Annotated in this window: 52 protein-coding genes (1 of these 52 cut by a window edge); 13 read left to right on the top strand and 39 right to left on the bottom strand. The window is 39.6% G+C overall.

All coding sequences use genetic code 11. The annotated features are described in order from the left end of the window. Positions 1-46: 46 nt before the first annotated feature. The 5 genes from ADH51_RS07155 to ADH51_RS07135 form a co-directional block, all read right to left on the bottom strand. Positions 47-454 carry a hypothetical protein gene (locus ADH51_RS07155; protein ID WP_048675578.1) on the bottom strand — a complete coding sequence of 136 codons (408 nt, stop codon included), beginning with the start codon at positions 452-454 and terminating at the stop codon, positions 47-49. Positions 455-480: 26 nt separating this feature from the next. Next, on the bottom strand, positions 481-1,827 hold the full coding sequence (gene asnS, locus ADH51_RS07150; RefSeq protein WP_048675576.1) for an asparagine--tRNA ligase: 1,347 nt from the start codon (positions 1,825-1,827) through the stop codon (positions 481-483). Between the two features lie 36 nt (positions 1,828-1,863). Next, the gene (locus tag ADH51_RS07145) at positions 1,864-3,045 is read right to left on the bottom strand and encodes a pyridoxal phosphate-dependent aminotransferase (RefSeq protein ID WP_045001679.1); all 1,182 of its coding nucleotides are present in this window, start codon (positions 3,043-3,045) and stop codon (positions 1,864-1,866) included. 4 nt (positions 3,046-3,049) lie between these two features. Beyond that, positions 3,050-3,532: a DUF5590 domain-containing protein gene (locus tag ADH51_RS07140; protein ID WP_048675572.1), complete on the bottom strand. Its 483-nt coding sequence runs from the start codon at positions 3,530-3,532 to the stop codon at positions 3,050-3,052. Positions 3,533-3,689: 157 nt separating this feature from the next. Continuing rightward, positions 3,690-6,176, bottom strand: coding sequence for a bifunctional DnaQ family exonuclease/ATP-dependent helicase (locus tag ADH51_RS07135; RefSeq protein WP_048675567.1), 2,487 nt, complete (start codon positions 6,174-6,176; stop codon positions 3,690-3,692). Positions 6,177-6,271: 95 nt separating this feature from the next. Between ADH51_RS07135 and ADH51_RS07130 the strand changes: the two genes are divergently transcribed. Beyond that, positions 6,272-6,907 carry an MBL fold metallo-hydrolase gene (locus ADH51_RS07130; RefSeq protein WP_048675566.1) on the top strand — a complete coding sequence of 212 codons (636 nt, stop codon included), beginning with the start codon at positions 6,272-6,274 and terminating at the stop codon, positions 6,905-6,907. A gap of 107 nt (positions 6,908-7,014) precedes the next feature. On the opposite strand, the gene ADH51_RS07125 is transcribed toward ADH51_RS07130, so the two are convergent. The 8 genes from ADH51_RS07125 to ADH51_RS07090 all read right to left on the bottom strand — a co-directional run bounded on the left by ADH51_RS07125 (position 7,015) and on the right by ADH51_RS07090 (position 14,764). Next, a complete protein-coding gene (locus tag ADH51_RS07125) occupies positions 7,015-7,971 on the bottom strand; it encodes an ABC transporter permease (RefSeq protein WP_048675563.1) in 957 nt (318 codons plus the stop codon). A gap of 1 nt (position 7,972) precedes the next feature. Then, the gene (locus tag ADH51_RS07120) at positions 7,973-9,040 is read right to left on the bottom strand and encodes an ABC transporter permease (protein ID WP_048675557.1); all 1,068 of its coding nucleotides are present in this window, start codon (positions 9,038-9,040) and stop codon (positions 7,973-7,975) included. Then, positions 9,033-10,571 carry an ABC transporter ATP-binding protein gene (locus tag ADH51_RS07115; protein ID WP_004184111.1) on the bottom strand — a complete coding sequence of 513 codons (1,539 nt, stop codon included), beginning with the start codon at positions 10,569-10,571 and terminating at the stop codon, positions 9,033-9,035. The genes ADH51_RS07120 and ADH51_RS07115 overlap by 8 nt, the downstream gene beginning before the upstream one ends. Positions 10,572-10,686: 115 nt before the next feature. After that, a complete protein-coding gene (locus tag ADH51_RS07110; protein ID WP_342585657.1) occupies positions 10,687-11,751 on the bottom strand; it encodes a BMP family protein in 1,065 nt (354 codons plus the stop codon). Between the two features lie 67 nt (positions 11,752-11,818). Next, on the bottom strand, positions 11,819-12,217 hold the full coding sequence (locus tag ADH51_RS07105; protein ID WP_021144038.1) for a cytidine deaminase: 399 nt from the start codon (positions 12,215-12,217) through the stop codon (positions 11,819-11,821). A gap of 4 nt (positions 12,218-12,221) precedes the next feature. After that, entirely contained in the window at positions 12,222-12,866 is a 645-nt protein-coding gene (gene deoC, locus ADH51_RS07100) for a deoxyribose-phosphate aldolase (RefSeq protein WP_014634599.1), read from the bottom strand. A 33-nt stretch (positions 12,867-12,899) separates the two neighbouring features. Next, positions 12,900-14,177: a pyrimidine-nucleoside phosphorylase gene (locus tag ADH51_RS07095; RefSeq protein ID WP_048675551.1), complete on the bottom strand. Its 1,278-nt coding sequence runs from the start codon at positions 14,175-14,177 to the stop codon at positions 12,900-12,902. After that, entirely contained in the window at positions 14,174-14,764 is a 591-nt protein-coding gene (locus tag ADH51_RS07090; protein WP_048675548.1) for a class I SAM-dependent methyltransferase, read from the bottom strand. The genes ADH51_RS07095 and ADH51_RS07090 overlap by 4 nt, the downstream gene beginning before the upstream one ends. A gap of 112 nt (positions 14,765-14,876) precedes the next feature. On the opposite strand from ADH51_RS07090, the gene coaA reads away from it, so the two are divergent. Together coaA and rpsT are read left to right on the top strand one after the other, a co-directional pair. After that, a complete protein-coding gene (coaA, locus tag ADH51_RS07085; protein ID WP_013990467.1) occupies positions 14,877-15,797 on the top strand; it encodes a type I pantothenate kinase in 921 nt (306 codons plus the stop codon). Between the two features lie 69 nt (positions 15,798-15,866). Next, on the top strand, positions 15,867-16,103 hold the full coding sequence (gene rpsT / locus ADH51_RS07080) for a 30S ribosomal protein S20 (RefSeq protein ID WP_004182129.1): 237 nt from the start codon (positions 15,867-15,869) through the stop codon (positions 16,101-16,103). Between the two features lie 87 nt (positions 16,104-16,190). On the opposite strand, the gene ADH51_RS07075 is transcribed toward rpsT, so the two are convergent. From ADH51_RS07075 to ADH51_RS07065, 3 genes are all read right to left on the bottom strand, one after another. Further along, positions 16,191-17,606, bottom strand: a complete 1,416-nt coding sequence (locus tag ADH51_RS07075) for a sensor histidine kinase (RefSeq protein ID WP_048675545.1) — start codon at positions 17,604-17,606, stop codon at positions 16,191-16,193. After that, on the bottom strand, positions 17,596-18,270 hold the full coding sequence (locus ADH51_RS07070) for a response regulator transcription factor (RefSeq protein ID WP_002891134.1): 675 nt from the start codon (positions 18,268-18,270) through the stop codon (positions 17,596-17,598). The genes ADH51_RS07075 and ADH51_RS07070 overlap by 11 nt, the downstream gene beginning before the upstream one ends. 197 nt (positions 18,271-18,467) lie before the next feature. Next, positions 18,468-20,138 carry a formate--tetrahydrofolate ligase gene (locus ADH51_RS07065; RefSeq protein WP_048675542.1) on the bottom strand — a complete coding sequence of 557 codons (1,671 nt, stop codon included), beginning with the start codon at positions 20,136-20,138 and terminating at the stop codon, positions 18,468-18,470. 194 nt (positions 20,139-20,332) lie between these two features. On the opposite strand from ADH51_RS07065, the gene ADH51_RS07060 reads away from it, so the two are divergent. From ADH51_RS07060 to ADH51_RS07045, 4 genes are all read left to right on the top strand, one after another. Continuing rightward, complete coding sequence (locus ADH51_RS07060; RefSeq protein WP_002891136.1) at positions 20,333-21,016, top strand: phosphopantothenate--cysteine ligase; 684 nt, start codon at positions 20,333-20,335, stop codon at positions 21,014-21,016. Next, on the top strand, positions 21,009-21,554 hold the full coding sequence (gene coaC / locus ADH51_RS07055; protein ID WP_004182014.1) for a phosphopantothenoylcysteine decarboxylase: 546 nt from the start codon (positions 21,009-21,011) through the stop codon (positions 21,552-21,554). The genes ADH51_RS07060 and coaC overlap by 8 nt, the downstream gene beginning before the upstream one ends. Before the next feature lie 28 nt (positions 21,555-21,582). Beyond that, complete coding sequence (locus ADH51_RS07050) at positions 21,583-22,155, top strand: ECF transporter S component (RefSeq protein ID WP_021144028.1); 573 nt, start codon at positions 21,583-21,585, stop codon at positions 22,153-22,155. A gap of 81 nt (positions 22,156-22,236) precedes the next feature. After that, positions 22,237-23,955 carry a phospho-sugar mutase gene (locus ADH51_RS07045; RefSeq protein ID WP_048675539.1) on the top strand — a complete coding sequence of 573 codons (1,719 nt, stop codon included), beginning with the start codon at positions 22,237-22,239 and terminating at the stop codon, positions 23,953-23,955. A 138-nt stretch (positions 23,956-24,093) separates the two neighbouring features. Here ADH51_RS07045 and metF read toward each other — a convergent pair whose 3' ends face one another. The 3 genes from metF to ADH51_RS07030 all read right to left on the bottom strand — a co-directional run bounded on the left by metF (position 24,094) and on the right by ADH51_RS07030 (position 28,009). Continuing rightward, on the bottom strand, positions 24,094-24,969 hold the full coding sequence (gene metF, locus ADH51_RS07040; RefSeq protein ID WP_048675536.1) for a methylenetetrahydrofolate reductase [NAD(P)H]: 876 nt from the start codon (positions 24,967-24,969) through the stop codon (positions 24,094-24,096). 187 nt (positions 24,970-25,156) lie between these two features. Then, a complete protein-coding gene (gene metE, locus ADH51_RS07035; protein WP_048675534.1) occupies positions 25,157-27,406 on the bottom strand; it encodes a 5-methyltetrahydropteroyltriglutamate--homocysteine S-methyltransferase in 2,250 nt (749 codons plus the stop codon). Between the two features lie 252 nt (positions 27,407-27,658). After that, positions 27,659-28,009, bottom strand: coding sequence for a hypothetical protein (locus ADH51_RS07030; RefSeq protein ID WP_002891145.1), 351 nt, complete (start codon positions 28,007-28,009; stop codon positions 27,659-27,661). A gap of 146 nt (positions 28,010-28,155) precedes the next feature. Between ADH51_RS07030 and pabB the strand changes: the two genes are divergently transcribed. Both pabB and ADH51_RS07020 read left to right on the top strand, forming a co-directional pair. Beyond that, positions 28,156-29,874: an aminodeoxychorismate synthase component I gene (gene pabB, locus ADH51_RS07025; RefSeq protein WP_048675530.1), complete on the top strand. Its 1,719-nt coding sequence runs from the start codon at positions 28,156-28,158 to the stop codon at positions 29,872-29,874. 227 nt (positions 29,875-30,101) lie between these two features. Next, positions 30,102-32,738: a calcium-translocating P-type ATPase, PMCA-type gene (locus ADH51_RS07020; protein WP_048675528.1), complete on the top strand. Its 2,637-nt coding sequence runs from the start codon at positions 30,102-30,104 to the stop codon at positions 32,736-32,738. A 148-nt stretch (positions 32,739-32,886) separates the two neighbouring features. On the opposite strand, the gene dltD is transcribed toward ADH51_RS07020, so the two are convergent. The 15 genes from dltD to add all read right to left on the bottom strand — a co-directional run bounded on the left by dltD (position 32,887) and on the right by add (position 48,292). Then, a complete protein-coding gene (gene dltD, locus ADH51_RS07015; protein ID WP_048675526.1) occupies positions 32,887-34,155 on the bottom strand; it encodes a D-alanyl-lipoteichoic acid biosynthesis protein DltD in 1,269 nt (422 codons plus the stop codon). Further along, positions 34,148-34,387 (bottom strand): D-alanine--poly(phosphoribitol) ligase subunit DltC, encoded by a 240-nt coding sequence (gene dltC / locus ADH51_RS07010; RefSeq protein WP_002891149.1) that lies wholly within the window; start codon positions 34,385-34,387, stop codon positions 34,148-34,150. The genes dltD and dltC overlap by 8 nt, the downstream gene beginning before the upstream one ends. A 17-nt stretch (positions 34,388-34,404) precedes the next feature. Further along, complete coding sequence (gene dltB, locus ADH51_RS07005; protein WP_048675523.1) at positions 34,405-35,652, bottom strand: D-alanyl-lipoteichoic acid biosynthesis protein DltB; 1,248 nt, start codon at positions 35,650-35,652, stop codon at positions 34,405-34,407. Further along, positions 35,649-37,199, bottom strand: a complete 1,551-nt coding sequence (gene dltA / locus ADH51_RS07000; protein ID WP_014634613.1) for a D-alanine--poly(phosphoribitol) ligase subunit DltA — start codon at positions 37,197-37,199, stop codon at positions 35,649-35,651. The genes dltB and dltA overlap by 4 nt, the downstream gene beginning before the upstream one ends. Positions 37,200-37,207: 8 nt before the next feature. Beyond that, a complete protein-coding gene (locus ADH51_RS06995; protein ID WP_002885174.1) occupies positions 37,208-37,339 on the bottom strand; it encodes a teichoic acid D-Ala incorporation-associated protein DltX in 132 nt (43 codons plus the stop codon). A 175-nt stretch (positions 37,340-37,514) separates the two neighbouring features. Next, positions 37,515-39,263, bottom strand: coding sequence for an ABC transporter ATP-binding protein (locus ADH51_RS06990; protein WP_014634614.1), 1,749 nt, complete (start codon positions 39,261-39,263; stop codon positions 37,515-37,517). Then, a complete protein-coding gene (locus tag ADH51_RS06985) occupies positions 39,253-40,992 on the bottom strand; it encodes an ABC transporter ATP-binding protein (protein WP_048675518.1) in 1,740 nt (579 codons plus the stop codon). Before ADH51_RS06985 ends, ADH51_RS06990 begins: the two co-directional genes overlap by 11 nt. A 30-nt stretch (positions 40,993-41,022) precedes the next feature. After that, complete coding sequence (locus ADH51_RS06980) at positions 41,023-41,634, bottom strand: lysozyme family protein (RefSeq protein ID WP_037611402.1); 612 nt, start codon at positions 41,632-41,634, stop codon at positions 41,023-41,025. A 1-nt stretch (position 41,635) separates the two neighbouring features. Next, positions 41,636-42,613 carry a nucleoid-associated protein gene (locus ADH51_RS06975; protein WP_004182031.1) on the bottom strand — a complete coding sequence of 326 codons (978 nt, stop codon included), beginning with the start codon at positions 42,611-42,613 and terminating at the stop codon, positions 41,636-41,638. A 5-nt stretch (positions 42,614-42,618) separates the two neighbouring features. Beyond that, on the bottom strand, positions 42,619-43,869 hold the full coding sequence (gene glyA / locus ADH51_RS06970; RefSeq protein WP_048675515.1) for a serine hydroxymethyltransferase: 1,251 nt from the start codon (positions 43,867-43,869) through the stop codon (positions 42,619-42,621). A 92-nt stretch (positions 43,870-43,961) separates the two neighbouring features. Beyond that, a complete protein-coding gene (locus tag ADH51_RS06965; protein WP_048675511.1) occupies positions 43,962-44,567 on the bottom strand; it encodes an L-threonylcarbamoyladenylate synthase in 606 nt (201 codons plus the stop codon). Then, on the bottom strand, positions 44,554-45,387 hold the full coding sequence (prmC, locus tag ADH51_RS06960) for a peptide chain release factor N(5)-glutamine methyltransferase (protein ID WP_022496713.1): 834 nt from the start codon (positions 45,385-45,387) through the stop codon (positions 44,554-44,556). Before prmC ends, ADH51_RS06965 begins: the two co-directional genes overlap by 14 nt. Continuing rightward, positions 45,384-46,463 (bottom strand): peptide chain release factor 1, encoded by a 1,080-nt coding sequence (prfA, locus tag ADH51_RS06955; RefSeq protein WP_004182370.1) that lies wholly within the window; start codon positions 46,461-46,463, stop codon positions 45,384-45,386. Before prfA ends, prmC begins: the two co-directional genes overlap by 4 nt. A gap of 37 nt (positions 46,464-46,500) precedes the next feature. After that, the gene (locus ADH51_RS06950) at positions 46,501-47,097 is read right to left on the bottom strand and encodes a thymidine kinase (RefSeq protein ID WP_048675509.1); all 597 of its coding nucleotides are present in this window, start codon (positions 47,095-47,097) and stop codon (positions 46,501-46,503) included. A gap of 184 nt (positions 47,098-47,281) precedes the next feature. After that, positions 47,282-48,292: an adenosine deaminase gene (add, locus tag ADH51_RS06945; RefSeq protein WP_048675507.1), complete on the bottom strand. Its 1,011-nt coding sequence runs from the start codon at positions 48,290-48,292 to the stop codon at positions 47,282-47,284. 172 nt (positions 48,293-48,464) lie between these two features. Between add and yghU the strand changes: the two genes are divergently transcribed. From yghU to ADH51_RS06925, 4 genes are all read left to right on the top strand, one after another. Continuing rightward, positions 48,465-49,253: a glutathione-dependent disulfide-bond oxidoreductase gene (gene yghU / locus ADH51_RS06940; protein WP_022496714.1), complete on the top strand. Its 789-nt coding sequence runs from the start codon at positions 48,465-48,467 to the stop codon at positions 49,251-49,253. A gap of 80 nt (positions 49,254-49,333) precedes the next feature. Continuing rightward, entirely contained in the window at positions 49,334-50,278 is a 945-nt protein-coding gene (locus ADH51_RS06935; protein WP_048675503.1) for a DHH family phosphoesterase, read from the top strand. Further along, positions 50,265-51,197 (top strand): FAD:protein FMN transferase, encoded by a 933-nt coding sequence (locus tag ADH51_RS06930; protein ID WP_048675500.1) that lies wholly within the window; start codon positions 50,265-50,267, stop codon positions 51,195-51,197. The genes ADH51_RS06935 and ADH51_RS06930 overlap by 14 nt, the downstream gene beginning before the upstream one ends. Positions 51,198-51,301: 104 nt before the next feature. After that, complete coding sequence (locus ADH51_RS06925; RefSeq protein WP_003093591.1) at positions 51,302-51,544, top strand: type B 50S ribosomal protein L31; 243 nt, start codon at positions 51,302-51,304, stop codon at positions 51,542-51,544. A gap of 125 nt (positions 51,545-51,669) precedes the next feature. Here the strand turns inward: ADH51_RS06925 and ADH51_RS06920 are convergent, their stop codons facing one another. The 5 genes from ADH51_RS06920 to gyrA form a co-directional block, all read right to left on the bottom strand. Next, on the bottom strand, positions 51,670-52,932 hold the full coding sequence (locus ADH51_RS06920; RefSeq protein ID WP_048675497.1) for an NRAMP family divalent metal transporter: 1,263 nt from the start codon (positions 52,930-52,932) through the stop codon (positions 51,670-51,672). Between the two features lie 140 nt (positions 52,933-53,072). Continuing rightward, entirely contained in the window at positions 53,073-54,041 is a 969-nt protein-coding gene (locus ADH51_RS06915; RefSeq protein WP_002891171.1) for a DUF1002 domain-containing protein, read from the bottom strand. Between the two features lie 114 nt (positions 54,042-54,155). Beyond that, positions 54,156-54,557, bottom strand: a complete 402-nt coding sequence (locus tag ADH51_RS06910) for a VOC family protein (protein ID WP_048675493.1) — start codon at positions 54,555-54,557, stop codon at positions 54,156-54,158. Between the two features lie 36 nt (positions 54,558-54,593). Beyond that, positions 54,594-55,355, bottom strand: coding sequence for a class A sortase (locus ADH51_RS06905; protein WP_037600766.1), 762 nt, complete (start codon positions 55,353-55,355; stop codon positions 54,594-54,596). Continuing rightward, positions 55,355-57,671, bottom strand: the 3' portion of a protein-coding gene (gyrA, locus tag ADH51_RS06900; RefSeq protein WP_048675490.1) for a DNA gyrase subunit A. The gene runs 152 nt beyond the window's last position; 2,317 of the gene's 2,469 nt are visible here — the last part of the coding sequence; its start codon lies off the right edge, out of view — the gene reads right to left on this strand; its stop codon occupies positions 55,355-55,357. The genes ADH51_RS06905 and gyrA overlap by 1 nt, the downstream gene beginning before the upstream one ends.

Here is a 57,671-nt window from a genome sequence, read left to right as displayed (position 1 = left end):
TAATTCCAAAAAGAAAAGAATCAGCGCTAGGCTAATCCTTCTCCTACTATTTCAGATACTTTTTGACATAGCTATAATAGTCTGGTTTGTCTTTTTTATTAAGTGCAAAGAGCATTTGACCCTTAAGGGGCTCTTTCTCATCATTTGGTTCTAGAAAGAGAGCAACCTCTTTGGATTTAGTTGGGAAAAATACTGTATAAGACGTCTCTTTTCCCTGATCTTTTACTTTTAGCGAATAATAGGTAAAGTCATCCTTAGACTTGGGACCATCCACTGTATAGTTATAATCCTGCTCACCAATCTTGACCTTATCTTTCTTGAAGACAATCGTATAATCCTTCTTTAAGGCATCTTGTGCCTGCCATTCACCCTCTAGTGAGGGAGTAGTCTTGCTACAAGCTACCATCGAAACCATACAAAGTAAGGTCAAAAGACCAAGTAACCATCTTTTCATACTTTTGCACTCCTAAAGAATTTTACTTATGGTTTGATACGGTGCAACATACGTGGGAATGGAATAGCTTCACGGATGTGTTTTGTTCCAGCTACGAAAGTAACCATACGTTCAATACCGATACCAAAACCACCGTGTGGTACTGAACCATATTTACGAAGGTCAAGGTAGAATTCGTATTCTGAACGGTCCATTCCGAGTTCATCCATTTTAGCTACAAGAGCATCGTAGTCATCTTCACGCATTGAACCACCGATGATTTCACCATAACCTTCTGGAGCCAAAAGGTCTGCACAAAGAACGCGCTCAGGATTACCAGGAACTGGCTTCATGTAGAAGGCCTTAAAGCTTGCTGGATAATTAACAACGAATGTTGGAACACCAAAATAGTTAGAAATCCAAGTTTCGTGTGGAGAACCAAAGTCATCTCCATGTTCGAGGTGCTCATAATCTGTATCTTCATCATTTTCATGTGCTTGAAGAAGGTCGATAGCTTCATCATATGACACGCGCTTGAATGGCTCAGCAATGTATTTCTTAAGAAAATCTACATCACGTTCAAGGATTTCAAGAGCTTGTGGCGCACGATCAATAACACCTTGAATAAGAGCCTTAACATAAGCTTCTTGCAAATCAAGTGACTCATCATGTGACAAGAATGAATACTCAGCATCCATCATCCAGAACTCAGTCAAGTGACGGCGTGTTTTAGATTTTTCGGCACGGAAAACAGGACCAAAGTCAAATACACGACCAAGAGCCATAGCACCAGCTTCAAGGTAAAGCTGACCAGATTGGCTTAGGTAAGCAGGTGTACCAAAGTAATCCGTTTCAAACAATTCTGTTGAATCTTCAGCTGCATTTCCTGACAAAATTGGACTATCAAATTTGATGAAACCATTTTTATCAAAGAATTCGTATGTTGCGTAAATAATCGCATTACGAATTTGTTGAACAGCCATTTGTTTACGTGAACGCAACCAAAGGTGACGATTATCCATCAAGAAGTCAGTTCCGTGTTCTTTTGGTGTGATTGGGTAATCATGTGATTCACCGATGACTTCTACTGCTGTCACATCCAACTCGTAACCAAATTTTGAACGTTCGTCTTCTTTGACCACACCAGTCACATAAACTGATGTTTCTTGGCTAAGACGTTTAACAGTATCAAATTTTTCAGTACCTTCTTCTTCACCGTATTTTTCGATGAAGTTAGGTTTGAAAGCTACCGCTTGGAAGAAGGCAGTTCCATCACGCAATTGAAGAAAGGCCAATTTCCCTTTACCTGATTTGTTAGCTACCCATGCACCGATAGTGATTTCTTCGCCCACGTGTTTAGGCACATCAATAATTGAAACTAATTGTTTAGACATGTAATTACTTCTCTTTTCTTTTGATCTATATTAATTCTATTTTTCCATAAAGGCTTTGATTCGGCGGACTGCTTCTTTCAAAGTATCTAAGTCTGTTGCATAGCTAAGACGAATATTTTCAGGTGCGCCGAATCCTGCACCTGTTACCAAAGCGACTTCAGCCTCTTCAAGAATAGCGTTTGTAAAATCATTAACATTTGTGTAGCCCTTGATTTCCATCGCTTTTTTAACATTAGGGAAGAGGTAAAAGGCACCTTGAGGTTTGATGACTTCAAAACCAGGCACTTCAGCTAGGAGTGGATAAATCGTATTCAAACGTTCCTCAAAAGCTTGACGCATTTCTTCGATAGAAGACTGATCACCTGTTAAGGCTTCAATAGCAGCATATTGAGAAACTGCTGTAAGATTTGATGTCGTTTGACTGATAATCTTAGCCATACCTGAAATAATTTCTGGATCTCCGACAGCAAAACCAACACGCCAACCTGTCATAGCATAGGTCTTGGAAACACCATTAATCACGATTGTTTGCTTACGAATGGCATCTGAAAGACTTGAAATTGGAGTAAAGGTATTGCCATTATAGACCAAACGGCCATAGATATCATCTGCTAAAATCAAAATATCGTGCTCAACCGCCCAGTCACCGATTGCTTGCAATTCTTCCTTGCTGTAAATCATTCCTGTTGGATTTGATGGAGAATTAAGCAAGACAACTTTAGTTTTTTCAGTGCGAGCAGCTTCAAGTTGTTCAACTGTTGCTTTAAAGTGATTAGCTTCAGTCGTTTGGAAAGTGACTGGAACACCCTCAACCATTTTAACTTGGTCTACATACGAAACCCAGCAGGGTGTTGGAATAATGACTTCATCACCAGGATTGATGACCGTAGCAAAGAAAGCATATAAGATAAACTTCGCACCAGTGCCGACAACAACCTCATTTGGTTTTACAGCATAGCCATAGAAGTTTTCCATGTAAGTGCTAATCGCATCCTTAAGTTCTGGAAGTCCAGAAGCTACGGTATAGAAACTTGCCTTACCATTTTCAATAGAGGTAATAGCAGCATCTTGAATGTTCTTAGGTGTTACAAAATCTGGTTCACCAAGTGTCAAACTCAAGATATCACGTCCTTGAGCTTTAAGAGCTTTAGCACGCGCACTGGCAGCTAAAGTAACACTTTCTTCCATTTGTAATACACGATTTGATAATTTTGTCATTTCATTATAGTCCTTCCACTTTAATAACCTGACCTGAGATAAAATCAACCAGATAATACTGGGTTCCTGACTTCACTTCCCAAATAGGAGTTTTGCCATATTTTCCTAGGTGGACATAGGATATATCCTTAGCACCGTAGGCCTTAGCAGCTTTCTTGGCCACTGACTTACTAATACCATCCGATTGCTTGTAGATATCAACCTCACCTGAATCATGACTCACGATAACAGCTATTTTCTCACCTTGACCAGACTTTCCAAGAAGTCCGTAATAGGTAGCCTCACCATGGTAGATATCAAATTCAGTAACAGTCTTAATATCTGCTTTGCTCTCTGCTATGGCAATAACCTTCTTTTCAGCGTCTACATAAGGCTTAGTCGCTACAATAAGAATAGCAGTCAAAGAGGCAATTAAAGTCACAACGATTACAATTATTCCAAAAATGAACTGTTGCTTTTTGGTCCAGGGTGAACGTTGTTTACGCATAATGCCTCCTAAAAAAGTTTCTGAATTTATTATATCAGAAAATGATAAATCTTTACATAGCAATATAGCTAGTATTGAGCAATTAAGTCTATCTTTTTTATAAGTCAGTAAAATTTATAAAACCTAAGTAATCTTAGAAAAGGTTGGTTTTAAAAAGTTAACTTTCTTGTTCTAAGAAATCCTGAATATCCTCTTTGACTTCCTCGAACTTAGCGTGCTTAAGCGCAACTTCTTGTGTCACTTCTTTTAGAAATAGTTTTCCATAACTCTTAACGAGCGGGCGATTATCCATAAGAAGAATAGTCGAGCGCTGTTCTGGACGTCTCTGAGCACGCCCAATAGCTTGTTTAAAACGTAAAACCGTCATGGGAAGACTGTAACTATCAAATGTGCTCTTTCCTTGCTTAGAAAACCAAGATTCAATCTTTTGATAGAATGGATCCTTAGGATTGTCAAACGGCAGACGTGCAATAACCTCAATTACCCTATCTTGTTGGGCAAAGTCCACACCTTCCCAGAACGACCCCATACCCAGAAGGAGATTGGTCTCACCTCTATCAAAACGTTTTTTGACATTAAAAGCAGTCCCATTTTTCTCTTGAGTTAGGTGACGAACTTCCCTATGATCCAATAAATCTGAAACAGCCATCATACTCTTTCGAGACGTGAATAGTACTAAAATTGGATATTCCATTTCAGATAGCTTCTGGAGACGCTTTGCAAGAGCAACTTCATACTCTTCCTCAGAAGCAATACCAATCATAGGCATACTTTGATCAATCCAAATAGCTTGATTGGGTAAAGTGTCCATTGGGAGGCTAACCTTGCGTACCTGTTTTAAGCCCAACAAATCAGCCACATCAACATCAGGTCCTACATCAATAGTTGCTGAAACAATTATCACTTTTTGGGCACTTGGTAGATAAGCTGAAAGTTCTAAGAGCTCTTGGCGTGATGCCTTTAAATAAGTCACACGATGTTCCTGATAATAGTCTGTTTCAAGCCAGAAATGGCTGTAAAGGGGTGTCTTCAAGGGAGACAACATCTCCATCAAATCACTTTCACCCTCCAGTTCAGAAATGGTTTGTAGCAAACGATCTAATTGCTGGCGATTATACTGCTTCTGAGGAAATTGTTGATGTTCTTGGATTAGATGGCTAACTTCAAACTGCAGATTTTCGAGCAAGCGTTGTTGAAGCAAGCTTTGACTACCACTATCAAGAATTCGATGAATATATTGCAACAGGACAGTAAGATTGACTTGATGACGTGAAAATTGTTCTAAAGCCAGGACCATCTTTTGTCCCTCATCAATCACAAGAGTTTTTCCTCGAACAAAATCATAATCATCTTCCATACGCGTCAACAGATAAGCATGGTTGGTCACAACTACCCTAGCTTCCTGGGCTTTTTGATAGGACTGTTGCCAGAAATCATATTCGGCAAAAAGACTGTCAGCTTTTAACTTACCATCGTGCTTAATCTCATCAAAATAAGCCATATAGCGCTGTTTTTGTCTGATTTCGTCAAGATCCCCTGTCTCTGTTTCAGTCAACCAAACCAAGAGTTGCATTTTATAACGATTAACCAAACGGTTACTATCCTGACGAAGTAAGGTTTGGTAGAAGGCATCTAACTTGATATAATTCTGAGGTCCTTTGAGACTATGAAAGTTAATATTAAAGACATCCGATAATGCTTTAGCTTCTTGATTCATAATCTGATTTTGAAGAAGCTTGGTTGGAACAGCTACTACTACTTTATCTACATCAGATTGTGCTAACAAGGGAAGCAAATAGCCATAGGTTTTCCCAATTCCAGTCTGAGCCTGAATCATGGAAATAGCAGTATTATCAAGCTCCGTCCTTACTGCCTCAGCAAACTCTCTTTGTTTAGGTCTTGACTCTAAATCTAAGAGAGCAATATTGGTAGCAAAATCTTGAGACAGTTTTCGTTCCGCCTTATAAGCCACAGGTCTACGAAGAACAATTCCGGATTCTTCAAGCATGACATATTCCTTTGAAAGACCTAAATTTTGATCTCTTATAGCATCACGAATAACCAACTCTGTCTCAAAAAGTAGATTATCTGAAAAAGTTAAAAGCATCTCAATGGTCTGTCTAGGTAGGCTGGCAATCTTATCCATCAAATGAAACAAAAGCTGTCCGGTCGCTCTCGCATCTTCAATAGCGGTATGGGCCTGAGCTAGGTCAAGATTAAGAACCTTGGATAAATGAGATAGCTTATATTGTTCTAACGTCGGATAAAAGACCTGAGCCAATTCGACAGTATCCACACGAGGAGTCCTTAGTTCGAAGCCCTCCATGAAAAGTGCCTCTGCAAGCAAATTGGCATCAAATTTAACATTATGGGCAACAAAAATACAGTCCTCAATCAGTTCAAAAATGGTTCTAGCAATTTCCGAGAAATCTGGGGCTTGAGCCAACTGCTGATCGGTAATCCCTGTTAAATGAATAATGTGATCATCTAGTTCTTGGTGTGGGTTAACATCACTCGCAAATTCGTCAATCACCTGACCATTTTGCATGACGACAATTCCCACCTGTATAATACTAGCCGTTGACGAAGCGGAGGTTGCTTCCAAGTCAACAATGGCATATTTATTCGTGTTTTTTTCACTCATAGTGACCTTATTATAGCATATCCAAAGCCCCAAAAAAAGACAAAGCCATCATTCTGATATTGGAAAAAGCCTGAAATTCGTGCTACACTAGAGCTATGAAAATAAGACAAATTTTAAATCCTGTTGCCCAGGAAAACACCTATATTTTAGAAAACGATACAGCTTGTCTAGTCATTGATCCGGGAAGTGATACTTCTGCTATCTTAGCTGAGCTTAAAGCAAGTTATAAACCTGTTGCTGCTATCCTCTTGACACATACACACTACGATCACATTATGAGTGTTGAGGCAGTCCGTCAAGCTTATAATTACCCTCCTGTTTATGTTGCAGAGGCTGAAAAAGACTGGTTAATGAATCCTATTGATAATTTATCGGGACTTCCACGTCATGACGATATGGAAGACGTTATTGTCAATCCAGCAGAATACTACTTCGATTTCACTCAGGACTATAACATCGAGGATTTCCAGTTTAAAGTTGTTCCAACCCCAGGACATTCTATCGGAGGCATTTCTTTAATTTTCGATGAAGAAGAAATCGTCTTTTCTGGTGATGCCCTCTTTAAAGAAACAATTGGACGCTGGGACCTCCCAACAGGAAACCACGATCAGTTACTCACTAGTATTCGAGAGCAACTCTTCACCCTTCCTAACCACTACAAGGTATTCCCCGGACACGGTTGGGACACTACTATAGGTCATGAGAAGGTCTTTAACCCACATTTTTCATAAAAAAACAAAAGCTTGTCGACACCTACTTTAGTAAGTACTGACAAGCTTTTTTTCTCGAATAAAAAAGAAGGTCGATAGACCTTCTTATCTGAAACACTGTAGTGTGTTTATTTAGATTTGATGTAGTTAACACCATCTGATTTAGGTGCAACGGCTTTACCGAAGAAAGCAGCCAAGACAATAATTGTCAAGATATATGGTGCAATTTGCAAATACACATTTGGTACATGTGAAATAAGTGGAAGCTGTTTTCCAATGATTGCCAATGATTGTGACAAACCGAAGAATAAACTTGAGAGCATAGCCCCAACTGGATTCCAACGACCAAAAATCATAGCAGCCAAGGCGATGAAACCAGGACCTGCAATCGTCGTAATAGCAAAGTTGTTAGAGATGGATTGAGCATAAACTGCACCACCAACACCACCAAGGAATCCTGAAATCATGACACCATAGTAGCGCATACGGTAAACGTTAATACCAAGTGTATCCGCTGCCTGTGGGTGCTCACCTACTGAGCGAAGACGCAAACCAAAACGAGTCTTGAAGATGACCCACCATGACACAACTGAAACCAAAATCGCTACATATGCAATCAAGGAAACGTTCGTAAAGAAGACTTTACCCAAGATTGGAATGTGGCTTAAAATTGGAAATGATACAGTTTTAAAGTTATGACTAATAGCTGGTGTTTGGCCGGCACCAAAGATAACACGTGTCAGAAAGACTGCTAAAGATGGAGCAATCAAGTTCAATACCGTACCAGAGACAACATGATCCGCACGGAAATTAATGGTCGCAACCGCGTGGAGCAATGAGTAAACAAGACCAATAAGACCTGCTACAATTGCGGCAATCCAAGGAGTTGCATCACCAAAACTATCTGCAAAATTCAAGTTAAAGAGAACACCTGCGAAGGCTCCAATAACCATTATTCCCTCAAGACCGACATTTACGATACCGCCTCGTTCAGAGAAAGTACCACCGATACTTGTGAAAATCAATGGTGCTGAGTATTTCAGCATAGAGGCAACAATCAAGGCTAAAATTGTAATGAAGTCCATATTAGTTTTGTCCTCCTTTAGCTTTCACTGACTTTTGACGAGGGCGAACCCAATATCTAATAATATAGTTAGCACCGACAAAGAAGATAATCAAAGCAGATACAACGTCGATAACTTCAGGAGGCACACCAATCATACCACTCTTACCTACAGACAAGACACCATAAAGAAGGGCAGCAAACGGAATACCAATAGGTGAATTAGTAGCCAAAAGAGCAACCGCCATACCGTTCCAACCAATTGCCAATGAAGAGTTTTGAACAAAGGCATTTTGGAAGGTACCAAGTCCTTCTACTGTTCCTCCAAGTCCACAAAGGGCACCTGAAATAATCATAGACATGATAATAACACGTTTTGATGACATCCCTGCATATTCAGATGCATGAGGGTTAAGACCTACAGATGTAATTTCAAAACCAGTTGTTGTTTTCTTAAGCAAGAACCAAACTAAGAAGGCAGCCGCAAGAGCCAGGAAGAAACCAATATTGAAACGCGAACCACCAGTTATTTGAGATAAGTACTCTGTTTGATAACTAGCTGAGGCTACAACCTTGTTAGAAGCTTCTGAAGAACGCAACATATCAGCTGTAAACCCAAAGCGAATAATATTGTTTGCTACATACAAAATGATGTAGTTCATCATGATGGTAACAATGACCTCACTAGTTCCCAAGTAAGCACGGAGAATACCTGGAATAGCCCCAGCGATACCACCTGCAACCAGACCGATAATGACTGTACAGATAACTGAAATCACCTTTGGTAAGTCAGGGAATGACAATGCAAACCATACGGCAGAAACCCATCCCGCCAAGGCCTGTCCTGGCAAACCAACGTTAAAGAAACCTGCCTTAGATGCAACAGAGAATCCTAGTGCAATCAGAATCAGCGGACTCATGGCACGAAGAATTTCACCAATATTTTTCAATGAGCCGAAGGCCGTTGTGAAAAGATCATAGTAAGCCCAGAATGGATCGTAACCGAAAATCAACATCAAAACGGCTCCAATCAGCATTCCTAAGAGGACAGCAATTAAAGGAACTGCCCAATTTTGTACTTTTTTAGACATTTGCTTCCTCCTTATTCAATTGTCCACCAGCCATAAGAATACCAAGATCTTGCTTATTCGTTTCAGCAGGATCTAGAATTCCCTGAATTGCACCATCATAGATAACCGCAATTCTGTCTGACATATCAAGAATTTCATCCAATTCAAAGCTGACAACAATCACAGCCTTACCTTTATCACGTTCTGCGATAATACGTTTACGGATGTACTCAATGGCACCAACGTCAAGACCTCGAGTTGGTTGACTTACAATAAGAAGTTCTGGGTCACGGTCAATCTCACGAGCAATAACAGCTTTTTGTTGGTTACCACCTGACAATTCACCACCAGCAATTAACTCTCCTGCACCACGAACATCAAATTCTTTCATCAATTCACGCGCTTTAGCATTGATGACATTATAGTTCAAGATACCATTCTTAGAATTTGGCTCTTTGTAGTAGGTTTGAAGAGCGATATTTTCAGCAACTGTCATTTCAAGGACCATACCATCACGGTGACGATCTTCAGGAATATGACCAACACTCATTTCAGTAATCTGACGAGTTGTCTTATGAATAATCGATTCACCCTTGATGGTAATATCACCTGACTTAACTTTACGAAGTCCTGTAATCGCTTGGACAAGTTCTGTCTGACCATTGCCATCGATACCGGCAATACCGATGATCTCACCAGCACGAACATCTAATGACAGATTTTTTACAGCAGGTATTCCTCGGTTTTCGTTAACCACCAAATCTTTAATAGAAAGAACAACTTCTTTTGGATTTGAAGGAATTTTCTCTGTCTTGAAGGAAACCTGATGGCCAACCATCATTTCGGCCAAGTCAGCATTTGTTGACCCTTCAATCGTTACCGTATCAATTGATTTACCACGTCTAATGACAGTGACACGGTCAGAAACTGCTCGAATTTCATCCAACTTATGAGTAATCAGAATAATCGACTTGCCTTCCTTAACCAAGGTCTTCATAATGTTTAGAAGTTCAGTAATTTCAGACGGAGTCAATACCGCAGTCGGCTCATCGAAAATCAAAATATCAGCCCCACGATACAGAGTCTTAAGGATTTCAACACGCTGTTGAGCACCAACAGAGATATCTGCAACTTTGGCAGTTGGATCTACCGCAAGACCGTATCTTTCAGAGAGTTCAGTAATTTCCTTAATAGCCTTCTTCATATCAAGGACGCCACCAGCTTTAGTTACCTCACTACCTAGGATGATATTTTCAGCAACTGTAAAAGCTTCAACCAACATAAAGTGTTGGTGAACCATCCCAATCCCCAGTTTCGTTGCTTTAGATGGTGAATCAATCGTCACCTCTTGTTCTTTAACCTTAATGGTACCGCTCGTAGGTTGCAAAAGACCTGAAAGCATATTCATTAAAGTTGACTTACCTGCACCATTTTCACCGAGGAGGGCATGGATCTCTCCTTGTCTCACATCAAGATTGATATGGTCATTTGCCACGAATTCACCAAATTTTTTGGTAATATCGTGCATCTCAATGACATTTGGCTTCGTCATACAATCTCCTTCCAAGAATAATTTTTATTTCAGCAAAGGGGATCATTATCTGCTTCCCTTTGCTGAGACAAAAATTTGTCTCAGTCTAAGTTCTATAAAGACTTATACTTAACTATTATTTGCTAAGACCATCAGTTGGTTTCAATTCACCATTCTTGATTTGTTCTTTAGCTTTTTCTACTGCATCCTTGATATCTGAAGGAAGATTAGACGTTACAATGTCAACACCACCGTCTTTGATACCGTAAGTCTTAGTTTTACCACCTTCGAATTTATCGCCTTTGACTTGTCCGTTAGCAATATCTTTAACAACTGTACCAACTTGTTTGATTGTTGAAGTCAAAACAAAGTTAGATTTTTTCTTGTCTGAAGATGTATAATTACCTTCTGCTGTTTGGTCACGGTCAACACCGATTACCCATACTTTCTTATCGCTTTCAGCATCAAGTTTTTCGTTAACTTCTTTAGCAGCTGTGAAAACACCAGTACCAGTACCACCAGCAGCTTGGTAGATTACGTCAACGCCTGAAGCATACATAGTTGAAGCAATTGTTGTACCTTTAGCAGCGTCTGAGAATGATTCAGCATATTGAACTTGTACGTCGATGTCAGGTTTTACTGATTTGGCACCTGCTGTAAAACCAGCTTCAAAACGTGTAATTGTATCTGATGTTTGACCACCAATGAAACCAACTTTATTTGTTTTTGATTGCATTGCTGCTGCGATACCTGCAAGGTAAGCACCTTCGTTATCGGCAAACAAAACGCTCTCAACATTCTTTTGGTCTTTGATAACATCATCAATGATTACGTAGTTAACATCTTCATGTTCCTTAGCAGCATCTGAAACAGCATCATGAAGGGCAAAACCAACACCAAAGATGAGGTTGTAACCTTGGCTTTGAGCGGCTGACATATTGTTTGCAAAGTCAGACTCTGAGTTTGATTGGAAGTAAGTAAAGCCAGAATCTTTTTTAAGTTTGTTAGCTTTACCCCACTCTTGGAGTCCTTCCCATGCTGATTGGTTAAATGATTTATCATCTACCCCACCAGTATCTGTAACGATAGCAGCTTTAACTTTAGAATCAGCTGATGATCCACCGCGTCCGCCACGAGCACATGCTGCAAGACCAAGTGCTGCTACAGCAACAAGGCCAAGACCGATAATTTTCTTGTTCAATTTCATCTTGAACACTCCTCCTATAACTTGCAAGAAAACTTGCTTAATAAAGAATAAAACAACTAGACTATTGTAAGTCTGTAAAAGAGTATGGTAACAACTCTCCGACTGTCATCTCGACTGTCGATTTATCTTCAGCGATAAGAATCACTTTAGAATCGGATTTAAAAAACTCAGCCATCACTTGGCGACATGCACCGCATGGTGATATAGGCTCTTTGGTATCACCGTAAACAGCGAGACACTCAAAATCACGGTGTCCTTCAGATACCGCTTTAAAAATAGCCGTTCTTTCTGCACAATTGGTCAATCCAAAAGAGGCATTTTCTATATTGCAGCCTTGAAAGATTTCTCCATTTTTTGTAATCAAAGCCGCACCAACTCTAAACTTAGAGTAGGGAACATAGGCATTTTCTGCTGCCAATCGAGCTGCTTCTATCACTTTCTCTTTGTTAGTAACTGTCATGGCTTTATTGACCTTTCATAATGGCCACTCCTGACGAAGTACCAATACGGGTTGCACCAGCTTTGATAAAGGCTTTAGCCGCCTCAAGTGTACGTGCTCCACCAGATGCCTTGACTCCCATAATAGGACCAACAGCTTCTCGCATAAGTTCAATATCTTCAATGGTAGCACCACCAGTAGAAAACCCTGTAGATGTCTTCACAAAATCTGCACCTGCCAGTTTTGCTAATTGGCAAGCTTCGACCTTTTCTTCATCAGTCAATAGACAAGTTTCAATAATAACCTTCACAAGTTTTCTTCCACTAGCTTCAACAACAGCTTTAATATCGTCTTCAACTAATTTAAGATTTCTAGATTTAAGAGCACCGATATTGATTACCATATCAATTTCATCCGCCCCATTGGCAATAGCATCCTTGGCTTCAAAAGCCTTAACTGCAGAAGTCGATGCTCCCAAAGGAAAACCGATAACCGTACAAACTTTAACAGAACTATCTTTTAGCAATTCAGCTGCCGTTTTGACCCAAGTTGGATTAACACAGACGCTGGCAAACTCATACTTCTTAGCCTCATCAATTAAGGAAAGAATCTGTTCTTTATTAGCATCAGCTTTTAGTAAGGTATGGTCAATATAGCTATTAACAGACATAAACAAACTCCTTGATTAGAATTAAATTAAGGGTTAGCGAATTATCTTTAATATTTCTGTCGTTTCTTTACATTCACTACCCATAATAACATTTTTTTCGAATTCAGTCAGCATTTTTTCAGATAAAATTTCTTGGCTATAGACCTTGGCAATAAGGTCTCCCTGAGTCACAGAATCGCCAACTTTCTTTTCAAATACAATTCCTGTCTCATAATTAAGACTATCTGACTTCGTAGCTCGACCTGCTCCTAATTGCATAGCAAATTTTCCAAATGCCATAGCAGGTAACTCTTTAATGTAACCTGTTTCATGAGCATGAATATCTGTCACGACAGGCGCACTGCTATGACGATAAAGATCGGTCAAATCACCACCTTGAGCTTGAATGAGTTCTTCAAACTTAGCAAGGGCTTGTCCACTCACTAAGTGCTGACGAATCTCTTCCTGGCTAGCTTCAACCTGAGCTAAATCTAATAGAATCTCAGCCAACTCACAGATAAAGTCAGTGATATCTTCACGTCCCCTACCTTGCATAATTTCAATAGCCTCAGTGATTTCTAAACGGTTACCAATAGCCTTACCTAGTGGCTGACTCATATCTGTAATAACTGCAATCGTTTCACGATTGACCTCATGACCTAGTGCAACCATGGTTTCAGACAACTTCTCAGCGTCAGACATATTTTTCATAAAAGCCCCTTGACCAACGGTAACATCCAGCAAAATCTTATCCGCACCTGCTGCAATTTTTTTAGACATGACAGAGCTTGCAATTAGAGGAATAGAATCTACTGTTGCAGTCACATCACGTAGAGCATACAAGAGTTTGTCAGCCTTAACCAAATGCTCAGACTGACCAATGAGGGAAATTCCAATGTCTTTAACTTGCTCAATGAATTCTTCCTTGCTACGCTCAACCTGATAGCCTTTGATAGACTCTAATTTATCAATCGTTCCACCCGTGTGTCCGAGACCACGACCACTCATCTTAGCCACCGGAACACCAAAGCTAGCTACAAGCGGCATCAGAATGATGGTTACCTTATCACCAACGCCTCCGGTCGAATGTTTATCTACCTTAACACCTGGAATTTCTGACAAATCATATTGTTCACCTGAAGCAACCATATCAGTGGTCAAATCATGGATTTCACGAATAGACATACCTTGATAATAAATCGCCATCGCCAAAGCAGCTATCTGATAGTCTGGTATTTCCCCAGACACATAGCCATTAATGAGATATGAAATTTCCTCTGTGCTTAACTCGCCACCATCTCTTTTCTTTTCAATTAAATCAACTGTTCTCATAATTTCTCACTTCTAAGGATATAATATCCTTTAGCCTTTTTAACGACTTCAGCATTACCAAACACATCCTCCATCTTAGCCTTAGCTGACGGAGCACCTTGTTTTTTCTGAATAACAATAGTTAGGTTACCACCTTGATTGAGATAATCATATGCCTCCGCGATCACTTGATGAACCACCTTCTTGCCCGCACGGATAGGTGGATTAGAAATAATATAGTCAAAACTTCCAGTGACATTTTCATAGATATTTGATTGGAAGATAGTAGCTTCAACCTTGTTTCGTTGAGCATTTTGTTTAGCTAAATCAATCGCCCTACTATTGATGTCAATCATAGTGACTTTAACTCCTTGGACCTTGGCTAAACTGATACCGAGAGGACCATAGCCACAACCCACATCTAAAAGCGTTTTGCCAGCTTCCAAATCTAATGCACTCAAAAGCACTTGACTCCCAAAATCAATCATTTTTTTAGAGAAAACCCCAGCATCTGTATAAAACTGAAAACTTTCTCCTAATAAATTAACCTTTAAATCATGAATATCATGAGCCGCATCTGGCGTCTCAGCATAATACATTTTTGACATTATTTTTTCCTTCTAGATAGTACTTTTTCTTTATCGTATCATAAATACTAAAGTAAGGCTAGTGAAATGACAAGGCTTACATTCGACCTTTTTTTCTGCTATAATATTATTTATGCTAAATGAATTTATCAATTTCGAAACGATATCACGCAAGGAATGGCAACGCCTTCATAAAGAGGACAATGCCCCATTGACTGCAGAAGAACTGGATTCCATTCGAAGCCTTAATGATAAGATTGATGTGCAAGAAGTTAGTGACATCTATCTTCCTCTTATCAATCTCATTCGTATCTATCAGAAAACTGCCAATGATCTGACCTTTTCTAAGAGTATCTTTTTACAAAAATCACAGACTAACCGTCCATTTATTATTGGGGTATCTGGTTCAGTTGCTGTTGGCAAATCCACTACCAGTCGTTTGCTTCAACTCTTGTTGCAGCGTACCTTTCCCCAATCTAATGTTGAACTTGTGACAACTGATGGCTTTCTCTATCCTAACCAAACCTTGAAAGAAAAAGGCATCCTTAATCGTAAGGGCTTCCCTGAGTCCTACGATATGCCACTTCTTCTCAACTTTTTAGATACTATAAAAAATGGTGGTGATGTCAATATTCCTGTTTACTCTCATGAAATTTATGATATTGTACCAGGACTTACCCAAGAAATCAGACAGCCCAATTTTCTAATTGTCGAAGGGATTAATGTTTTCCAGAACCCTATTAACCAACGACTTTACATGAGTGACTATTTTGATTTTTCTCTCTACATTGACGCTGAAGTTAATAATATCGAATCCTGGTATCTTGAACGTTTTCAAACCCTTCTTGAGCTTGCCAAAAAAGATGAAAACAACTACTACCATCGTTTTACTAAATTTAGTAAGGATGAAGCTTTATCTTTAGCACAAAAAACCTGGCGTGATATCAATTTGGTTAACCTGGAAAATTATATCGAACCTACACGAAGTCGAGCTGAACTGATTCTTCACAAGGGAGACAATCATAAAATCGACTTCATCCACTTAAAAAAATAGAAAAAGCTTGCCAAGGGGCCTAAAATAACGTATAATGACATAGTTAGATAAATTTTGGAGGTGAAAACATTGGCAAATATTAAATCAGCTATCAAACGCGCTGAACTTAACGTTAAACAAAACGAAAAAAACTCAGCTCAAAAATCAGCTTTGCGTACTGCTATTAAAGCATTCAACGCTAACCCAACTGAAGAAGCTTACCGTGCAGCATCAGCTAGCATCGATAAAGCCGCTTCTAAAGGTTTGATTCATAAAAACAAAGCAAGCCGCGATAAATCACGTCTTGCAGCTAAATTGGCTAACTAATTAAAAGCTCCATTAGGAGTTTTTTTATTACTCTTCAACATAAAAACCTGCTAGTTTTTAAGCTAGCAGGTTTTTTTATGGTCAAATTTAGACTCCAGTAATTTTTACTTCAAAAATTGTTCCCTTTGGCTGATTATCCTTAACAATGATTGTGCCTTTTAAGGCTAGTACTATTTGTTGTGCCAGAGATAAACCGAGTCCAAACCCACCTATTTGTCTGGTTCTTGCCTTATCTACTCGATAGAAACGATCAAAAATCTTTTTCTTATCACTATCTGCTATACCAGGACCATTATCCGCAACAGTAATATAAAGATGGCGGTCATTAGTGCGAACAGTAAAGGTCACATGTCCATCCTCTTCCGTATATTTGATAGCATTATCAAATAATATGGTCATTAACTGTTTCAACAGTGTTTTATCAGTATTGATTGGACGACCAACTTGGTTTTGAGCCGTGAAACCTTTCTCATTTTCTTCTGCAATCATGGCATAGTTGGTAAAGACTGTATCAAAGAAAGCAGGTTCTAAGGTTTCGATTTCTGGTTTAATACCATCGTCACGACGAGCCAAGTTCAAAAGATTAGTCGTCAAAAGACGCATGTTGCGTACTTCATCAAGACTTGAAGCAATATTCTCTGAATTATCTAGAATGGTGCTCTCAGGCTTGCGGAAAAGAACTTCTAATCTGTTTTGAATCACAGCAAGCGGTGTCCGTAACTCATGGCTAGCATTCTCAACAAAAGCCTTCTGCTTCTCCAAGCTTTCCTGGATAGGACGTCTTGACCACTTAGCCAAATACATACTAGCCGCAACAGATAAAAGCCAGAAGAAACTCATCATAATGACAATTAGCTTAACATAACGTTCAGTGGCTTCTTCCAATTGAGTTGTATTAATCGCAATAACAAGGTACTTAGCATCAGGATAGAGGCTATTATCTACTTTTTCAGTAATCAGACGGTACTTTTCCGTTTGATCGAAATAATTCTGAGCACTTCCCTTGCTGATAACATCAATGTTATTTTTGTCTATTGGTAAATTGGATAAGCTTGAAAATTTATCAACGACATTAAGGACTTTTCCATTCTTATCAAGTACCAAGACACTAGTATTTGCCGCAACAGATAAATCGTGAGGGGCATCTTCAATTTTTGATTTCTTCTTAGGTTCTTTCTTAGAGTCACTCGAGTCAGATGTTTCAGTTGTCGCCCCTTTAGTATCATAGGCTTGGTAAATGGTTGTCGTATTATTTTGATCTACCTCAGAAGTCAGAAAAAGTTCCCGTTTTAGCATTTCCATTTCTAAATAAGAATTGGTTTTAGTGGCTGCCATTTTCAGACTAGAGTCCACATTGGAATAAACGCCGTAACTCAGAATCTGCAAAATCATGACAGTCATGATAAGGAAAATACCAGAAAAAGTGGCAAAGAAATGAATGAACGACTTAAATCCGTCTGACTTGATTCTCCTAAAGAGATAATTGAAAAATTTAGTCAGCATTCTTCAAAATATACCCCACACTTCTCAAGGTTTGGAGATTGGCAGCAAAGTCTGTTCCTTTAAGTTTCTTACGAATTTTAGAAACATAAACCTCGACAACTGATACCGTGGTATCACTATCAAATCCCCAAAGACGGTCAAAAATTTGTGACTTAGGCAAGATGACATTTTGATTTTGTAAGAAGTAAACTAATAAATCAAACTCTTTACCAAGAAGTTCTACTTCTTTATCCCCCACAAAGGTTGAATTTGTAGCAAGATTGACACGAACATCCCCAAAAGAAAGTGTGTTTTGGTCAAATTTACCAGATCGTTTCAAAAGTGCTTGAATACGCATCTTCAACTCTTCTAAATAGAAAGGTTTGGTTAGATAGTCGTCTGCACCCAGTTCAAAGCCATGACCCTTATCATCTAGACTTTCCTTAGCCGTCATGATAAGTACAGGAGTTGTTACACCTTTTTCACGTAATTCTCTAAGAACCGTGAAACCATCTTTTTCAGGTAACATAAGGTCTAAAAGAATCAAATCATAGACGCCACTTTCAGCTTCGTAGAGACCTTCATCTCCATCAAAGACTTGCATCACATCAGCAAAGTCATCTAAAAAATCAAAAACTGAGTTCGACAAACTCAAATCATCTTCTACTAGTAGTATTTTAATCATAGTTATCCCCCTTGTTAGGTGTCAAAGATACAAATAACACTTTGACTAAGTTTTATCATTATATCTAAAATAGACGTAATCATCTAGTGCTTTGATCTTCTTTTATTTAGATTTAGTCTACTAAACTTTCCTTAAGTTTTTCATAACTCAAACAAAAAACAGCACCAATAGGTACTGTTTTATATCGATATTTCTTCTTAGAACAAACCAACAGCTGTTCCGTCTTCAGCTACGTCCATCTTGAGGGCTGCTGGTGCTTTTGGAAGACCAGGCATTGTCATGACGTCACCTGTAAGAGCTACGATAAATCCAGCACCTGTTTTAGGAACAAATTCACGAATAGTGATATCAAAACCTTCTGGTGCTCCAAGTAAGAATTGGTTATCTGAGAAGCTATATTGTGTTTTGGCCATACATACTGGCAATTTATCCCAACCGAATTCTGCAAATTGTTTGAGTTGGTTCTTAGCTTTTTTCTCGAAGACAACTGATTTACCACCATAGATTTCAGTAACAATCTTAGTGATTTTTTCTTCCAAGCTATCATCATCAGAATAAAGACGTTTATAGTTGGCATTACCATTTTCAACAGCATCAACTACTGCGTTGGCAAGGTCAATACCACCATCAGCACCATTAGCCCAAACGCTAGCCAATTCAACAGGAACATCGATTTCTGCACAAAGTTCTTTAAGGGCTGCAATTTCAGCTTCAGTATCAGCAACAAATTCGTTAATAGCAACGACTGCTGGAAGACCAAATTTACGAACGTTTTCCACATGACGTTTCAAGTTTGCGAAGCCATCACGAACGGCCTGAACATTTTCTTCAGAGAGGTCAGTTTTGGCTACCCCACCGTGCATTTTGAGGGCACGAAGTGTCGCAACAATAACAACGGCATCAGGAGTTGTTGGGAGGTTTGGAGTCTTGATATCAAGGAATTTTTCAGCACCAAGGTCAGCACCGAAACCTGCTTCAGTAATCGTATAATCAGCCAAACGAAGAGCTGTAGCTGTAGCTAGAACTGAGTTACATCCGTGAGCGATATTGGCAAATGGACCACCGTGTACCAAGGCTGGTGTTCCATAAATTGTCTGTACCAAATTAGGTTTGATGGCATCTTTAAGAATAAGGGTAAGCGCACCTTCAATTTCAAGATCACGTACATAAACTGGTGTACGGTCATAACGGTAGGCAACTACAATGTTAGCCAAACGTTCTTTAAGGTCATTAATATCAGTAGCCAAGCAAAGAATCGCCATGATTTCAGACGCAACAGTAATATCAAAACCATCTTCACGTGGAATACCATTAAGTGGTCCGCCAAGACCAACATTTACATGACGAAGTGCACGGTCATTAAGGTCAACCACACGTTTCCAAATGATACGACGTTGGTCAATGCCGAGAGCATTTCCTTGATGAATATGGTTGTCAAGAAGGGCTGACAAAGCATTATTTGCTGTAGTAATAGCGTGCATATCCCCTGTGAAGTGGAGGTTGATATCTTCCATCGGAAGCACTTGAGCGTAACCACCACCTGCAGCACCACCTTTGATTCCCATAACCGGACCAAGAGATGGTTCACGAAGGGCAATCATTGTTTTCTTACCAATTTTGTTAAGAGCGTCTGCAAGACCAATTGACATGGTTGATTTCCCTTCACCAGCTGGTGTTGGGTTGATAGCTGTCACCAAAATCAATTTTCCTGGCTTATTGTCTTTGACTGCATTGATTTTATCAAATGACAATTTTGCCTTATATTTTCCGTAGAGTTCCAAATCGTCAAAGCCGATTCCAACTTTTTCAACTACTTCTGTGATTGGTTTTAATTCTACACTTTGAGCAATTTCGATATCTGTTTTCATGAGACACTCCTCTATATTTTTCTAGAATCTATTATATCAGAGTTTGATAAAAAACGCATTATTTTTGGTTAATTACTTTTCAATGTTCGGTTTTTGTTTTGTTATAAATCGTTATAACTTTAATTTATAGGGGTACACCCCAAAAATACCTACTATATATTTACTAAAGACTCAATTTTTAGTACAATACTACTATGAAAATTTTGATTACATCGGGTGGTACCACTGAAAAGATTGATGCTGTACGTGGAATCACAAACCATTCAACAGGTTATCTAGGAAAGGAAATCGCTGAACTTTTCTTGGCTAAGGGTCACCAAGTAACCTTAGTAACGACCAAGACAGCGGTTAAACCAGAACCGAAAGAAAATCTAAAGATTACAGAAATTACGAACGTAGAAAGTCTTCTCAGAAAGATGGAGCCACTCGTCAAAGAGCACGATGTTCTTATACATAGTATGGCAGTCTCTGATTATACTCCTATTTATATGACGGATTTTGCTGAACTGGAGGACACCGAAGATCTCGCTCAATTCTTGCATAAATCTAACACTGAAAGCAAGATATCATCGGCTTCTGATTATCAGGTTCTTTTTCTAAAAAAAACACCGAAGATCATTAGCCTCGTCAAACAATGGAATCCTGATATTCAATTGATTGGCTTCAAACTTTTGGTTAATGTAAGAAAAGAAGAGCTTTTTGAGGTTGCTCGTGCAAGTCTGAAACGCAACAAAGCTGATATTATTGTTGCCAACGACTTGAGTGATATTACTCCAGATCAGCATATTGCCTATCTTGTTGACGAAAAAAACGAGGAGAAAGTTACGACTAAATCTGCAATTGCTCAAGCTTTATTTGAAAGGATATGCCATGACTAAACGTATCATCCTTGCTGTTTCAGGATCAATATCCGCCTATAAAGCAGCTGATCTAACAAGTAGGTTAAAGAAAAAAGGTTATGACGTTCACGTCATTATGACTGAAGCTGCTCAAGCCTTTATCACCCCTCTGACACTTCAAGTCCTTTCGAAGAATCCTGTTCACACTGATGTCATGGAAGAAAAATTGGCTGAACGTATTAATCATATTGACTTAGGTAAAGAAGCTGACCTCTTTGTTGTAGCTCCAGCTTCAGCAAATACCATTGCCAAATTAGCACATGGTCTAGCCGATAATATGCTTACTGCTACTGCTTTAGCTTTACCTAGCACCACACCTAAACTAATTGCCCCTGCAATGAATACGAAAATGTATGAAAATCCACTGACTAAGAAGAATCTAGATACTTTGCATGACCTTGGCTACCAAGAAATTCTTCCAAAATCAGGTTTACTGGCTTGTGGAGATACAGGACGTGGTGCCTTAGCTGATATTGATGACATTATTGAATCCATTGACAATGCTTTAACAAAATAGCCTTGCAGAGAATAAAAAGGAGTTTATGATGAATAAGAAAAATAAAGCAAACCAAACGGCTCAGTTATCCCTCTTGATAGCTACAATGGTTGTAATCGAAGTACTCAGTCAAACCATCTTTGCTGCTTTTGTACTTCCAATCAAACCAACCCTAACCCATATCCCAGTTATTATCGCTAGCATCGTCTACGGTCCTAAAATTGGAGCTTATTTGGGTGGCTTCATGGGAATTATGAGTATTATTCGAAACACTGTTATCTATACGGTTAGTAGCTATCTCTTTAGTCCTTTTGTTGAAGGGGGAACTTGGGCATCTGCAGTCATTGCCATCGTTCCTCGTATCCTGATCGGTATTTTCCCTTACTTTGTCTACAAATTACTTCAAAACCGTCTAGGTCTGGCTCTATCTGGGGTTTTAGGTGCTTTCACTAATACATTTTTTGTACTTCTTGGTATCTACTTCCTAATTCCTAACTTCTACACAGCAGGTGGCAAAACACTAATGGCAACCATTTTCACAACAAATTCGATTGCTGAAATGATTATCGCTGGTCTGTTAACTCTAAGTATCACACCAGTGTTACTGCGATTGAAAAAATAAAGAAAAAACATGGTAATTACCATGTTTTTTTTCTTTAATTATGGTATAATGTAAGCGTTTAAAAATATAAAGGAGATTGCTATGTCTTACACTGAAAATTATCAAAAATGGCTCGACTTTGCTGAATTGCCTGCTTACCTTCGTGATGAGTTGGTCGCAATGGATGAAAAAACGAAAGAAGATGCCTTCTATACCAACCTTGAATTCGGTACAGCTGGTATGCGTGGATTGATTGGTGCCGGTACTAACCGCATTAACATTTACGTTGTTCGCCAAGCAACTGAAGGTTTGGCCCAATTAATTGACTCAAAAGGGGAAGAAGCTAAAAAACGTGGTGTTGCTATTGCTTATGATAGCCGTCACTTCTCTCCAGAGTTTGCTTTTGAATCTGCTCAAGTTTTGGCTGCACACGGTATCAAATCTTATGTATTTGAAAGCCTACGTCCAACACCTGAATTGTCATTTGCTGTTCGTCATCTCCACACATTTGCTGGTATCATGGTAACAGCTAGCCACAACCCTGCTCCGTTTAATGGATACAAGGTTTATGGTGAAGACGGTGGACAAATGCCACCTGCAGATGCCGATGCTTTGACAGATTACATCCGTGCTATCGAAAATCCTTTCACTGTACAATTAGCTGACCTTGAAGAAAGCAAAGCTAACGGCTTGATTGAAGTTATCGGTGAAAATGTCGACGCTGAATACTTGAAAGAAGTGAAAGGTGTTAACATCAACCAAGACTTGATCAATGAATACGGTCGTGACATGAAGATTGTCTACACTCCACTTCATGGTACTGGTGAAATGTTGGCTCGTCGTGCTCTTGCTCAAGCTGGATTTGAAGCAGTTCAAGTTGTTGAAGCTCAAGCTGTTCCAGATGCTGACTTCTCAACTGTTAAATCTCCAAACCCTGAAAGTCAAGAAGCCTTTGCTCTTGCTGAAGAACTTGGTCGCAAAGTAGACGCTGACGTATTGGTTGCAACTGACCCAGATGCTGACCGTCTCGGTGTTGAAATTCGCCAACCAGACGGTTCTTACCTCAACCTTTCAGGTAACCAAATCGGAGCGATTATCGCTAAATACATTCTTGAAGCTCACAAAACAGCTGGTACCCTTCCTGCCAATGCTGCCCTCTGTAAATCAATCGTATCAACTGAGTTGGTTACTAAGATTGCAGAAAGCTACGGCGCAACTATGTTTAATGTCTTGACTGGTTTCAAATTTATCGGTGAAAAAATTCATGAATTTGAAACACAACACAACCACACTTACATGCTTGGTTTCGAAGAAAGCTTCGGTTACCTCATCAAACCATTCGTACGTGACAAAGATGCTATCCAAGCCGTTCTTATCGTTGCTGAAATCGCTGCTTACTACCGCTCACGTGGCATGACTTTGGCAGATGGTATCGAAGAAATTTACAAACAATACGGCTACTTCGCAGAAAAAACAATCTCTGTTACCCTTTCAGGTGTTGACGGAGCTGCTGAAATCAAGAAAATCATGGATAAATTCCGTGGCAATGCTCCTAAACAATTCAACAACACAGACATTGCTAAGACAGAAGACTTCTTGGAACAAACAGCTACTACTGCTGACGGCGTTGAAAAATTGACAACTCCTCCAAGTAACGTGCTTAAATACATCTTGGCTGATGATTCATGGTTTGCCGTTCGTCCTTCAGGTACAGAACCAAAAATCAAATTCTACATCGCTACAGTTGGTGAATCTGAAGCAGATGCCAAAGAAAAAATTGCAAATATCGAAGCAGAAATCAATGCTTTCGTAGGCGAATAATATTTAAGACTTAGAGCTAAGCTCTAAGTCTTTTTTAAATCGACAAAACTGTGATTACGGAAGCAAGCTATCTTTTTTACTACTAGAAGCAAGAAACCACCTATAGATTAAACTATAGGTGGTAGTTTTATGATTCAATTATAGAGCGCTAACTTGTGAATGATGCTTAAACAAGGAATGAGTAGCTTCGTGAATATGACGAGCAGTTTCTGCATTATTCATGGTGTAGAGGTGAACGCCTGCAACATCTTGAGTAACAAGGTCGACAATCTGGTCAATAGCATAGGCAAGACCTGCCGCTCTAAGTGACTCAGGATCATGCTCATACTTATCCAAAATGGCACGGAACTTACGTGGCAAATGGATATTCTCACAAGTCTTAAGCAAACGTAGGGCTTGGTTACGATTCAAAATAGGCATAATACCCGCATGAATTGGTACATCAATTCCAGCCAAGGTACATTTATCTTGAAAATCATAGAAACGTTCATTGTCAAAGAAGAGTTGAGTTACAAGGCTAGAACAACCTGCATCAACCTTTTTCTTAAGGTTTTGGATATCAGAGATTTGATTTGGCGAATCTGGATGCCCTTCAGGATAGCAGGCACCGATGATATCAAATTGAGGAGCTTGGTCCTTGATAAATTCAATCAAATCAGTGGCATATCTAAAGTCTTTAAGTGGTTCCACACCTGGAATGATATCGCCACGTAGGGCTAAGATACGGTGTACACCAACAGCATCCAAGTCACGTAAGGTATCAGCAACCTTTTCTTTACTCAAATAGATAGCTGGAAGGTGGGCAATCGTTGGGATAGCTAGGTCATTTTGAATATGATCCGCCAAAGGAACCGTCGTCTCTTTGATATTATATTTGTTATTACTAGCTGTAACACTGATAAAGTGTGGAGCCAATCCTTGCATATCCTCAAGGGCACGTAGGATTTTTTCGTTACCTACTGCTGGGTTAGGTGGAAAGACTTCAAAAGAGAGTGATGGTGTTTGGCTTGTCATATTAGTTTACCTTCTTCTTTTTAGATTTTTGTTAAGACGAAAGCTGTTTTAAGTGCCTACTGACTTCATGAGTACAGTTAAACACTTGTTAATCATAGCCTGCTTGCAAAAATCTTTAGAACATTATTCGCTATTGAAAACCTTCTACACTTAAGGAAGAAGGTCTTCAACATATGATAACTTCTGCTTACAAGTTTTCGCGAGCTGCTTTTGCAGCTTCTACAAGCTTGATCAAGCTTTCTTTAGTTTCTTTGATTCCGCGAGTCTTCAAACCACAGTCAGGGTTGATCCATACTTTACCGCTTGGTACTTTAGCCAAGATTGCTTCGATAGTGTGGTCAATTTCACCGTCTTGTGGAACACGTGGTGAGTGGATATCGTAAACCCCAGGTCCAACTTCTGTTTGGAAGTTTTGAGCTTTAAGTTCGTCCAAGATTTCAAGATTTGAACGGCTAGCTTCAAATGAGATAACGTCAGCATCCAAGTTGTCGATAGCTGGGATGATATCTGTAAATTCTGAGTAACACATGTGAGTGTGGATTTGTGTGTCTGGTGCTACAGTTGAGTGAACCAAACGGAAGGCTGGAATTGCCCAGTCGAGGTAATCCTCATACCAGTCACTACGACGGAGTGGCAATTTTTCACGAAGAGCAGCTTCGTCAATTTGGATAATTTTAACGCCTGCAGCTTCAAGGTCAAGAACTTCATCTTTGATTGCAAGAGCAATTTGAAGAGTTGAATCCTTGATAGAGATGTCTTCACGTGGGAATGACCAGTTAAGGATAGTAACAGGTCCAGTCAACATACCTTTAACAGGTTTGTCAGTACGGCTTTGTGCGTAGCTAGACCATTTCACAGTGATTGGGTTAAGACGAGTCACATCACCCCAGATGATTGGTGGTTTAACCCCACGCATACCGTATGATTGCACCCAACCGTTTTTAGAGAAGAGGTAACCTGACAAGTTTTGACCGAAGTATTCAACCATGTCGTTACGTTCGAATTCACCGTGTACAAGCACGTCAAATCCAACTTCTTCTTGCCATTTAATCCATTCATCAGTGATTTCAGCAAGGAAAGCATCGTATTCTTCTTGTGACAATTCATTCTTACGGAAAGCCAAGCGTTTGGCACGAACTTCCTTAGTTTGAGGGAATGAACCGATAGTTGTTGTTGGAAGCAATGGAAGTTTGAAAGCATCTTTTTGAATCGCTTCACGTTCTGCAAATGCTGGCAAACGAGTGTAATCAGCTTCAGTCAAGCCAGCAATACGGGCACGAAGTTCAGCATTTTCACCAACACGCTCAGTCGCAAAGAGTTCTTTGTTAGCAGCAAGGGCTTCTTCACCTTGACCATTGCGGATAGCATCCAAATCACGCAATTCGTCCAATTTTTCAACTGCAAAAGCAAAGTGGTTCAAAATAGCTGGTTCAAATTCTTCATTAGCAGTTGTAAATGGTACATGAAGAAGTGAGCAAGATGTTGTCAAAACAACATTTTCAGCTGGCACTTGTTCAAGAATTGCAAGACTCTTCTCGTAGTTGTTACGCCAGATGTTTTTACCATTGACGATACCGGCATAGAGAGTCTTATCAGCTGGGAAACCACCTTTAACCAATTCAAGTGTTTTCTTACCTTCAACAAAGTCAAGACCAATACCATCAACTGGCAAGTTCACAAGGTCATTGTAGACATCACGAACGTCACCAAAGTAAGTTTGGATCAAGACTTCAAGACCTTTTTTATCAGCCAAGAGTTTGTTGTAGAGGTTCAAGAAGAGAGCTTTTTCTTCAGCTGACAAATCTTTAACAAGGGCTGGCTCATCGAGTTGAATACGTGTAGCACCAAGTTCTGCCAATTTAGCAAAGACTTCTTGGTAAGCTGCCACAAAGCTATCTACAAAGTCTTCTGCTTTCACACCATCTTCAAAGTCAGATAATTGAAGGAAAGTAAATGGTCCAACGACAACTGGACGTGTGTTAAGGCCCAATTCTTTAGCTTCTTGATACTCATCAAAAATCTTGTGACCAGCAAGTTTAACTTCTGTTGTTTTTTCAAATTTAGGAACGATGTAATGGTAGTTAGTGTTAAACCATTTTTTCATAGGAAGGGCACGTACATCCCCTTTTTCACCTTGGTAACCACGCGCCAAAGCAAAGTAACGTTCAAGATCTGTCAAATTCAAGTTTTGAACAGATTCAGGTACGACGTTGAAAAGGAAAGCTGCATCAAGGAAGTTATCGTAATGTGAAAAATCATTTGAAGGAATTTCACTAATACCTTTCTCTTTAACAATATTCCAGTGTTTTGCACGCAAGTCTTTGGCTGCTGCTAAAAGTTCATCTGCAGTAATTTCATTTCTAAAGTATTTTTCTGTTGTAAATTTTAATTCGCGGAATTCACCCAAACGTGGGAAACCAATGATAGTAGTTGACATCTTGTGTCCTCCTCTTTGTTGTTGAACTTATCTTACCAAAGAAATGGGTGTCTGTATAATTGCTATTAGTTTTCTCTATATATAGTTTTAGACTATAACCTATAAAACAAAGGTTTTCCAGCTCCCGTTATCTCCTTTTGTTTAGATATTGTTATAGCTAATAACTATATATAAACCTGATAAATCCTTTTTTATAACAAAAAATCCCTAGACTTTTGTCTAGAGACTCTATTATTTACTAGGATTAGGACACTAAGCTCTATAGGTGCTCAGTACTTTCTCTTGAAGCCAAGATGATGTATAAGACATATTCTCACTATTGTAACTATTCCAGATAAAATAACCAAAAACTACCAATACTAATAAGAAACAAATTCCTAATACGGCTAACCAAATGATTTGTTTCTTTAAGCTATCATACTCACTCATATAGCCATTATGGATTTTAATGAGTTCATTTCTTCTTTTGTTACTTGACTCTTTAGCAATGGCAATTTCTAGCTCATACATTTGATGCTTCCATGAATTCTTAGAAGTGCCTTTTTTCATTTTATGGTTTGAAAGACTGCTGTTGCCTTTCTCAAAGTTATTTTTTTCAGTCATATTTCCCTCTAAAATCTTCTTTTAGTCCTTATCATTATAACATATGTAAAACTATCTGAAAAGTTCATTTTGGGTTAGAATTTTGAGAAAGAGAATTAAAACATGAAAAAGAACCAGAGGGAAACTTCTTATGTTATACTCTAAGTATGCATAAGAAAACTGTTATTGATTTTAAAGAACTTGGTGTCAGACAAATTTTTACAGACGCCATTAAAGAACTAAAAACAAAGGACATTAAGGAAGTTAAGCATCTCTTAGCTGAAGTCGAAGCCTATCAAAATAAGGGCTATTATGCAGTAGGTTATGTTTCCTATGAAGCTGCCCCTGCCTTCGAGACAAAATTTCAGGTTATTGATGGTCCATTAATGTCAGAGTATCTCCTCTACTTCACTATTCATGAAACTGTTCAAACAGAGCCTATTCCACTTACTTATGAGCCAATTGCCCTACCAGAATCTTGGCAAGAGCTAACTTCTGCTGAGGATTACAAGGCTGCTATTGAGCAAATACACCACCATATTCGACAAGGTGATACTTATCAAGTCAATTATACTGTTCAACTCCAACAGAAGCTGACAGCTGATCCCTTTGCCATCTATAACCGATTGGTTGTTGAGCAAAATGCACATTACAATGCCTTTATTCAGCACGATGATGTTTCTATCATTTCCATAAGCCCAGAACTCTTCTTTAAAAAAGATGGTGATAGACTGACCACTCGTCCAATGAAAGGTACCACCAATCGTGGTTTGACAACTGAAACTGACCTCAAACAAGCCCAATGGCTAGCTCAGGATCAGAAAAATCGCTCTGAAAATATGATGATTGTCGATCTTCTTAGAAATGACATGAATCGTATTTCAAAAATAGGAAGTGAAGATGTCAAGAGCCTTTGCCAAGTTGAACAATACTCTACGGTTTGGCAAATGACTTCAACTATTGAGACGCAACTCCTACCAAATAGTCGTTTAGGTGATGTCTTCCAAGCCCTTTTTCCATGCGGATCGATTACAGGTGCCCCAAAAATAGCAACCATGGAGATTATTAAGAAGGTGGAAAAACAGCCTCGAGGTGTCTATTGTGGAGCTATTGGTATCTTGGTGCCACAGGGACCTAGTATTTTCAACGTGGCTATTCGGACACTACAAATGGAAGGAACCAAGGCTATCTATGGTGTCGGAGGAGGTATTACCTGGGACAGCAACTGGGAAGCTGAATATGAAGAAACCAAGCAAAAAGCTGCTGTTCTATACCGTCAGAACCCCAAATTCGATCTCATTTCAACTGGTCGTGTCCATCAAGGAAAACTGCTATTTCTTGAGGAGCATATGAAACGCTTGCAAGAGAGCAGTCGCTACTTTGACTATCCTTTCAATGCAGAAAAAGCTCACTATCAAGTCGAAGCTCTGTGCCAATCACTAGACCTTGACAAAGACTACCGTCTTAAAATGTCACTTGCAAAAGATGGTGAACTGAAGTTTGAACATACCCAATTAACAAACTTATCCAAAGACTTCTGCCAAGCAAGGTTAGTTGAGCAAAGTCATCCGTTGGATAGCCCCTATACCTTTTTCAAAACAAGTTACCGTCCTCACCTTAGTATCGAACCTCACGAACAAATCTATTATAATCATGAAGGGAAACTCCTAGAAACATCTATCGGTAACATTGTGCTTAAAATCGAGGACCAACTCTACACACCACCCGTTCACCTCGGCCTCTTAAATGGCATCTACAGACTAAGCCTTATTGCTGATAATAAGCTTAAAGAAAAAGTCTTGACCGTAAAAGATATGGAACAGGCTCAGGCCATCTACGGATGCAATGCGGTGAGAGGCTTGTATGAATTGAAGGTGGAAGGATAGAATTGTATTTAACGAAAAAATACAAGTTTTTTGTTCTCCCCTACTCTTGCTAAAGACAAAAGAATCTTCAATATTCTATTGGTAAAAAATCAACAATTTAATAGTAAAATAAAGTATAATACTTACTGATAGTTATTCAGTTATCGTGACTGTAATGATAAACTTTTTGGCTTATAATTTACTAGCCTTAAAATTCAGTAATAATTTAGAAAGGATACAAACCTTAAATGAAAAAATTTAAAGGCTTGACTTCTGCTGAAGTTCAAGCAAGTAAAAATGCCCATGGCGATAATAGGCTATCTAGTAAAGAGGCTAACTCGCTCCTCTCAATCTTTGTCGAAGCCTTCCAAGATCAATGGATTCTTATCCTCTTGGCTGCCTTAGGATTAAAAATCATCTTCAACTTTGTTGGAATGATTTTCCCTGCTATTGGTGAAGCCAATTGGTATGAGGCTATTTCACTAATTTTTGCCATTTTGATGTCTACAGGATTCTCAGCAGTCTCACAATACCGAAATGAGCAAAAATTCAACACTCTTCAAGAAGAGGCTTCAAAAACTAATGCTAAGGTTTATCGTGATGGTAAACTTAAAGAAATTCTCGTTGATGATATTGTAAAAGGTGATCAAATTCTCCTTCAATCAGGGGACAAGATTCCAGTTGATGGTATCATCTTGGAAGGTGAGTTAAAAGTAAACCAAGCTGTCCTTAATGGTGAAAGTGAAGATGCTAAAAAACTTCCACTTGGTGATCAAGCAGAGCCAGACTCTTCCGACCTCTTTACAGAGCTCAAAGTCTTCCGTGGTACAGTTGTTACTTCAGGTGAAGCCGTTATGGAAGCTACACAAATTGGTGATAATACCGTTCTAGGAAGCATCAATACTTCTCTTCAAGAAGATAGTAAAGATTCACCATCCAAAGAAAAACTCAACAAGCTTGCTGGAAACATCGGTGTCCTCGGTTATAGTGCAGGTGCTGCATATTCAGTAATCAACCTTGTTTTAGGCTTTATTGCACTTAATAAGGCTAATAACCTCAATGGTGGTTCAATCTTCCTTCTTATCATTGAAACGATTCTCTTTGCGGTTACAATCATCATCATGGCCGTTCCAGAAGGTCTTCCGATGATGTTGGCACTCGTTTCTTCAATGAACTCAGGACGACTTTTAGCTCAAAATATCCTGGTTCGCCATCCTGATACCATTGAAACAGCCGGATACATGAATATCCTCTTCAGTGATAAGACTGGTACTATCACTGAAGGTAAACTATCTGTAGTTGACTTCTTCCTTGCTGATGGAACACTTTATGCAGCTACTGGTGAAACTGAGGCTCCTGATTTTGACACTATGTCAGATAGCCTTAAAGCTGAAATGATTAATGGTATCGGTCTTAATAACGACGCCATGGTAGCTGATGGCAGTGCTGTTGGTAGTAACGCCACTGACCGTGCACTTCTTGATTTCCTTATTGGTCGTTCTCAACTTGATTTTGATACAAATACAATTACTGAGAAGCAACAATTCAACTCAGCAACAAAATTCGCAAGTGTAACGACTAAGGACGGAAAAACTTACATCAAGGGTGCTCCAGAATTCATCCTAAATGACTGCTACTACTATCTTGATAAAGATGGTAATAAACAAAACTTTACAGATGATATTAAAGCTCGTTTCCAAGAATTATCATTGGAACAAGCTAACCGTTCAATGCGTTTGCTTGCTATCCTAAATACAGATGGAAATGATAAAGTCTTGATTGGTATCGTATGTATCCGTGATAACGTTCGTTCTTCAATTAAACAAACTGTTGAAACAATGAACCGTGCAGGTGTTCAAGTAGTTATGGTAACTGGTGACCGTAAAGAAACCGCTGTTGCTATCGCTAAAGAAGCCGGTATCGTCACTGGTCAAAATGACCTTGTTCTTACTCACGATGAACTTTCTGCCCTTTCAGATCAAGAACTTAAACAACAATTGCCTCACTTAAAAGTGGTCAGTCGTGCCCTTCCAATGGATAAAAAACGTCTTATTGAGGCAGCTCAAGACCTCGATATGGTCGCTGGTATGACGGGTGATGGGGTCAATGACTCACCTGCCCTCAAATCAGCTGATGTCGGATTCTCAATGGGTGATGGTACTGAAGTCGCACGTGAAGCCTCAGATATCGTTATCTTGAATAACTCATTGACTTCTATTGAGAAAGCTGTCCTCTATGGACGTACTATGAGTAAGTCAGTAAGTAAATTCATTATCTTCCAATTAACCGTTAACGTGACTACAATTGCTATGTCACTTCTCTCACCACTTTTGGGCCTCAAAGAACCATTTACAATTATCCAAATTCTCTGGATTAACCTTATCATGGACACACTTGCTGCCCTTGCCTTTGGTGAAGAGCCTACCCTAGATCGTTACATGAATGAAAAGCCAGTTGCTAAGAAGGCAAATATTCTTACTGGCTATATGAAATCTGCTATTGGTGTAGCTAGCGTCTTCATTACTCTTGTATGTTTAGCTATTCTTAAAAATGTTGGTGGTATCCAAGGCTTTATCACAAATGGAACTGGCAACTTTGAAATGGTAACAACATTCACCTTTACAGTATTTATCTATGCTGTCATTTTCAACTCACTTAATACACGTAGTAATGGATTCAATGTTTTTGAACATATCGGCGAAAACAAGAAATTCTCAATTGTAATGATTTCTATTGCTGTCGTTCAAACCTTGATTATTCAATTCGGTGGTAAAGTATTTAGTACCGTTCCAATGGACGTTCAACACTATATCGTTGCACTTCTTATCGCGGTTTTGATCATCCCTGCAGATTTAATTCGAAAAGCTCTAACTAAAAACAAATAACTATCTGTTTAACGTATTATAAAACTTAAAAGGATAAAAAGGATTGGGATAACTCCCAAACCTTTTTTAATAATTTCCGAAGGTAATACCGTGGAAAGATCATAACATAAAAAGGCTTTAACAAGCCTTTTTGATTTATTAAGTAACACTACTTAAATTGACTAGGAGTCCCTGTATAACCTGCCCAATCCTTACTATAAAAGCGGTCGTTCAAGTTATAGCTAGGTGCAGGTGTTGGATTACTTACAAATGGATCAACAGCCTTGTCAAAGGCTACCCACCCTTTCCATCCCATATGAATGGTGTCTTGCATAAAGTAAGGTTGATCTCCATCTTTTGAGAAGTCTGCAATATTGGTAAAGCCTTGACTTTCCAATTGATAACGGATTTTAGAAACCGTAGCATCATACATTTCTTGACTAAGTCCCGTATAAGCCATCCACTTGCTATTAACAGGTGGGATGACAAAGATGACGTTAGTATTTGACTTAGCAAATTGATTTAGCACCAACTGCAGATCACCGTATTCTTGTGAAACTTCATACGAAAGATTCTTTTGGAAACCTTTAAGTTTACCAATCTTTTTAGCCAAACGTTTCTTATAGAAACGGTCATCGATACCAAAGTCGTTTGACTTGGTATGGGCTTCTGCATCTCTTACGGCAACCTGGTCAAGTGCCTCATAAGAGAGAGTATCTGGCAACTCTTTAAGATAAGGAAGAACCTTCTTGTCGTAATTTGCATTATTTGATGCTGCAAAAGGACTGAACAAGGCATCTTCTCGCTTATTAAGCTCTGCCATAAATTGAATATAAGTCTTATCAAGAGAATTTAAATCTTGCCCATTAGCCACTTTAGAAAGTTGAGATTTCATAGTAATCTCAGGTTTCATCTCTAAGATACGCTGAGCAGCATATTGAGAATTTGCATCCGTCTGATTTTGACTTAAGAAACTACTAAGTTGGTCGTTATTGTAGAACTGCTGGAAAGCCGCAGAATTGTAACCTTTTTTAGTAAACCACTGTGGTGACAAGACGTAGACTGCTGTCCCATTTTTCAATTCGGGAAGCATTTGTTGCATTCCCAAATATTGGTTTAGAGAGGCAGCCCCACGTTGTCCAATAAAATATGGGCGATAGTTACGGTCGTATTTTTCAGCTAAAACAGCTGGATGAAGGGCATCAAAACGCAACCACTCACTAGACCCAAAGAAAGGGACAAATCGATGATTCTTATCAGAAAGAGCTGTCGTCTTATTAATACGGCTCTTAAAGTTCTCATTTGTCAAGGTTACTGCGCTACGTTTTTCAACCTCATAATTATGTTTTCTGCCTTGAGGGTAGGAAAAAATAACTACTACTACCAAGACTAAGGCACAGATTATAGGGCCAAAAATTTGCCATAAACGCTTAAGCATTGCGAAGCTCCGTTACCCCTTCAACAATCTTATTAGCTGTGTTCCAGTCATCACGACCAAATTCTGAAACTGGCACACGAATATCGAAACGTGATTCCAATTCAACGATAAGCTCAACTGTTCCCATAGAGTCGAGAACACCAGCATCGAAAAGGTCTTCATCCATCATGTCTGAAACATCTTCCATGAAGAGTTCATCAATAATTTCAATAACTTCTGATTTTACATCCATTTTTATAATTCCTTTACTTATTTTTTAGTGAACCAAAGGTCATTCAAGAATCCAGAGAAAATCAAGAATGACAACATAACAGTGTTAAATGTAATAAAGATTCCCAAAGCCTTCGTCCATTTATTTTCAGGAAGTGGCTCAAGACCAGCTTTCTTACGTTCTTTATTAATGGTCTTCTTCTTACGTAACCAGGCATCATTAATTCCTAGACCAATACCATGGAAAATACCATAAGCAATGTAGTACCAGGTAACTCCATGCCAGAATCCCATAACCATCATATTAATGACATAGGCAACATTTGATGTCGTGTTACGGTTTTTGAAAACCTTGTTACGCATCAAAACCATAACCAAACGCATAAAGACAAAGTCACGGAACCAGAAAGACAAGCTCATATGCCAACGATTCCAAAATTCTTTCAAGTCTCGTGAGATGAAAGGTTTGTCAAAGTTGATTGGGCTCTTAATCCCCATAAGGTTAGATGCTGCTAGGGCAAACATCGAGTAGCCTGCAAAGTCAAAGAAAAGATCAAAACCGAAAACATACATAACACCAAGTGTTGGTAAATTAAAGATACCACCTTGAGCTAAAGCTTGTATTTTCAGTGAAGGTAAAAGCATACTTCCAAAAATTTGAGCCAAGACAAATTTATAGAGAAAACCGAGCATAATATACTTGACAGCTTGCTCCAACATATTCATCAACTCATCTCTCTCAGGAATCGCTTGGTAATCTTCGTTAAAGCGTTTGAAGCGATCAATAGGACCACTCGTAAAGGTTGGCATAAAGAGCATGAATCGGAGGAATTCTCCAAGTGTAAACTCTTTAAGGACACCATCCCGCATCTCGATAATCATACCAACTGATCGGAAGGTCAAGTAAGAAATACCAAGAAAGTTTAAAAGGGACTGAGTACCATTTATCGCAGGCTCTACCTTAACAAAAATCAAGGGAAGGACTACAAGAAATGAGTGTAAATAGAAAACCCATTTATTGTCCTTTTTACTGCGGTAATGTTTGTAGGAATAAACCCAGATGATTTGCCAAACGATATAGAAGAGTAAGGCTAGTAATTGGCTAGCATGTGTTCCTGTCAGAGCAAGAACAATAAAGGCTAGACTGACCAAACACTCATAAATTGCAAAACGCTTTTTAAAGAAGAGACCCACAAAGATTGGCAATAGAGCTAATCCAAGATAGATAAAATAGAAGGGATTACCGTAGGCTTCTAAATGGGGGAGCTGTTTCAAGAAGTCAATCATCGGTTGTTAACCTCACTGATAAGACCCTTGATATCGATTTTCCCATTTGGTGTTAAAGGCAAGCTCTCACGATAGAGGAACTTAGTAGGCATCATGTAAGACATCATGATATCTTCTAAGTCTGCCTTAATCGCCTTGGTGATATCAATTTCACGTTCAAACTGCTCACGAACACCATCCTTAAGAATCACATAAGCCAAGAGGTTCTGAACCTTATGGTCTTTATTGTAACGTGGCACAGCTACTGCTGAATCAATATACTTAGACTTATTAAGGTTTTGTGAAACATCCTCTAACTCAATACGGAAACCATTAAATTTAATCTGGAAGTCCATACGACCACCGTAAAGAAGGAGACCTTCATCAGTCATCGTTCCTACATCACCAGTATGGTAAGCAGGAAGGCCATTAAACTCGAAGAAGGCTTCCGCAGTCTTTTCAGGATTGTTCATATATCCTTTTGAAACTGCTGGTCCTGAGACGATGATTTCACCTTGTTGACCATTTGGAAGGATATTGCCATCCTCATCGATAATATAAGTCGGTGAATCTTCCTTGGTATAACCAATCGGCAAACGCTTAAGGTTAGCCAGCATCTCATCAGTTACTGCTACTGCTGATAAGGCTACAGTTGCTTCAGTTGGTCCGTAAGCATTGATAATACGTGCTTCTGGGAAACGTTGGCGAAGCTTTTGAGCAGTCTTGACAGTCAACTCTTCTCCGTCAAAATAGAAATGCGTAATTTCTGGCATCTTTTCTGAATTGAAGTCTTCAGACAACATTGCCATATCTGCAAAAGATGGTGTTGATGTCCAAATGGCAATTGGAAGTGAGAAGATCGTTTCAAAGAGCTTCTTGAAGTCCTGTGTAATAGCTGAAGGAAGAGCATAAAGTGTTCCTCCAAGTGCCAATGTAGGTGCCCAGTACATTACCGATAGGTCAAATGAATAAGGCGGTTGAGCCAGCATTTGTGGACGTTTTGGAGTCGCAAATTCCTTATCCGTAATCATCCAGTTGGTGAAACTAAGGAGATTATTGTGTGAAATTTGGACCCCTTTAGGCTTACCTGTAGTTCCTGATGTGAAGATGATGTAATAAGTATCATCCCCCTTAACAGGATGAGTCACTTCGTAGCTAGTCTTGCTTTCAAAAGCTGTTGTCACTTGATCCAATGTTAGAATTGGAGCTTGGACTTCCTCAAGTGGGAAGTCATTGATAGCAATAATCAGACTAGGCTCTGCTACTTCAACGATAGCCGTCACGCGCTCAAGAGCTGAGTGACTATCAATTGGAATATAAGCGTGACCAGATTTAGTCAAAGCGACAAAAGTTGCCAACATTTCATACTCTTGACCGCCATAAACCACAACAGGTGATTTTTCTGGAATATCAAGACTATCAATCTTGGCAGCTAGGCTATCCGAGTCAGCTTTTAAGTCACCGTAAGTGTGAACTTCCCCTAAAATATTGTAAACAGGAAAGTCAGGTTGTGATTGAGCAAACTGCTCAATCGTTTCGATCATATCTTTAATTTTTGTATTCGTCATTATTCTTCCTAAAATTCGTTATAGATAAAATTACCTTGACCTTGTCCTAGGTAATTGTAGAGATAAATTAGGGCCATAAAAATGGCGAAATAAAGCAAGGTTTGTCCTAAAAACACTAGGACGTTTTTATGTTTTAACATTCTAATTTTCGATACCTTTTTTTATATAATATCCTCTTTAGTTTACCATCTTATCAGTATTTTTTCCAATAAAAAAGAAAAAATAACTAAATTTCATTTCTTTTTCATTAATAAGCTTCCGTGATAAATGATTGGCTAAAATCATAAAAAACAGAGCTTAAAAGCTCTGTCGGATTTAACTATTTTGTGTCTTTTGGGCCGTCTGCATACGATAGTACATTCCCTTAGCTTGCATCAGTTGTTCATGGGTTCCGTGTTCAACGATATCTCCATTATTCATGACCAAAATAAGGTCCGCATTCTCTATGGTAGATAATCGATGGGCAATGATGAAACTTGTTCGACATTTCATTAATTTAGCGAAGGCCTCTTGAATGAGAAGCTCTGTACGAGTATCGATACTAGAAGTGGCTTCATCCAAAATTAAGATTTTAGGCACATTGACAAATATGCGAGCAATGGTCAAAAGCTGACGTTGTCCCTGAGAAAGGGATTGCCCCGCATCATTCAAGTAGGTGTCGTAGCCTTGAGGCAACTGCTGAATAAAGAAATCAGCATTGGCAGCCTTGGCCGCTGCTATGACTTCTTCACGACTGGCTTCTGGATTTCCATAGGCAATATTATCATGAATAGTGCCGACCTCAAGCCAAGTTTCCTGCAAAACCATCCCAATCTGTTTCCGAAGACTCTCACGAGTATAATCTGTAATAGGTCTACCGTCCAGTAGAATGTTCCCCTTATCCAAATCATAGAAACGCATAAGTAGGTTAATCAAGGTAGATTTCCCCGCTCCTGTTGGACCAACAATGGCAACAGTACTTGCGGCAGGGATATCAATGCTCAAATCCTTGATAAGAGGTTTATTAGGCAAATAGCCAAATTGGACATGGTCAAATTGAAAACGTCCCTGCACATCTGCTTCTTCCAAGACCGCCTTACCTGTTTCTGTTATTTCCTCTTCATCCAATATCATATAAAGGCGATCAGCACAGGCCAAAGCACTTTGAAGTTCAGATAGAACAGATGAGATATCATTAAAAGGTTTGGTATACTGGGTGACATAATTTAGGAAGGTAGTCAATTGTCCCACTGTAAAAGCGCCACCCGACATGATTCGATAAGCACCAACACCTGCAATGAGAGCATAGATCAGACTATTAACAAAACGTGTAGCTGGGTTAACCGCTGACGAATAAAAGATAGCACCCTGTGAATAATCAGCATACTTACCATTGACGTCTTTAAAACTCCTAACCATCTGGTCTTGAGCATTTAGACTCTGTACTAAAGCTTCTTGAGTCAGACTTTCCTCAATCAACTGAGTCTGCACACCTCGCCATTTAGTTTGATTGCGATAGAGTTGATAGCTCTTCTTTGCGATAAAACGTGCCACAAGCATTGACAGAGGCGTCATCACTAGAACTAAGAGCATCATGAACCAGTCTAACCGAGCCATGGTAATGATTATGACAAAGATAGTCAAAAGCCCAACGAAAAATTGGTTAAAGACCATGAGAAGTCCGTTGTTTAACTGATCGCTATCTGTAGTCACACGGCTAACCATGTCTCCAGTTCCTTGACGATCAAGGTAACTAAGTGGCATAGCATGAATTTTCATCATGACTCGTTCACGTAAACTTTCGCTATATGAATAAATTAATCGATTATAAATCAAAGGGTTAAGCCACTGGATTGCACTATTAGCTAAGATAACTACAAGCATCTGCCAAATTAAACGTGACATCAATAGAACGGCGTTCATCTTAAGAACAGCGTCCACTGCATCACCAATTAAGATAGGTAAGTAAACCGTTAAGGCAACTTGAATAATGGTCCCAACAGTTGCTAAGGCAAAGAGGTAGCGCTGACTTAAGATATCTCTACTTAAACGTTTAAGCGTTGATTTATTATTTCTAGCCTTCATCAGCGACCTCCTTTTGATGTTGAGAATAATGAATGTCTTGATAGAGTTTATTTGTGGCAAGCAATTCTTCATGATTACCCAAGCCAACTTGATGTCCCTTATCAAGCACCAAAATTTGATCAACAGCTTTTAGACTATTTGTTCTTTGCGAAATAATAATCAGACTCGTTGATTTAAGATTGTCTCTGATAGCCGCTAGTAAGCGACTTTCAGTCAAGTAATCTAGGGCTGAGGTGGAGTCATCCAAAATCAAGAATGGTGCTGGTCTCATCAGCGCACGCGCAATAGTCAAACGTTGACGTTGACCCCCCGAAAAATTACGGCCAAATGACTCAACTGGCTCATCTAAACCAAGGTCCTTATCCCTTACAAAATCAGCAGCCTGAGCCATGTCAAGCGCATGCCACAGTTCTTGCTCACTTGGTTCATGGTCAAGTCCTAATGACAAGTTTGAACGAATGGTTCCCCTAAATAACTCAGCTTTTTGCGGGACATAGGCAACCCAAGAACGCCACTCTTTAAGGTTTTTTGGTGATTTTTGATCTTTGAAAATAGCTAATGAACCAATCTGAGGCTGATATAAGTTCATGATTAAGTTTACCAAAGTCGATTTACCTGAACCTGTACCACCAATAATACCTAGTGACTGACCTTGAGTAAGACTTACATGAATCTCTTGGAGTGATGGCGAACTAGCTGTAGGATAGGTAAAGGTCATCTGATCAATAGCTAGCACTGTGGAAGCCTGACTAGAAGTGCGGACTTCTAAAGGTGCCTCAATATCCTCATCTTGGAGTTCAAAAATCGCTTGTACCCGTTTTGCTGAAATAAAGCTTTGATTCAGATTGGTCAACATCATGGCTAATTTAAGGAGCTCTGTCAAAATTTGCAAGAGGTAATTGACCAAGGCAATTAGCATCCCTTGGGATAAAAAACCAGCCTGAATCTGCAGATTTCCTTGCCATAGAATAGCAATTAAGGTCATATTAACAACCAAGAAAGTCAAAGGACTAATGAGACTTGCTATTACTCCTGTTTTGAGCTGCCACTTCTTCAAGTCTTTGTTGACGGCAGTAAAGTTATCTAATTCACGCTCACTTTGATCAAAAGCCCGAATAACCCTCATGCCTTCAAGTTGTTGACGCGTATTGGTAACAATCGATTCATTAATTACTCGAATCTTGGCATATAAAGGATTGACGATGCGACTGGCTAGTACAATAATAAGAGTCAATACCAAGACCATGCCAAGAAACCATAGGGTCAAGCGTGGACTGATTCGGAATGCCATAATAATGGCTCCTGTCACGATAATTGGTGCCCTCAAAAAGAGCCTCAAAAATTGATTGATGCCCGTTTGGATTTGAAAGGTATCACCAGTCAAACGTGTCACCAAACTTGACGTTCCAATCTCATCCCGCTTTTCCTTTGATAAACGCATAATTTTCGCATACAAATCATTGGTTAAACCTCGGGCATAGCCGACGGCTGCTCTGGATGAAAAATACTGTGCTGAAATAGCAACAACAACCCCAATAACGGCAAGTCCGAACAAGAGAAAAATCATCATAAACAGATGATTTTGGTCTTTATTTGGAATAGTTGTGTCGACAATTCCAGCAATTACTAGAGGGACCAAGAGTTCGAAACTGGCTTCGATTAATTTAAAAACGGGTCCCAGGATACTGTCTTTGACGTATCCTCTAAAATAAACTAATAATGCTTTCATTTGTCTTTCCTAAATTTAACGTCCTCACTCTTAGAGGCGTGAGAACATACGCATTAAAAAGAGATTAAACTGTACTTCCTTAGCGTAGTAAATATTTCCGCCATTTGTATAAAGTTTTCCGCCACCGTAGTACATGGCAACTGGTTGGTAATAGGTGTATGTTTTCCCGCTAGTGTTTCCTAGACTCGGAGCAACGACATTTTTAGAGTAAGCCTTTGCGAGTTCGACGGTGTTAACTCCACCATTATCAGCCACATAATCGATATAGGCCTTACCAAAATTATAGGCTTGTACTGCTGTCCAAGGATCCACCTTATGGTGGGCAGCTTCTTCCAGATTTTCCGACAGCACCGTCACCCCTTGACGAATACTTTCTTTTCGATCTGTTATGGAGTTGGTCACCCCTGTAGAACTTTCACTGGACTGCATCACGTCATCTGTCTTCCCCTTGGTTTCTGTGTAGATCATAGCCAGAACTAAATCGACATTGGTTGTATTATCAATGTCGTCCTCTGCCAAAACCTCCTTAACCATGGATTCATAGGTTAAGACATGTTGAATATTGGCATGGATTCGATAGCATTGGATACCTATGATGAGGACTACGACAAAAACCGCCAGACGTCTTATCCATTTAAACATATTATTTATTGATGATATCCTCGATATTTTTGATGAGAATAGAGTAGGTGCCATCAGGATTTTGAATAAACTCAACACTGTCAGCATCCTGATACACATTATTAGGCACGATTAACTCAATTCCGTTCGATAACGATAATTTTTGATTCTCCAATTTCTTAATTTGACGCGAATGGTCAATATCTGATACCGAGATAGGCTCAGGTATGGCCTCTTTGAGCTCATCAACGAAGGTCAAACGAGCTGTCAAATTATTATCAAAGAGCTGGTCTGCCAATTTTTCAGGTGATAACTCTTGATCTTCTTCCAAATTATTGAAAATAGCAGATTTCATTTTTCCTTGGAAGTTAAAATCATCCTGATTAAAATTCTCAGCAATCTTCTGGGCAGTGTCTTCAACCATCTTAATCGATTTCTTGACAGATTGTTCAGGCTGGACTTGCAACAGATTTTCAGAGAAATAATTGGCAAAGCTTCCATTATGCTTGATTCGCTTTTCAATCAAATAATACTGCTTACTACTACGATTGATTACCAAAGCTTCATCAGGTGTCTGGGCTGCAGAAGGCAAATTATTCTGTGACAATTGAATAGGATGTTGGCTATCTCCCAAAGAATGAATCAAACTATCCTTGAGAGCAATACGCAAGAAAGCAAAATACTCTTGCCCTTCTTTGTCAAACTGAATAAAGACCAAATCATTGGTCTTTTGATCTTCAGAAATGACAAATTCTTCCTTCCAAAGTTGGGCAATCTTAACTGAGCTTTCCATCAAATCATCACCTAAATGACTGATGAAAACATTCTCTGCATCGAAATAACCACGTTTAGCCTCATCTGAGAAAACTTTAGAGAGTTTCTTTCGGAAATACTCATCTAAGCGTGGCGTTATTTCAAGAGGCCCTTCTGCTAAAACCAGCTCCGTATCATTTGGCGAAAACTGGTGAATGATAATGCGTTTAATATATAAATCTAACATAGTTTTTAATAAAGTGGGAAGGCATCTGTAAGAGCTTTAACTTCTCCACGAATGCGTTCCAAAACTTCAGGTTTATCGTGATTTTCCAAAGCTTCAACCATTAATTCAGCAATTTTACGGCTCTCAACTTCACCCATACCACGACTTGTAATGGCTGGACTACCAACACGGATACCAGATGTCTTGAATGGAGACAATTGCTCGTAAGGAATACCATTCTTATTCAAAGTAATATTAACTTCTTCAAGAACGTTTTGTGCAACTTTACCATTTTCAACAACTTTAGTCACATCAACCAAGAAGAGGTGATTGTTAGTGCCACCTGAGATAACACGGAAATCTGGATGTTGATTGAAAACGTCAGCCATGGCAGCAGCATTCTTGATAACATTTTCACCATATTCCTTAAAGGCAGGATCAAGTGCCTCTTTAAGAGCAACAGCCTTAGCAGCAATAACGTGTTCCAAAGGACCACCTTGCAAACCAGGGAAGACTGCAGAATTCAATTTCTTAGCGATATCTTCATCATCAGTCAAAATCAAACCACCACGAGGGCCACGAAGCGTCTTGTGAGTTGTTGTAGTTGTCACATGTGCATGAGGAACTGGACTTGGATGATGACCAGAGGCTACAAGACCGGCAATGTGTGCCATATCTACCATGAGGTAGGCACCTACAGCATCAGCAATTTCACGGAATTTAGCAAAATCAATGATACGTGAGTAAGCTGAAGCTCCAGCAACGATGAGTTTTGGTTGTACTTCTTTAGCTTGAGCAAGAATAGCATCGTAATCAAGGAGTTCAGTTTCTTTATCAACGTTGTAAGCCACAAAGTTATAGGTCTTACCAGAGAAGCTAACTGGTGCACCATGTGTCAAGTGTCCACCCGCTGACAAATCCATTCCCATAACCGTATCACCTGGTTGGATCAAAGACATGTAAACTGCTGCATTGGCTTGACTACCTGAGTGAGGTTGCACGTTGGCAAATTTAGCTCCAAAAAGTTCTTTGGCACGCTCAATAGCAAGAGACTCAACCACATCAATCACGTCTGTACCACCATAGTAACGTTTACCTGGATAGCCTTCTGCGTACTTGTTAGTCAAGAGTGTTCCTTGAGCAGCCATTACAGCTTTAGATACCACGTTCTCAGAGGCAATCAACTCAATATTGTTTTGCTGACGTTCTGCCTCAGCATCGATGGCGTTCCATAGTTCAGGGTCAAATGCTTTGTAATCTTCTTTATCAAAAATCATAGAGGTCTCCTTTGAGGTCTAATGGGGTTCAATCAACTCACCCACATACAGTCGGAAATTATCTCACACTTCCATAGGTCTCTGTTAGTCATTTATTCTATGGTCAACTCGGGTAGAGCCGCCAATAGGTCTTCTTTTGTAATCTTCCCTTGTCTGAGAATCCTAGCAGGTGAGACCGACAAATCCAAAATTGTCGAATCTACACCTAACAAGGCATCATCATCTTGATAGCCAGTCACCTGAAAATCAAATTGGTCTCTTATTTGGTCAAAATAACGACCACTAGCCTTCCCAGACTTATTGGCTGAGGGACCAATCAAAGGCCCTTCTGCTTGAATCAGTTCTCTAGTAACAGGATGGTCTGGCAAACGGAAGCCAACCGTCGCCAATCCTGAATTAATCCACTTGGGTACTTGGTCATTAGCCTTTAAAATTATAGTCAAAGGTCCAGGCAAAAAAGCATCATAAATTTTTTTGAGATAGTCGGGCTGCTCTTTCGAATAAGACAGGATATCTTCATAAGAAGCGACATTCAAATTCATGGCTTTATCTCTAGGACGATTTTTCAGCTCATAGACATGGTTCACAGCACTCTCATCCAAAGCCTTAGCAAATAAACCATAGACAGTCTCTGTAGGAAGAACGACTGCGCCACCGTCAGACAAGATTTCTCTTAACACTTTCTTATTTTTCATCATCCATCACGACCATTCTATCTTGTCCAAATTGGTCCTTAAGGACACGCACTCGCTTATCTGGAAAATGTAGAGACAAGAGCTTTTTCAAATCCATTCCCTGCTTATAGCCGATTTCAAAGTAGAGCTTTCCACTAGGAGTCAAATACTTATATGCCTCCTCAATAATCTGTCTATAAATGGCAAGTCCCTCTTCATCAGCAAACAAGGCCATCTTTGGCTCGCTCGCCAAGACATTGACCCCAACTTCGTCCTTATCGTTTTCAGAAATATAGGGAGGGTTTGACACAATGATATCAAAACTACCAGAAATATTTTTGAAAACATCTGATTGAACAAAGCTGATGGCTACCTGATTTAGCTTAGCATTCTCCTTAGCAAGTACTAAGGCATCAGCTGACAAGTCACTAGCTGTTACTTGCCAAAGGGGGCGACTCTTTTTCAGAGATACCGAAATAGCACCACTCCCAGTTCCAATATCAAGAACCTTAAAATCTGTGCTTGGATTTTCCGCTAAAATCAAGTCCACTAGTTCTTCAGTTTCAGGACGTGGAATCAAGACACGCTCATCAACCTGAAAACGTAAACCATGAAAGTCTTCATAGCCCAAGATATACTGGGCAGGCTTGTGATTCTTTAGTTGGCTAAATACATGAGCTAATAGCTCAGCATCTTCCTCTGAAACTTCCTGACGCAATTGAAGAACAAAATGAGTCAAGTCCCACTGCTTCAAACCACGATAAACAAAGGAAAGGGCCTCTGGCTCTTCTCCAACTGCCTCAAGCTGCTTCTCATAGTCAGCCAGAACATCCGCTAGAATCATTTGTTAAGCTCTTCCAATTTTTGAGTTTGATCGTAAAGAACAAGAGCATCAATGACTTCATCCATTTTCCCAGCCAAAATCGTATCTAATTTTTGAAGGGTCAAACCAATACGGTGATCCGTTACACGGTTTTGTGGGAAGTTGTAAGTACGGATACGTTCTGAACGGTCCCCTGTACCAACAGTAGATTTACGCTCAGCATCTTGTTCATCTTGAGCGATTTGTGCAAAGTGGTCCGCAACACGCGCACGGATAATCTTCATGGCTTTATCACGGTTCTTCTGTTGCGTACGTTCTTCTTGCATCTCTACTTTGATTCCAGTAGGAATGTGAACCATACGAACCGCAGTCGCAACCTTATTGACGTTCTGACCACCAGCACCAGATGCGTGATAGATATCGACACGAAGGTCCTTAGGATCAATTTCGTACTCTACTTCTTCAACTTCTGGCATAACCAAAACAGTTGCTGTCGAGGTATGAACACGACCTTGGCTCTCAGTCACAGGCACACGTTGTACACGGTGTGCTCCTGATTCATATTTGAGTTTTGAGTAGACTGATTGTCCTGAAACCATGGCAACCACTTCTTTGATACCACCAACACCATTGTAAGATGCTTCCATAACCTCAAAGCGCCAACCTTGTGTTTCTGCGTATTTTTGGTACATAGCTAAAAGGTCACCTGCAAACAAGGCAGCTTCATCACCACCTGCGGCTCCACGGATTTCGAGGATAATATTCTTGTCATCATTAGGGTCTTTTGGCAAGAGAAGAATTTTCAAACGTTCTTCATACTCTTCTTTAGCGGCTTTGGATTCTTTAAGCTCTTCCTTAGCCATTTCTTCCAAATCAGGATCACCGCTTGCTTCCTTAATCATCTCTTCAGCATCTGAGATACTTTGGATGACTTGCTTGTACTCACGGTAAGCTGTCACCGTTTCACGAGTATTTGCTTCTTCACGTGACAACTCCATGAATCGTTTAGTGTCTGAAACGACTTCAGGGTCACTAAGCAATTCACCCAATTCCTCATAACGGTCTTCAACCGCTTGTAACTGATCATAAATATTCATTTGTTATCTTTACTCCTTATATAACTAATAGTCGTTTTTAGGCCTTATTCAAAGGGATTATGTTTTCTTGAGGTGGATTAAACCAGTGCTTTCGACAAACGGAGATATAACTCTCGTGTCCTCCAATTTGAACTTGTGCTCCCTCATAAACTGGCTTCCCATCCTCCATACGAAGGACCATGGTTGCTTTTCTCGAGCAATAATGACAAATGGTCTTGATCTCATCAATCTTATCAGACAAAAGCAAGAGATATTTAGAACCTTCAAAGAGATTGTTCTGAAAATCATTTTTGAGACCAAAAGCCATCACTGGGATACCTAACTCATCAACAATTCGTGCCAAATCATAGACATTCGCACGGGTCAAAAACTGAGCCTCATCAACTAAAACACAGTAAGGTCGTGGATCCATATTAGCAATGTAACCAAAAATATCCGTATCATCACCAATAGGATAGGCCTTCCGCTTCATGCCAATACGACTAGAGATATAGCCGACCCCATCTCGATTATCCAAACGACTGGTCAACAATACTACTGGTTTCCCTTGTTCTTCGTAATTATAGGCAACCTTAAGAATTTCAATGGATTTCCCAGAATTCATGGTGCCGTAGCGAAAATAAAGTTGTGCCAAACCAGTCTCCTCTAAAATATGTATTGTACTTATTTTATCATAATTCCAAGCGTAAAAGGGAGGGAGACTGAACAATTTTTGAAAAAAGTTCGCCTCTCTCCCTTATTTTTATGATAGGTTTGACTGATGTTCCAATTGGCTCAATTTTATCACCTTTATAAAGTTTCGATAGTCTATTTACTTCCTATGAATAGGCTTTAGCCAATTTTTCAAGAAGTTCTTCTTTCTCCTCATCGCTGGCAAATGAAGCTTCAATTGCCGTCTTATTATGAGCATAAAAGTCTTGAACTGAGCTATCAAAATGCTTGTGATAGAGTTCGTACTCTTTGGTCAGGTTTGTATCAGAAACGGTACGATTGTCCGTATTAATAGTAATATTAGCCCCTGCCGCTTTCATTTTTAGATAAGGAAAATCAGTAACTGTAACAGCTGCCTTGGTCTGGAGATTACTTGTTAAACATAACTCTCCTGTGACACCATTTTTGACAAACTCTTCCAAAAGCTCGGGCTCTTGAGCCAAAATCGTTGCATGGCCATTACGCTTAATTCCCATGGCAATCGACTCAGCCAAAAAGGCAGGGCAACCACACTCACCAGCATGAAAAGTCATCGGACGGTTGTAACTTTGAACTTGTTCAATCAAAGGTTTAATCGCTTTAGGTCCATAATGATGCTCATCTCCAGCAAAATCAAAACCAACAAAGTCACTATTGCCAACATCATTTGCTTCATCAAGAATACGAGCCGTTAATTCTTGATCTGATTGGCGCATGCCACAAACTAGGGCCTTGGCTACAATACCAAATTCTTCTTGAGCTTGACGTAAGCCTTGACAAACAGCATCAATGGTTTCAGCGACAGTCAATCCCTTATCCATTGACAATTCTGGAGCAAAACGCACTTCAATATAGATAACATTTTCAAGAGCAGCCTGTTTAGCGACATCATAAGCCGCAATAGTCAAAGCTTCCTTTGTTTGAAGCAAAGGACGAATATAATCAAAAGCCTCAAGATAATCTAGGAGACTCTCACAGGTAGCTGGTGCTGTCACATGGTGTTTGAGCTCTGCATCGTCCTCAGGTAACTCAATCTGTGCCAAGTCAGCTAGGTGACGAATAGTTTCCAATGATAGAGAACCATCCAAATGGCAGTGTAGTTCTGTTTTAGCCAACTTATGAAAATCAATAGCAGTCATTCTTTCTTCCTCTCTAAACAATATGTTTTTATCAGATAAAAATTAATTTTTACTATCTTATCATTCTTATAGAAAAAGTCAAGGTGTCACGCCTAATAGGACGTAGTAGATTCTTGAAATGCCATTAGCTTTTTGTTAGGATGTAACTATCAAGAATACAAGGAGAAACTTTATGTCTGACTATATTTTACCAGAAGTTTGGGAAAACCCAACCTCTATGGGAGGTGCCTGGGGTGGCCTCAATCAACCTACAGCTGGTGCACGTTTTGAACAAACATTACCTAAAGGTGACCAACCTTTCCAACTCTATACTCTTCCGACACCAAATGGTATCAAGGCAACTATCATGCTGGAAGAATTGAAAGAACTTGGTGTGACTCAAGCAGGTTATGACGCTTATCGTATTAAGATTGGAGATGGTGACCAATTCGGCTCAGACTTTGTTTCAATCAATCCAAACTCAAAGATTCCAGCAATGATGGATTACTCTGAGGACCAACCGGTTCGTGTCTTCGAATCAGCTAACATCCTCCTTTACTTGGCTGAAAAATTCGGCAAACTCATTCCAACTGATCACGCAAAACGTACGGAAGTTCTCAACTGGCTCTTTTGGCAAACAGGTGCTGCTCCTTTTCTAGGTGGTGGCTTTGGTCACTTCTTCCACTATGCACCTGAAAAAATCGAATATGCCATCAACCGTTTTGCCATGGAAGCCAAACGCCAACTTGATTTGCTTGATAAAGAATTAGCAACCAAACCTTATATTGCTGGCGATGAATATACTATCGCTGATATCGCTATCTGGTCTTGGTATGGCCGTCTTGCTCAAGATAAGATTTGGGATAAGGCTGGTATTTTCCTTGATGTTAAAGAATACAAGCATCTTCAAGCTTGGACTGAAAAAATTGCCGACCGTCCAGCAGTTAAACGAGGACTTGAAGTCGACTATAAAGAGATCTAATTTTTATAACGGTTTGCCTAGGCTAACCGTTTTTCTATTGTTTCATGATATAATAGAAGCAAAATCACAAGGAGACATTCATGACTGTATTTCAAGCTATTTTAGAAAAAATCAAAGCCTACGACACTATTATTATTCACCGCCACCAAAGACCTGACCCTGATGCCATCGGTAGTCAGGTAGGACTGAAGGAAATTTTAAAAACAAACTTTCCAGATAAAAAGGTTCTTGCGACAGGTGTCAATGAACCCACCTTATCTTGGATTGCTGAGATGGACGAGGTAGCTGATCAAGACTATGAAGGGGCACTTGTTATTGTTACCGATACTGCCAACACCCCTCGTATCGACGACGATCGTTATGATAAAGGTGACTTCATTATCAAAATTGACCATCATCCTAACGATGATGCCTACGGTGACCTTCTACTTGTTGATACGACTGCTTCAAGTGCTAGCGAAATTGTGACAGACTGGGCCCTCAGCCTTGGTCTTTCCTTGTCAGATGCTGCTGCTCGTGTTCTCTACAATGGTATTGTTGGCGATACAGGTCGCTTCCTCTTTCCATCTACTACTCCTAAAACACTTCAAATCGCGGCTAAACTTCGTGAATACGACTTTGATTTTGCAGCAATGGCTCGTCGTATGGACAGTTTTCCTTTCAAAATTGCTAAACTACAAGGTTATGTTTTCGATAATCTAGAAGTAGATGAAAATGGTGCAGCTCGAGTTGTCTTGACACGAAAGATTTTGGATGAATTCAATGTCACTGATGCTGAAAGTTCTGCCATTGTTGGAACTCCAGGCCGTATTGATTGTGTCGAATCTTGGGCTATTTTCGTAGAGCAGCCTGAAGGACATTACCGTGTCCGTCTACGTAGTAAAAGCATTGTCATCAACGAGATTGCCAAACGCCATGATGGTGGCGGCCACCCACTAGCTAGTGGGGCCAATTCCTACAGCTTAGAAGAAAACGAACAAATCTATCAAGAAATCAAGGATACAGTTGCCCATGCAACTCACTAATCGTCGTGTACGTCTCATGGGAACTGTGATTGACGTCTCTATCTATCATAAAGAACCAGAACCCCTGCTAGACCAAGTTGAAGCACTTCTACATACCTACAATAAGCGCTTCTCAGCCAATGACGACAGTTCCGAACTCATGAAAATTAACAAGGCAGCAGGCTTACATTCGGTGACGGTTCACCCAGAGCTTTTTGAACTTATTGCTCTTGGAAAATGGCATAGCTGCCAACCTGGAAGTCACCTTAACATTGCCATTGGACCTCTCATTCAGACTTGGCGCATTGGTTTTTCAGATGCCAAGTTGCCTCTGCCTGAAGAAATTCGTCCGCTCCTGCAAATTATCAATCCCAATGCCATTGTTCTATCCGAGGAAAATCAAAGCGTTTTTCTCAAAGAAAAAGGGATGAAAATTGATCTTGGTGCCCTGGCAAAGGGATATATTGCAGATCGTATTGCAGATTTTCTTAAAGCGGAAAAAGTGACCAGTGCCCTAATCAATCTTGGAGGTAATGTTCTAACCTTTGGACCAGCTCTCCATAATCCTGATAAAAAATGGCGGATTGGTATTCAAAATCCCAAGGAGACTAGAAACACAAATCTTATGGTGCTTGCTATAAGAGACCAATCTATTGTCACTTCAGGAATCTATGAACGCACTTTTGAAATAAATGGCAAAACCTATCATCATATTTTCGATAGTCAAACTGGCTACCCTGTCTCTAGTGATCTAGCTAGTCTTACCATCATTTCATCCCTCTCAGTCGATGGTGAAATTTGGACGACACGTTTATTTGGCTCAAGTCTAGAACGCATTTTCCAGGAAGTTAGTTCACAACCAAATCTTGAAGCTATCATCGTTGATAAAGATAATCGATGCTTTCAGACAAGTGGCATTTACAAAATGCGAATTTCCTAAAAAATAGTAAAAAAGACTTGTCAAGAAGACCACCTTTTGATAAACTAAAATAGTTAAAAAACTATGGTGCGGAAAGTACCATGGCAGAAAGGAAATATTTTAACATGAAAAAAGATATCCATCCAGATTACCGTCAAGTAGTATTCATGGACACAACTACTGGTTACCAATTCCTTAGCGGTTCAACTAAACACTCAAACGAAACAGTTGAATTCGAAGGTGAAACTTATCCACTTATCCGTGTAGAAATTTCATCAGATTCACACCCATTCTACACTGGCCGTCAAAAATTCACTCAAGCAGACGGACGCGTGGATCGTTTCAACAAAAAATACGGTCTCAAATAAGCAACATCTTGTTGTTAAGCCATTCCAATTGGAATGGTTTTTTTGTATTCTCTTGGCTATAATCTCTCCTACTCCCCTCCTTTAAAATAAAAAAACAGCTTCCATATGTAAACCGTTTAATCCTATTAACCTGCTTTACCAATAGCCAAAGCCCAGATAAAGAAGAGGGCAAATCCGAACAAGAAAATCAAACCTGCAATAGCAAGTCCTTTCAACCAAGTTGGAAGGTCTCTCTTTGCTTTTGTAACAAGTACATAATTCAAAAGCGCGAAGAAAGGTGTTGTAAGGAATGAACCAATCATGGCAAAACGAAGCATTATTGCTACTTGACCTTGGAAGAAGAAAATAATGATGAGACCAAGAATAGCTGTCAATGTCATCCAAACATTCAATGGTGTTTGATTTTTTTCTTTTTGGTTAAACAAAAGACGAAGAGAAATTTCGTTAACACGTGAATAACCATCGATAACAGTAATCACAGTACCAAAGATACACAAGAAAGCGATAAAAGTAATCAAATAGCGTGACCACTCACCAAGTACTGAGGCATACATACCAACAAACTGAGCAATATACTTAGCTGATGCTGCTTCTACTGGTTTACCAGTTGGATACTGGATAAGAGCACCGAGTGCTACAAAGAATACTGCAAGAATAGCTGTTCCGATGTAACCAACGTTAAAGTCAAAGAGGGCATCATCAGTGTTAAAATCAACCGTTTTCTTTTTCTCAGCTGACCAAAGTGAGTTAATGGCTGAAATTTCAATTGGAGCTGGCATCCATCCAAGAAGTGAAACGATAAATGGAAGGGCTGCTAACTGCCATGGTGTTTTTTCAACGAAGTCAGCACTGTACTCTGGGTGTTTGATTGCCGCAATAATAACTGCTGCTACTGTTGCAATAGTCAAGGCTGACATGATCCATTTAGCCATACCATCAAGAAGTTTGTAACCACCAAAAAGTAACATACCCCAAATGATTGCAACCAAAATGATTGACCATGTGGTAATACTCAAACCAAGCATTGGAAAGGCACTAGCAATGATGGCTGAACAAAGAATAGAAACACCTGCAGTATTAACCAAGGCTGAAAAGACATTCAAAATAAAGAATACCCAAAGATAGAACTTACCTTTCTCAGCATAACCTTCAACAAGGGTTTTACCCGTATCTGCGGTATACTCAGCACCAAAACGGAAGAATGGGTATTTGAAGAGGTTAGCCAGAATAACCAAGCCTAACAAGGCCCATCCATAAGAACCACCCGCTTGGGTAGATGAAACGATGTGGGAACCACCTACGGCCGCCGAAGCCATTAGGATACCGGGTCCCATTGCTTTTATTTTACTACGCCAGGTAGACTGACTAGTTACACTTGTTTGTGACATAAGAGAATCTCCTAAAACAAATTTTCAGAATAATCTGAATTGATGTTTACCATTTTACACAATTGTTGGAATAATTTCAATAGCATTTCACATATTTTCTGAAAAATAGAAAAAAGCCATCCAAATGGATAGCTCTTTTACTATTTAGAAAATCCAGTAAAGAAATCTACAATAGCTTGCCAAATTTGTGCAAAAATATTTTTGCTATTCTCAAGTGTTTTGTTGGCATTGAAGTTTAAGTTAATTCCAGAGAAGGTATTACCAGCTTTCGAAACGATAGAATCCTTAAGTGAACTCAAGCTCGACTTGAAACTAGCACTATCGATGATTGAAGACTTAGACAAATTCAAAGCAAAATTCACCAGAAGATTAATTTGCGTATCTGAAAGATCCAAGTTATAGTTATTGACCGTTTGCTGAACAATCGTTTTAGCTTGATCTTCAGTCAACTTATCCCCTTTATCAGCAACAGCTGACTTAATATCAGTCATAGCTACATTAAGCTTGTCTGCGTCATAGTCAGTCTTACCTGAATTTTCCTCATTAATTTGAGAAAGGGTTTTGAGTTCCTCTTGCGCAAGCTCTTTGCTTTCATCTGAAACTTTAGCTCCATTTTGCTCAAGGGAATAGTAAATACCAGCCAAGGCACTTTCTCCAGTAACTGCGATTGGTGCTGCTACCGTAATCTTAGCATGTTCGATACCAAGTGTCGTGGCAGCATTACGGTACATATCTGGAGTGATTTTCGTGATATTTTGCGGTGTCACAATCTCTACACTCAAGGTTTCCTTAGCACCCAGCTTAGCAATCTTAACCGAAGAATATAGCTGAAGACTAGAATCGTCAGCCACATTCATGATATTAGCGTAAGCAGATGTCGTCAAGGTCTTGACATTAGTATCCTTACTACTATCATACCCTAATAAATTCAAGGTTTCATTTCGTTGCTCTTCCGACAATGAATACCCCATCACATAGTCTGGTTGAACATAAGATTCATCAATAACCTTTTGGACTTGTGATGATGTTGCTGCTTGAGCAACCGAAGTAAAGGCTGTTACTGAAGCCAATATAGCCATCCCAGTAACAAGAAGTTTTTTCAATTTCATATGTGTTTCCTTTCGAAAATAGAATAGTATTCCATAATCTCCTAAAGGACGACTGACTCTAGGCTCAGCCGTTCACCTATTATACCATGACTTAAAAAAATAAGGTCAAAAAAACTACTCGTGCAACTCCAAGGGAAGACCATCTGGATCAGCAAAGAAAGTCATCTTTTCACCGGTAAAAGTGTCCTTGCGAATAGTTTGGCAGGAGATACCCTTTTGTTCTAACTCTTTGACGACCTCTTCAATATTAGTCACTCTGAAAGCTAAATGACGTAAGCCACATGCCTCAGGATAAGACGGACGTTTTGGGGGCTCCACATAGTTCGGATCACTGATCTTATTGCCGAAGATTTCAAGTTCTATACCTCCACAGCGTAGGTCTAACTTATAATCATGGCGTTCCGGACGGTGATTTTCCCGAATAATCTCAAAACCAAGTTTATTGACATAAAAATCTCGAGACAAGTCATAATCAGAAACAATAATAGCAACATGGTGCACTGTATTTAAAAACATATTTTCCTCCATTGAAAAAGGCCCGAAGGCCCTTTCTTAACTTTGAAATTGATTGTATGACTTATTAAAGGCTTCAATAATATCTGAACTTGCCTTGTCAAAATCTACCTGTGATTTCAATTCACCTTTGACGATTGTACGCTGAGTTGCTTCGGCATCCGTACAAGTTACAAGGGTAACTTCAGACTTGCCAGGTGTATCATCAACTACTGCTACTTCAGTTGGTTGGACAACCTTCACCTCACTGATAACATAAGTATAGACTTTATTTTTATCCGTAAGATAAATCTTCATACCTTCCTTAGCCTTATCTAGCGGTGAAAATAGCATGTCAGATGCACCGGCAATACCAAAGACGTGGTGGCTAGCTAGTGAATAGTTGTTTTCACCACCCATGACTTGATCTTCTTTCATCGTTCCTGCACCGTAAGTCAACTCTGTATTGCCAAGTCCTTTGAAAATAGGGAGATTGATACCTACTTCTGGAATAGCAATACCACCAACGACAGGAAGCTCTTGAGCATCCATCTGTGCCTGCAAGACAGACTCTGTACTAATTGATTTAACGGTATCAAAGTCAAAGCTAGTCTTAGCTTCCTTGTTTTTCTCAATAGTCTTTTTAGAAACCTTGCTCACTTGATACTTATTTGTATTCCAAGCAATCACTGTGTTTCGAATAGACTTATTGAAAATCAAGGCTAGACCAACAACTAAGAGAACAACAATCAACACCCAGCGAAGAATATCAAGCCACTTACGGCGTTTTTTTGTTACGTTATTTTTCTTATCTTTGCTCATTAGTTGTCACCACTTTCTTGATCTTCGGAAGCTTGTTCAACTTCTTCTGGCTCAACTAAAGCAAAGGTTACAATACGAGCAGAGTCATCCAAACGCATGACCTTAACCCCTTGAGTGGCACGACCAGTTTGTGAAATATTAGCAACGGCAGTACGGATGATAACACCTGTATCGGTGATGACCATGATATCCTCATCACCAGACACTGTTACAATACCTGCTAGGTTACCATTCTTCTCTGTGATATTGGCAGTCTTGATACCTTTACCACCACGACCCTTCGTTGGGTATTCAGTAGCTGAGGTACGCTTACCGTAACCTTTTTCAGTGATAATCAAGACTTCTTGGTTTTCTGTAATGGCAGCTGCACCAACGACTTGGTCACCATCACGAAGAGTCACTCCTTTAACACCAGCAGCCATACGACTCATGCTTCGAATCGTATTTTCCTTGAAACGTACACTGTAACCAAATTTAGTACCAATGACAATTTCTTCATTACCAGTAGTCAAGAAGACATTGATTAGCTCGTCACCTTCTCTAAGTTTCAAGGCAATCAACCCATTTTGACGAATGTTCTTAAATTCCGCTTCTTTTGTACGTTTAACTAGACCTTGGCGAGTTACAAAGACAAGGTGATTATTTTCAGAAGCTTCATCACTCTTGGCGTTAATGACTGTTTGAATGGTCTCACCTTCGTCCAACTTCAAGAGATTGACGATAGGTAAACCTTTGGCTGTGCGACCGTATTCTGGGATTTCATACCCCTTAAGACGGTATACACGCCCCTTATTAGTCATGAAGTAAAGGTGATCATGAGTGCTTGTTGAGACAATATCACGAACAAAGTCATCATCGTTAACACCAGTACCTTGGACACCGCGACCACCACGTTTTTGTGAACGGAACTCGTCTTGGGCTAAACGTTTAATATACCCTTTATTTGAGAGAGTGATAACAACATCTTCTTCCTCGATGAGGTCCTCATCTTCAAGAGAAATAACTTCTCCGACCATAAGCTCTGTGCGTCGAGCATCTGCAAATTTACGCTTGCTTTCGTCCAATTCTTCCTTGATGATAGCAATGACACGTTCTGGTTTTGCCAAAATATCAGCTAAATCAGCAATCAGAGCCAAGAGATCATTGTACTCATTTTGAATCTTATCACGTTCCAAACCTGTCAAACGACGCAAACGCATATCAAGAATAGCTTGACTTTGACGTTCCGTGAGTTCGAAGCGAGCCATCAACTCAGTTTGAGCCTCAGCATCAGTTTGACTGTTACGGATAATCGTAATCACTTCATCCAAATGATCAAGGGCAATCAACAAACCTTCTAAAATATGGGCACGTGCCTCAGCCTTATCCTTGTCAAACTGTGTACGACGAACCACAACTTCTTGTTGGTGAGCAATATAGTCAGCCAAGATTTGACGCAAGGAAAGGATTTTAGGCACACCCTTTTCAATGGCCAACATATTGAAGCTGAAGTTAGTCTGAAGTTGCGTTAATTTGAACAAATTGTTCAAGATAACATTGGCAGATGCATCACGACGCACTTCGATGACAAAACGTACCCCCTCGCGAGAAGACTCATCACGGACTGCTGTAATCCCTTCAATACGCTTTTCTTGAGCTAAACGAACGATATGTTCATGGACCTTAGTCTTATTGACCATGTAAGGAAACTCCGTAACAACAATACGCTCACGACCTGATTTAGTTGTTTCAATTTCGGTACGTGAACGAAGAACAATAGAACCCTTACCAGTTTCATATGCACGGTGAATACCAGATTTCCCCATGACCAAGCCACCAGTTGGAAAGTCTGGACCAGGAAGAACTTCCATCAGTTCACGTGTTGTGACTTCAGGATTATCCATCATCAATTTGACAGCATCAATCGTTTCAGCCAAATTGTGTGGTGGGATGTTAGTCGCCATACCAACGGCAATCCCTGTCGCACCATTGACAAGAAGGTTTGGAATACGTGACGGAAGAACGATTGGCTCACGTTCTGAGCCATCATAGTTATCTTGAAAATCAACGGTATTCTTATTGAGATCACGAAGCATTTCCAAGGCGATTTTAGACATACGCGCCTCAGTATAACGCTGAGCGGCAGCCCCATCACCATCCATAGAACCAAAGTTCCCGTGACCGTCAACCAACATGTAACGGTAGCTCCACCATTGCGCCATACGAACCATGGCTTCATAGATAGATGAGTCTCCGTGTGGGTGATATTTACCCATGACATCCCCGGTAATACGGGCAGATTTTTTATGTGGCTTATCAGGTGTCACCCCAAGCTCA

It is taken from the genome of Streptococcus sp. 449_SSPC, assembly GCF_001073005.1.
Taxonomy (GTDB): domain Bacteria; phylum Bacillota; class Bacilli; order Lactobacillales; family Streptococcaceae; genus Streptococcus; species Streptococcus salivarius_F.
The sequence above is the reverse complement of the archived record's forward strand: the minus strand, read 5'-3'. Positions and strand labels throughout refer to the sequence as shown.

What these genes read in the sequence shown, in the direction of transcription:
- ADH51_RS07155 (WP_048675578.1), bottom strand. Translation starts at nt 454, where the DNA reads ATGAAAAGATGGTTACTTGGTCTTTTGACCTTACTTTGTATGGTTTCG.
- asnS (WP_048675576.1), bottom strand. Translation starts at nt 1,827, where the DNA reads ATGTCTAAACAATTAGTTTCAATTATTGATGTGCCTAAACACGTGGGC.
- ADH51_RS07145 (WP_045001679.1), bottom strand. Translation starts at nt 3,045, where the DNA reads ATGACAAAATTATCAAATCGTGTATTACAAATGGAAGAAAGTGTTACT.
- ADH51_RS07140 (WP_048675572.1), bottom strand. Translation starts at nt 3,532, where the DNA reads ATGCGTAAACAACGTTCACCCTGGACCAAAAAGCAACAGTTCATTTTT.
- ADH51_RS07135 (WP_048675567.1), bottom strand. Translation starts at nt 6,176, where the DNA reads ATGAGTGAAAAAAACACGAATAAATATGCCATTGTTGACTTGGAAGCA.
- ADH51_RS07130 (WP_048675566.1), top strand. Translation starts at nt 6,272, where the DNA reads ATGAAAATAAGACAAATTTTAAATCCTGTTGCCCAGGAAAACACCTAT.
- ADH51_RS07125 (WP_048675563.1), bottom strand. Translation starts at nt 7,971, where the DNA reads ATGGACTTCATTACAATTTTAGCCTTGATTGTTGCCTCTATGCTGAAA.
- ADH51_RS07120 (WP_048675557.1), bottom strand. Translation starts at nt 9,040, where the DNA reads ATGTCTAAAAAAGTACAAAATTGGGCAGTTCCTTTAATTGCTGTCCTC.
- ADH51_RS07115 (WP_004184111.1), bottom strand. Translation starts at nt 10,571, where the DNA reads ATGACGAAGCCAAATGTCATTGAGATGCACGATATTACCAAAAAATTT.
- ADH51_RS07105 (WP_021144038.1), bottom strand. Translation starts at nt 12,217, where the DNA reads ATGACAGTTACTAACAAAGAGAAAGTGATAGAAGCAGCTCGATTGGCA.
- deoC (WP_014634599.1), bottom strand. Translation starts at nt 12,866, where the DNA reads ATGTCTGTTAATAGCTATATTGACCATACCTTACTAAAAGCTGATGCT.
- ADH51_RS07095 (WP_048675551.1), bottom strand. Translation starts at nt 14,177, where the DNA reads ATGAGAACAGTTGATTTAATTGAAAAGAAAAGAGATGGTGGCGAGTTA.
- ADH51_RS07090 (WP_048675548.1), bottom strand. Translation starts at nt 14,764, where the DNA reads ATGTCAAAAATGTATTATGCTGAGACGCCAGATGCGGCTCATGATATT.
- coaA (WP_013990467.1), top strand. Translation starts at nt 14,877, where the DNA reads ATGCTAAATGAATTTATCAATTTCGAAACGATATCACGCAAGGAATGG.
- ADH51_RS07075 (WP_048675545.1), bottom strand. Translation starts at nt 17,606, where the DNA reads ATGCTGACTAAATTTTTCAATTATCTCTTTAGGAGAATCAAGTCAGAC.
- ADH51_RS07070 (WP_002891134.1), bottom strand. Translation starts at nt 18,270, where the DNA reads ATGATTAAAATACTACTAGTAGAAGATGATTTGAGTTTGTCGAACTCA.
- ADH51_RS07065 (WP_048675542.1), bottom strand. Translation starts at nt 20,138, where the DNA reads ATGAAAACAGATATCGAAATTGCTCAAAGTGTAGAATTAAAACCAATC.
- ADH51_RS07060 (WP_002891136.1), top strand. Translation starts at nt 20,333, where the DNA reads ATGAAAATTTTGATTACATCGGGTGGTACCACTGAAAAGATTGATGCT.
- coaC (WP_004182014.1), top strand. Translation starts at nt 21,009, where the DNA reads ATGACTAAACGTATCATCCTTGCTGTTTCAGGATCAATATCCGCCTAT.
- ADH51_RS07050 (WP_021144028.1), top strand. Translation starts at nt 21,583, where the DNA reads ATGAATAAGAAAAATAAAGCAAACCAAACGGCTCAGTTATCCCTCTTG.
- ADH51_RS07045 (WP_048675539.1), top strand. Translation starts at nt 22,237, where the DNA reads ATGTCTTACACTGAAAATTATCAAAAATGGCTCGACTTTGCTGAATTG.
- metF (WP_048675536.1), bottom strand. Translation starts at nt 24,969, where the DNA reads ATGACAAGCCAAACACCATCACTCTCTTTTGAAGTCTTTCCACCTAAC.
- metE (WP_048675534.1), bottom strand. Translation starts at nt 27,406, where the DNA reads ATGTCAACTACTATCATTGGTTTCCCACGTTTGGGTGAATTCCGCGAA.
- ADH51_RS07030 (WP_002891145.1), bottom strand. Translation starts at nt 28,009, where the DNA reads ATGACTGAAAAAAATAACTTTGAGAAAGGCAACAGCAGTCTTTCAAAC.
- pabB (WP_048675530.1), top strand. Translation starts at nt 28,156, where the DNA reads ATGCATAAGAAAACTGTTATTGATTTTAAAGAACTTGGTGTCAGACAA.
- ADH51_RS07020 (WP_048675528.1), top strand. Translation starts at nt 30,102, where the DNA reads ATGAAAAAATTTAAAGGCTTGACTTCTGCTGAAGTTCAAGCAAGTAAA.
- dltD (WP_048675526.1), bottom strand. Translation starts at nt 34,155, where the DNA reads ATGCTTAAGCGTTTATGGCAAATTTTTGGCCCTATAATCTGTGCCTTA.
- dltC (WP_002891149.1), bottom strand. Translation starts at nt 34,387, where the DNA reads ATGGATGTAAAATCAGAAGTTATTGAAATTATTGATGAACTCTTCATG.
- dltB (WP_048675523.1), bottom strand. Translation starts at nt 35,652, where the DNA reads ATGATTGACTTCTTGAAACAGCTCCCCCATTTAGAAGCCTACGGTAAT.
- dltA (WP_014634613.1), bottom strand. Translation starts at nt 37,199, where the DNA reads ATGACGAATACAAAAATTAAAGATATGATCGAAACGATTGAGCAGTTT.
- ADH51_RS06995 (WP_002885174.1), bottom strand. Translation starts at nt 37,339, where the DNA reads ATGTTAAAACATAAAAACGTCCTAGTGTTTTTAGGACAAACCTTGCTT.
- ADH51_RS06990 (WP_014634614.1), bottom strand. Translation starts at nt 39,263, where the DNA reads ATGAAGGCTAGAAATAATAAATCAACGCTTAAACGTTTAAGTAGAGAT.
- ADH51_RS06985 (WP_048675518.1), bottom strand. Translation starts at nt 40,992, where the DNA reads ATGAAAGCATTATTAGTTTATTTTAGAGGATACGTCAAAGACAGTATC.
- ADH51_RS06980 (WP_037611402.1), bottom strand. Translation starts at nt 41,634, where the DNA reads ATGTTTAAATGGATAAGACGTCTGGCGGTTTTTGTCGTAGTCCTCATC.
- ADH51_RS06975 (WP_004182031.1), bottom strand. Translation starts at nt 42,613, where the DNA reads ATGTTAGATTTATATATTAAACGCATTATCATTCACCAGTTTTCGCCA.
- glyA (WP_048675515.1), bottom strand. Translation starts at nt 43,869, where the DNA reads ATGATTTTTGATAAAGAAGATTACAAAGCATTTGACCCTGAACTATGG.
- ADH51_RS06965 (WP_048675511.1), bottom strand. Translation starts at nt 44,567, where the DNA reads ATGATGAAAAATAAGAAAGTGTTAAGAGAAATCTTGTCTGACGGTGGC.
- prmC (WP_022496713.1), bottom strand. Translation starts at nt 45,387, where the DNA reads ATGATTCTAGCGGATGTTCTGGCTGACTATGAGAAGCAGCTTGAGGCA.
- prfA (WP_004182370.1), bottom strand. Translation starts at nt 46,463, where the DNA reads ATGAATATTTATGATCAGTTACAAGCGGTTGAAGACCGTTATGAGGAA.
- add (WP_048675507.1), bottom strand. Translation starts at nt 48,292, where the DNA reads ATGACTGCTATTGATTTTCATAAGTTGGCTAAAACAGAACTACACTGC.
- yghU (WP_022496714.1), top strand. Translation starts at nt 48,465, where the DNA reads ATGTCTGACTATATTTTACCAGAAGTTTGGGAAAACCCAACCTCTATG.
- ADH51_RS06935 (WP_048675503.1), top strand. Translation starts at nt 49,334, where the DNA reads ATGACTGTATTTCAAGCTATTTTAGAAAAAATCAAAGCCTACGACACT.
- ADH51_RS06930 (WP_048675500.1), top strand. Translation starts at nt 50,265, where the DNA reads ATGCAACTCACTAATCGTCGTGTACGTCTCATGGGAACTGTGATTGAC.
- ADH51_RS06925 (WP_003093591.1), top strand. Translation starts at nt 51,302, where the DNA reads ATGAAAAAAGATATCCATCCAGATTACCGTCAAGTAGTATTCATGGAC.
- ADH51_RS06920 (WP_048675497.1), bottom strand. Translation starts at nt 52,932, where the DNA reads ATGTCACAAACAAGTGTAACTAGTCAGTCTACCTGGCGTAGTAAAATA.
- ADH51_RS06915 (WP_002891171.1), bottom strand. Translation starts at nt 54,041, where the DNA reads ATGAAATTGAAAAAACTTCTTGTTACTGGGATGGCTATATTGGCTTCA.
- ADH51_RS06910 (WP_048675493.1), bottom strand. Translation starts at nt 54,557, where the DNA reads ATGTTTTTAAATACAGTGCACCATGTTGCTATTATTGTTTCTGATTAT.
- ADH51_RS06905 (WP_037600766.1), bottom strand. Translation starts at nt 55,355, where the DNA reads ATGAGCAAAGATAAGAAAAATAACGTAACAAAAAAACGCCGTAAGTGG.